At 69.7% G+C, this 56,148-nt stretch carries 53 protein-coding genes (2 of these 53 only partly in view); 32 read left to right on the plus strand and 21 right to left on the minus strand.

Annotated features, from left to right (window positions below; all coding sequences use genetic code 11):
* Positions 1-175: the beginning of a benzoate/H(+) symporter BenE family transporter gene (locus BM360_RS07940; protein WP_093313111.1), read on the minus strand. The gene continues 998 nt to the left of window position 1, outside the view; the window shows 175 of its 1,173 coding nt (coding positions 1-175); the start codon lies at positions 173-175; its stop codon lies off the left edge, out of view.
* Positions 176-241: 66 nt separating this feature from the next.
* Positions 242-1,021, minus strand: a complete 780-nt coding sequence (locus BM360_RS07945) for an SDR family oxidoreductase (protein ID WP_093313898.1) — start codon at positions 1,019-1,021, stop codon at positions 242-244.
* Between the two features lie 104 nt (positions 1,022-1,125).
* Here BM360_RS07945 and BM360_RS07950 point away from each other — a divergent pair, with 104 nt between their 5' ends.
* The 4 genes from BM360_RS07950 to BM360_RS07965 are packed head-to-tail and all read left to right on the plus strand — an operon-like array spanning position 1,126 to position 4,967.
* On the plus strand, positions 1,126-2,025 hold the full coding sequence (locus BM360_RS07950; protein ID WP_093313113.1) for a LysR substrate-binding domain-containing protein: 900 nt from the start codon (positions 1,126-1,128) through the stop codon (positions 2,023-2,025).
* A 58-nt stretch (positions 2,026-2,083) separates the two neighbouring features.
* On the plus strand, positions 2,084-3,091 hold the full coding sequence (locus BM360_RS07955) for a zinc-dependent alcohol dehydrogenase family protein (protein WP_207544543.1): 1,008 nt from the start codon (positions 2,084-2,086) through the stop codon (positions 3,089-3,091).
* Positions 3,092-3,143: 52 nt separating this feature from the next.
* On the plus strand, positions 3,144-4,118 hold the full coding sequence (locus BM360_RS07960; protein ID WP_242653360.1) for an aldo/keto reductase: 975 nt from the start codon (positions 3,144-3,146) through the stop codon (positions 4,116-4,118).
* 12 nt (positions 4,119-4,130) lie between these two features.
* Positions 4,131-4,967, plus strand: a complete 837-nt coding sequence (locus BM360_RS07965; RefSeq protein ID WP_093313117.1) for an SDR family NAD(P)-dependent oxidoreductase — start codon at positions 4,131-4,133, stop codon at positions 4,965-4,967.
* 9 nt (positions 4,968-4,976) lie between these two features.
* Here BM360_RS07965 and BM360_RS07970 read toward each other — a convergent pair whose 3' ends face one another.
* From BM360_RS07970 to BM360_RS07980, 3 genes are read right to left on the minus strand one after another with little or no spacing between them, the layout of a single operon-like run.
* A complete protein-coding gene (locus BM360_RS07970; RefSeq protein ID WP_093313119.1) occupies positions 4,977-6,119 on the minus strand; it encodes an epoxide hydrolase family protein in 1,143 nt (380 codons plus the stop codon).
* Complete coding sequence (locus tag BM360_RS07975; protein ID WP_207544544.1) at positions 6,116-7,045, minus strand: alpha/beta hydrolase; 930 nt, start codon at positions 7,043-7,045, stop codon at positions 6,116-6,118. Before BM360_RS07975 ends, BM360_RS07970 begins: the two co-directional genes overlap by 4 nt.
* A 15-nt stretch (positions 7,046-7,060) precedes the next feature.
* Positions 7,061-8,200 carry an LLM class flavin-dependent oxidoreductase gene (locus BM360_RS07980; RefSeq protein WP_093313121.1) on the minus strand — a complete coding sequence of 380 codons (1,140 nt, stop codon included), beginning with the start codon at positions 8,198-8,200 and terminating at the stop codon, positions 7,061-7,063.
* A 101-nt stretch (positions 8,201-8,301) separates the two neighbouring features.
* Between BM360_RS07980 and BM360_RS07985 the strand changes: the two genes are divergently transcribed.
* The 5 genes from BM360_RS07985 to BM360_RS08005 all read left to right on the plus strand — a co-directional run bounded on the left by BM360_RS07985 (position 8,302) and on the right by BM360_RS08005 (position 10,828).
* Complete coding sequence (locus BM360_RS07985; protein WP_093313123.1) at positions 8,302-8,949, plus strand: TetR/AcrR family transcriptional regulator; 648 nt, start codon at positions 8,302-8,304, stop codon at positions 8,947-8,949.
* Between the two features lie 146 nt (positions 8,950-9,095).
* Complete coding sequence (locus BM360_RS07990) at positions 9,096-9,371, plus strand: hypothetical protein (RefSeq protein WP_093313125.1); 276 nt, start codon at positions 9,096-9,098, stop codon at positions 9,369-9,371.
* A 148-nt stretch (positions 9,372-9,519) separates the two neighbouring features.
* Positions 9,520-9,891, plus strand: a complete 372-nt coding sequence (locus BM360_RS07995) for a nuclear transport factor 2 family protein (RefSeq protein ID WP_093313127.1) — start codon at positions 9,520-9,522, stop codon at positions 9,889-9,891.
* Positions 9,891-10,190, plus strand: a complete 300-nt coding sequence (locus tag BM360_RS08000; RefSeq protein WP_093313129.1) for a putative quinol monooxygenase — start codon at positions 9,891-9,893, stop codon at positions 10,188-10,190. The genes BM360_RS07995 and BM360_RS08000 overlap by 1 nt, the downstream gene beginning before the upstream one ends.
* 65 nt (positions 10,191-10,255) lie before the next feature.
* Positions 10,256-10,828 (plus strand): hypothetical protein, encoded by a 573-nt coding sequence (locus tag BM360_RS08005; protein ID WP_131819215.1) that lies wholly within the window; start codon positions 10,256-10,258, stop codon positions 10,826-10,828.
* A gap of 4 nt (positions 10,829-10,832) precedes the next feature.
* Here the strand turns inward: BM360_RS08005 and BM360_RS08010 are convergent, their stop codons facing one another.
* The 4 genes from BM360_RS08010 to BM360_RS08025 all read right to left on the minus strand — a co-directional run bounded on the left by BM360_RS08010 (position 10,833) and on the right by BM360_RS08025 (position 13,273).
* Positions 10,833-11,330, minus strand: coding sequence for a carboxymuconolactone decarboxylase family protein (locus tag BM360_RS08010; RefSeq protein WP_093313133.1), 498 nt, complete (start codon positions 11,328-11,330; stop codon positions 10,833-10,835).
* 12 nt (positions 11,331-11,342) lie between these two features.
* Positions 11,343-11,882 carry a hypothetical protein gene (locus tag BM360_RS08015; protein ID WP_093313135.1) on the minus strand — a complete coding sequence of 180 codons (540 nt, stop codon included), beginning with the start codon at positions 11,880-11,882 and terminating at the stop codon, positions 11,343-11,345.
* A 2-nt stretch (positions 11,883-11,884) separates the two neighbouring features.
* Positions 11,885-12,310, minus strand: coding sequence for a hypothetical protein (locus BM360_RS08020; RefSeq protein WP_093313137.1), 426 nt, complete (start codon positions 12,308-12,310; stop codon positions 11,885-11,887).
* Between the two features lie 108 nt (positions 12,311-12,418).
* The gene (locus BM360_RS08025; RefSeq protein ID WP_093313139.1) at positions 12,419-13,273 is read right to left on the minus strand and encodes an SDR family NAD(P)-dependent oxidoreductase; all 855 of its coding nucleotides are present in this window, start codon (positions 13,271-13,273) and stop codon (positions 12,419-12,421) included.
* Between the two features lie 228 nt (positions 13,274-13,501).
* Here BM360_RS08025 and npdG point away from each other — a divergent pair, with 228 nt between their 5' ends.
* Genes npdG through BM360_RS08050 form a run of 5 tightly spaced genes read left to right on the plus strand, consistent with a single transcriptional unit; the run spans position 13,502 to position 17,288 of the window.
* Positions 13,502-14,158 carry an NADPH-dependent F420 reductase gene (gene npdG / locus BM360_RS08030; protein ID WP_093313141.1) on the plus strand — a complete coding sequence of 219 codons (657 nt, stop codon included), beginning with the start codon at positions 13,502-13,504 and terminating at the stop codon, positions 14,156-14,158.
* 13 nt (positions 14,159-14,171) lie between these two features.
* Positions 14,172-14,927: a coenzyme F420-0:L-glutamate ligase gene (gene cofE / locus BM360_RS08035; RefSeq protein ID WP_093313143.1), complete on the plus strand. Its 756-nt coding sequence runs from the start codon at positions 14,172-14,174 to the stop codon at positions 14,925-14,927.
* Positions 14,924-15,838 carry a 2-phospho-L-lactate transferase gene (gene cofD / locus BM360_RS08040; protein ID WP_093313145.1) on the plus strand — a complete coding sequence of 305 codons (915 nt, stop codon included), beginning with the start codon at positions 14,924-14,926 and terminating at the stop codon, positions 15,836-15,838. The genes cofE and cofD overlap by 4 nt, the downstream gene beginning before the upstream one ends.
* Positions 15,835-16,398, plus strand: a complete 564-nt coding sequence (cofC, locus tag BM360_RS08045) for a 2-phospho-L-lactate guanylyltransferase (protein ID WP_093313147.1) — start codon at positions 15,835-15,837, stop codon at positions 16,396-16,398. Before cofD ends, cofC begins: the two co-directional genes overlap by 4 nt.
* Positions 16,395-17,288, plus strand: coding sequence for a TIGR03619 family F420-dependent LLM class oxidoreductase (locus tag BM360_RS08050; RefSeq protein WP_093313149.1), 894 nt, complete (start codon positions 16,395-16,397; stop codon positions 17,286-17,288). The genes cofC and BM360_RS08050 overlap by 4 nt, the downstream gene beginning before the upstream one ends.
* Here the strand turns inward: BM360_RS08050 and BM360_RS08055 are convergent.
* Positions 17,285-17,635 (minus strand): DUF2200 domain-containing protein, encoded by a 351-nt coding sequence (locus tag BM360_RS08055; protein ID WP_093313151.1) that lies wholly within the window; start codon positions 17,633-17,635, stop codon positions 17,285-17,287. The genes BM360_RS08050 and BM360_RS08055 overlap by 4 nt on opposite strands.
* An 11-nt stretch (positions 17,636-17,646) precedes the next feature.
* Complete coding sequence (locus BM360_RS08060) at positions 17,647-20,049, minus strand: TonB-dependent receptor (protein ID WP_242653361.1); 2,403 nt, start codon at positions 20,047-20,049, stop codon at positions 17,647-17,649.
* Positions 20,050-20,297: 248 nt separating this feature from the next.
* Here BM360_RS08060 and BM360_RS08065 point away from each other — a divergent pair, with 248 nt between their 5' ends.
* The 6 genes from BM360_RS08065 (at position 20,298) to BM360_RS08090 (ending at position 27,638) form a co-directional block, all read left to right on the plus strand.
* Positions 20,298-21,647: a phosphotransferase gene (locus tag BM360_RS08065; RefSeq protein WP_093313155.1), complete on the plus strand. Its 1,350-nt coding sequence runs from the start codon at positions 20,298-20,300 to the stop codon at positions 21,645-21,647.
* 9 nt (positions 21,648-21,656) lie between these two features.
* A complete protein-coding gene (locus BM360_RS08070) occupies positions 21,657-22,271 on the plus strand; it encodes a TetR/AcrR family transcriptional regulator (RefSeq protein WP_093313157.1) in 615 nt (204 codons plus the stop codon).
* Between the two features lie 9 nt (positions 22,272-22,280).
* Complete coding sequence (locus BM360_RS08075; protein ID WP_093313159.1) at positions 22,281-23,054, plus strand: SDR family NAD(P)-dependent oxidoreductase; 774 nt, start codon at positions 22,281-22,283, stop codon at positions 23,052-23,054.
* A 128-nt stretch (positions 23,055-23,182) separates the two neighbouring features.
* Positions 23,183-23,929 carry a glutathione S-transferase family protein gene (locus tag BM360_RS08080; RefSeq protein WP_165611238.1) on the plus strand — a complete coding sequence of 249 codons (747 nt, stop codon included), beginning with the start codon at positions 23,183-23,185 and terminating at the stop codon, positions 23,927-23,929.
* A 29-nt stretch (positions 23,930-23,958) separates the two neighbouring features.
* Positions 23,959-26,274 (plus strand): TonB-dependent receptor, encoded by a 2,316-nt coding sequence (locus BM360_RS08085; RefSeq protein WP_093313163.1) that lies wholly within the window; start codon positions 23,959-23,961, stop codon positions 26,272-26,274.
* A gap of 23 nt (positions 26,275-26,297) precedes the next feature.
* Positions 26,298-27,638, plus strand: a complete 1,341-nt coding sequence (locus BM360_RS08090) for a phosphotransferase family protein (RefSeq protein WP_093313165.1) — start codon at positions 26,298-26,300, stop codon at positions 27,636-27,638.
* A 125-nt stretch (positions 27,639-27,763) separates the two neighbouring features.
* Here BM360_RS08090 and BM360_RS08095 read toward each other — a convergent pair whose 3' ends face one another.
* The 4 genes from BM360_RS08095 to BM360_RS08110 are packed head-to-tail and all read right to left on the minus strand — an operon-like array spanning position 27,764 to position 33,104.
* A complete protein-coding gene (locus BM360_RS08095) occupies positions 27,764-28,594 on the minus strand; it encodes a Coq4 family protein (protein WP_093313167.1) in 831 nt (276 codons plus the stop codon).
* Positions 28,591-30,321, minus strand: coding sequence for an N-acyl-D-amino-acid deacylase family protein (locus BM360_RS08100; RefSeq protein ID WP_093313169.1), 1,731 nt, complete (start codon positions 30,319-30,321; stop codon positions 28,591-28,593). Before BM360_RS08100 ends, BM360_RS08095 begins: the two co-directional genes overlap by 4 nt.
* A 42-nt stretch (positions 30,322-30,363) precedes the next feature.
* Positions 30,364-31,620 carry a cytochrome P450 gene (locus BM360_RS08105; protein ID WP_131819216.1) on the minus strand — a complete coding sequence of 419 codons (1,257 nt, stop codon included), beginning with the start codon at positions 31,618-31,620 and terminating at the stop codon, positions 30,364-30,366.
* Positions 31,617-33,104, minus strand: coding sequence for an aldehyde dehydrogenase (locus BM360_RS08110; RefSeq protein WP_242653362.1), 1,488 nt, complete (start codon positions 33,102-33,104; stop codon positions 31,617-31,619). Before BM360_RS08110 ends, BM360_RS08105 begins: the two co-directional genes overlap by 4 nt.
* A 103-nt stretch (positions 33,105-33,207) precedes the next feature.
* Here BM360_RS08110 and BM360_RS08115 point away from each other — a divergent pair, with 103 nt between their 5' ends.
* The 6 genes from BM360_RS08115 to BM360_RS08140 are packed head-to-tail and all read left to right on the plus strand — an operon-like array spanning position 33,208 to position 41,634.
* Positions 33,208-34,182 (plus strand): alpha/beta hydrolase, encoded by a 975-nt coding sequence (locus tag BM360_RS08115; protein WP_093313175.1) that lies wholly within the window; start codon positions 33,208-33,210, stop codon positions 34,180-34,182.
* A gap of 26 nt (positions 34,183-34,208) precedes the next feature.
* Complete coding sequence (locus BM360_RS08120; RefSeq protein WP_093313177.1) at positions 34,209-36,515, plus strand: CaiB/BaiF CoA-transferase family protein; 2,307 nt, start codon at positions 34,209-34,211, stop codon at positions 36,513-36,515.
* On the plus strand, positions 36,512-37,564 hold the full coding sequence (locus BM360_RS08125) for an alcohol dehydrogenase catalytic domain-containing protein (protein WP_093313179.1): 1,053 nt from the start codon (positions 36,512-36,514) through the stop codon (positions 37,562-37,564). The genes BM360_RS08120 and BM360_RS08125 overlap by 4 nt, the downstream gene beginning before the upstream one ends.
* Positions 37,561-38,652 (plus strand): NAD-dependent epimerase/dehydratase family protein, encoded by a 1,092-nt coding sequence (locus BM360_RS08130; protein WP_093313181.1) that lies wholly within the window; start codon positions 37,561-37,563, stop codon positions 38,650-38,652. Before BM360_RS08125 ends, BM360_RS08130 begins: the two co-directional genes overlap by 4 nt.
* Positions 38,642-40,735: an acetate--CoA ligase family protein gene (locus BM360_RS08135; protein ID WP_165611239.1), complete on the plus strand. Its 2,094-nt coding sequence runs from the start codon at positions 38,642-38,644 to the stop codon at positions 40,733-40,735. Before BM360_RS08130 ends, BM360_RS08135 begins: the two co-directional genes overlap by 11 nt.
* The gene (locus tag BM360_RS08140; RefSeq protein ID WP_093313186.1) at positions 40,732-41,634 is read left to right on the plus strand and encodes an NAD(P)-dependent oxidoreductase; all 903 of its coding nucleotides are present in this window, start codon (positions 40,732-40,734) and stop codon (positions 41,632-41,634) included. Before BM360_RS08135 ends, BM360_RS08140 begins: the two co-directional genes overlap by 4 nt.
* Here BM360_RS08140 and BM360_RS08145 read toward each other — a convergent pair.
* The 4 genes from BM360_RS08145 to BM360_RS08160 form a co-directional block, all read right to left on the minus strand.
* Positions 41,631-43,166, minus strand: a complete 1,536-nt coding sequence (locus BM360_RS08145; protein WP_093313904.1) for an FAD-binding protein — start codon at positions 43,164-43,166, stop codon at positions 41,631-41,633. The two genes, BM360_RS08140 and BM360_RS08145, sit on opposite strands and share 4 nt — an antisense overlap.
* A gap of 72 nt (positions 43,167-43,238) precedes the next feature.
* On the minus strand, positions 43,239-44,915 hold the full coding sequence (locus BM360_RS08150) for an FAD-dependent oxidoreductase (RefSeq protein ID WP_093313188.1): 1,677 nt from the start codon (positions 44,913-44,915) through the stop codon (positions 43,239-43,241).
* A 232-nt stretch (positions 44,916-45,147) separates the two neighbouring features.
* Entirely contained in the window at positions 45,148-46,761 is a 1,614-nt protein-coding gene (locus BM360_RS08155) for a class I adenylate-forming enzyme family protein (protein WP_093313906.1), read from the minus strand.
* 11 nt (positions 46,762-46,772) lie between these two features.
* On the minus strand, positions 46,773-47,645 hold the full coding sequence (locus BM360_RS08160; RefSeq protein ID WP_093313191.1) for an amidohydrolase family protein: 873 nt from the start codon (positions 47,643-47,645) through the stop codon (positions 46,773-46,775).
* 182 nt (positions 47,646-47,827) lie between these two features.
* Between BM360_RS08160 and BM360_RS08165 the strand changes: the two genes are divergently transcribed.
* From BM360_RS08165 to BM360_RS08180, 4 genes are all read left to right on the plus strand, one after another.
* Positions 47,828-48,748 carry an NAD-dependent epimerase/dehydratase family protein gene (locus BM360_RS08165; RefSeq protein ID WP_093313193.1) on the plus strand — a complete coding sequence of 307 codons (921 nt, stop codon included), beginning with the start codon at positions 47,828-47,830 and terminating at the stop codon, positions 48,746-48,748.
* Between the two features lie 85 nt (positions 48,749-48,833).
* A complete protein-coding gene (locus BM360_RS08170) occupies positions 48,834-50,021 on the plus strand; it encodes a cytochrome P450 (protein WP_165611240.1) in 1,188 nt (395 codons plus the stop codon).
* A 14-nt stretch (positions 50,022-50,035) separates the two neighbouring features.
* Positions 50,036-50,353: a 2Fe-2S iron-sulfur cluster-binding protein gene (locus BM360_RS08175; protein WP_093313197.1), complete on the plus strand. Its 318-nt coding sequence runs from the start codon at positions 50,036-50,038 to the stop codon at positions 50,351-50,353.
* 23 nt (positions 50,354-50,376) lie between these two features.
* The gene (locus BM360_RS08180) at positions 50,377-51,198 is read left to right on the plus strand and encodes a coniferyl-alcohol dehydrogenase (protein WP_165611241.1); all 822 of its coding nucleotides are present in this window, start codon (positions 50,377-50,379) and stop codon (positions 51,196-51,198) included.
* Positions 51,199-51,205: 7 nt separating this feature from the next.
* Here the strand turns inward: BM360_RS08180 and BM360_RS08185 are convergent, their stop codons facing one another.
* Entirely contained in the window at positions 51,206-52,120 is a 915-nt protein-coding gene (locus tag BM360_RS08185; RefSeq protein ID WP_093313200.1) for a helix-turn-helix transcriptional regulator, read from the minus strand.
* 130 nt (positions 52,121-52,250) lie between these two features.
* Between BM360_RS08185 and BM360_RS08190 the strand changes: the two genes are divergently transcribed.
* A complete protein-coding gene (locus tag BM360_RS08190) occupies positions 52,251-53,114 on the plus strand; it encodes an SDR family NAD(P)-dependent oxidoreductase (protein WP_093313202.1) in 864 nt (287 codons plus the stop codon).
* A gap of 3 nt (positions 53,115-53,117) precedes the next feature.
* On the opposite strand, the gene BM360_RS19310 is transcribed toward BM360_RS08190, so the two are convergent.
* Positions 53,118-55,547, minus strand: coding sequence for a molybdopterin-dependent oxidoreductase (locus tag BM360_RS19310; RefSeq protein ID WP_131819217.1), 2,430 nt, complete (start codon positions 55,545-55,547; stop codon positions 53,118-53,120).
* Here BM360_RS19310 and BM360_RS08205 point away from each other — a divergent pair.
* A protein-coding gene (locus BM360_RS08205; RefSeq protein WP_093313204.1) for a TonB-dependent receptor crosses the window boundary here: on the plus strand, positions 55,523-56,148 show its 5' portion. The gene runs 1,720 nt beyond the window's last position; 626 of the gene's 2,346 nt are visible here — the first part of the coding sequence; its start codon is at positions 55,523-55,525; its stop codon lies off the right edge, out of view. The genes BM360_RS19310 and BM360_RS08205 overlap by 25 nt on opposite strands.

Here is a 56,148-nt window from a genome sequence, read left to right on the forward strand (position 1 = left end):
CGCCCGGCACCGCGATGGCGAGGCAGAGTGCCGTCACGGCGGATCCGGCCTGCTCCACCGACGCTCCCATCGCGCGCAGCGCCTGCACGACCAGCACGATCGTGCCGCCGAACCCCACGGCAGCGGCCACGAGGGCGGAGGTCCAGGCGGATGGCGGCGGCAGGGTGGCGCGCATAAGGCGGGTCTCGTCTCTCGGGCGGTCATTCCTGCCCGCCACCCTCCACCGGATCAACCCGGCATGTTACGCCGTCGGAATGGTGCCGCCGTCGATGACATGCTCGGTCCCGGTGATGCTGGCGGCACGGTCCGAGGCGAGAAAGGCGACAAGGCTCGCCACCTCGTCGGGCGAGGCGGGACGGCCGATCGGAATGCCGCCGAGCGACTGCATGATGATCCGCCTGCCCAGCTCGGCATCGCCGCCCGCCTGCGCGCCCAGCCTCTCGGCAAAGGCGCCCGTGGCCTCCGTATCGATCCAGCCGGGCGACACGCGCACGACGCGCACCCCGCGCGGCGACACCTCCTTGGACAGGCTCTTGCTGTAGGTCGAGAGCGCGGCCTTGGCCGCGGCATAGGCGGTGGTCGCCTCGGGCAGCGGCAGGCGGTGCTGGATCGAGGTGACGTGGATGACGACACCCTGCCCGCGCGACACCATCGCCGGCACCAGCGCGCGGTCGAGCCGGACGGCGGGGCGCAGGTTGAGGTCGAGCTCATCCTCCCAATGCTCGTCCTCCAGTGCAGCGAAGCCGCCCGCCGGCGCCGATGATCCGCCGAGCATGTGGACGATGATGTCGATGTCGCCCAGCCGCTCGCGCGCGGCGCTGGCCAGAGCGGCACAGCCTTCCGCAGTGGCGAGGTCCGCCGCGACGAACAGCTCGGCGGGCACGTCGTCCGGCCGGCTGCGCGCGGTCGTCAGCACGCGCGCGCCGAGATCGCGGAACAGCCGCACGGTTGCAGCGCCCGCCCCGCGCGTGCCGGAGGTGATCAGCGCGGTCTTGCCGGTGAGGTCGATGAACGGGGTCATGGCACGATCCTTCATGTCTGGTGTGGACAGGCCGGAACTTAGGCGTGGACCTTCGTTGCGATAATCGGGATAGATCGGGACGAAACATCGTGGAGATCGGGACAATGCCGCGATCAGGCCTGATCGAGCTCGATGCCGTGCTGGCCGTGACGCGGCACCGATCCTTTCGCGCCGCAGCGCTCGATCTCGGCCTCTCCACTACCGCGCTCAGCAACGGCATCGCCAAGCTGGAGCGCGATCTCGGCGTGCGGCTGTTCAATCGCACCACGCGCAGCGTCTCGCTCACGGATGCGGGGCGCCGCTTCACCGAACAGGTCGGCCCGGCGCTGGGGGACATCCACGCGGCGATGGACGCCGCGCGCGCGCAGCAGGCGGTGCCGTCGGGCGTGCTCCGCATCAACGCTTTCGCCACTGCCGCGCGCGAGGTGCTGGCGCCGCTGCTGCTCGAGTATCTCCGCCGCTATCCGCAGGTGACGATCGATCTGGTGACCGAAGGCCGCCTGGTCGACGTGGTCGCCGAAGGGTTCGATTTCGGCATCCGGGCGCGCGACTTCGTGCCGAGCGACATGATCGCGGTGCCGCTGGGCGCCGCGCGCAGCAATACCGTGGTCGCGTCGCCCGCCTACCTCGCCGCTAACGGGACGCCGCTCGTCCCCGACGACCTGATGCGGCATGCCTGCATCCGTGCCCGCCTGCCCAACGGTGCCATCTATCGCTGGCAGTTCGAGAAGGACGGGCAGTCGCTCCAGCTCGACGTCGCGGGTCCGATCATCCTTGATGAGCCGAGCCTCGTCCGGATCGCCGCGCTGGAGGGGCTGGCGATCGGCTATTCCATGGCATCCGACGTGCACGACGATCTCGCCGCCGGCCGCCTCGTCCGCCTGCTGGAGGACTGGACGCCGCCGCTGGCCCCCTTGTGCCTTTACTATCCGGGCCGGCGCAACGCCTCCGCCGCCGCCCGCGCGCTGATCGATCTCGCCCGCGCGCGAACAAGCGGCAGGTGATGCGGAAAGCCGCCGCTTGTTCGTGCGTTGAGGCGGCCGGGTGTGACGGAGGTCGAGCATGAAGGCGATGGTGTTGCGCGCCCCGATCGGGCTGGATCGGCTGGTGCTTGAGGATCGCCCCGATCCCGGCACGCCGGGGCCGGGCGAGATCCGCGTGGCGCTTCACGGCAGCTCGCTCAACTTCCACGATCTGGGGGTCGCAAGCGGCCGGATGCCGACCGCAGACGGCCGCATCCCGCTGGCCGACGGCGGCGGCGTGGTCGAGGCGGTGGGCGACGGCGTTACCGAGTTTCGCGTGGGCGACGGCGTGGTTTCCTGCTTCTTCCCCGACTGGCAGGATGGCGGCCCGATCGCCGGGGACTTCAGCCGCACGCCCGGCGACGGCATCGACGGCTTCGCACAGGGCCATGTCGTGCTGCCCGCCACCGCCTTCACGCACGCGCCCCGCGGCTATGATGCGGTGGAGGCGGCGACCATCACCACCGCCGGCCTCACCGCATGGCGCGCGCTCGTCGTCGATGGCAAGCTCAAGGCGGGCGACACGGTGCTGCTGCTCGGCACGGGCGGCGTGTCCATCTGGGCGCTCCAGATCGCCAAACTGATGGGCGCGACCGTCGCGATCACCTCCTCCTCGGGCGAGAAGCTGGAGCGGGCGCGCGATCTCGGCGCCGACCACTGCATCCATTACCGCGACGTGGAGCAATGGGGCCGCACCGTGCGCGACTGGACTGGCGGCCGCGGGGTGGACCATGTCGTCGAGGTGGGCGGCCCCGGCACGCTGGCCCAGTCGATCGAGGCGGTGCGCGTGGGCGGGCACATCTCGCTGATCGGCGTGCTGACCGGCATTGCGGGTGAGGTGCCGACGGCGGCCCTCATGGCCAAGCAGGCGCGGCTGCAGGGCCTGATCGTCGGCAGCCGGCGCGAGCAGCAGGATTTCGTGCGCGCGCTGGACGCCGGCGGCATCCGCCCGGTGATCGACCGCCGCTTCCCGCTTGACCAGCTTGCCGATGCCTTCCGCTACGAGATTGGCGCCGCGCATTTCGGCAAGATCGGGATCGAGTGGTGACGGTCCCCGCCCGACGCCTCCCTCACCTCCCCTGTTCTGCAAGGACGCTGCCGTGACCCACTTCGCCCCTCCCGGCCCGCTCGGCTTCGGCGGTGCCCCGCTCGGCAACATGTTCGAGGCGATCGACGACAAGACGGCCGAGGCTGCCCTGGTCGCCGCGTGGGACAGCGGCGTGCGCTATTTCGACACCGCGCCGCATTATGGCAGCGGCCTCTCCGAACATCGCTTCGGCAACGTGCTGCGCCGCTATCCGCGCGAGGCGTTCGCCCTTTCCACCAAGGTCGGCCGCCTGCTGCGGCCGGATCCCAGCCGGCCGGACAACGGACCGTTCGTCGATGGCCTGCCTTTCCGGGTCGAGGCCGACTATTCCTACGATGCGACGATGCGCTCGATCGAGGACAGCTACCAGCGGCTCGGTCTCGCGCAGATCGACATCGCCTTCGTCCACGATCTCGCCGCCGACCATCTCGGACCTGCGTGGCAGGAGCAGTTCGAGGTGGCGCGCAGCGGCGCCTTCCGCGCGCTCACCCGGCTGCGCGACGAGGGCGTGATCAAGGGCTGGGGTCTCGGCGTCAACCTGACCGAGCCGTGCATCCGCGCACTTGAGGTGGCGGATCCGGACGTGTTCCTGCTCGCCGGCCGCTACAGCCTGCTCAACCAGCCCGCGCTCGACCGGTTGTTCCCGATGTGTGCGGAGCGCGGCGTGCATGTCGTCGTCGGCGGACCCTATAATTCGGGGCTGCTCGCCGGCGGCCGCACCTTCGAATATCAGGATGCCCCCGCCGAAATGGTCGTGCGGCGGGATCGGATCGCGGCGGTGTGCGAGCGCCACGGCGCCGACATACGCTCGGCTGCGTTGCAGTTCTGCGCCGCGCACCCGGTGGTCGCCGCGATCATCCCGGGCGCCAAGCGGCCGGAAAAGGTCGCGGTTAATGCCCGGCTGATGGCTGCGACCATTCCCTCGGCGCTGTGGGACGAGCTGCGCCACGAACAGCTCATCCCCGCCAACGCCCCCACGCCGAACTGAGGACGCGAGACCATGGACCAGCAGCCCGCCATCGCCGCCGGCCGCACCGCCGTCATCACCGGCGGCGCGAGCGGCATCGGCCTTGCCGTCGCGGAGCGGCTGGCCGCGGCCGGCATGCGCCTCCTCCTCGCCGACATCGACGAGGCGGCGCTGGGGACCGCGGCTGCCCAGCTCCGCGCGAGCGGCGCCCAGGTGGAGACACTGCGTACCGACGTCAGCGAACCCGCGCAGATCGCCGAGCTCAAGCGCGCAGCCGATGCGCTAGGCCCGGTATCGCTGCTGATGAACAATGCCGGGCGCGAGGGCGGAGGCGGCATCCTTGCGGGCGCAGAGGTGTGGCAGCGGACGCTCGCGACCAACCTGATGGGCGCGCTCTACGGCGTGCAGCATTTCCTCCCCGACATGCTCGCCGCCGACTGGCCCTGCGCCATCGTCAACACCGGATCCAAGCAGGGCATCACGCTGCCGCCCGGTGACACCGCCTACAATGTCAGCAAGGCCGGGCTGAAGGCCTTGACCGAGAGCCTCGCGCACGATCTGCTCGAAACCGGCGGGCGCGTGAGCGCGCACCTGCTGATCCCCGGCTTCACCTATACCGGCTTCAGCCGCCGCCGCGGCATCGCCGAAAAGCCCGCCGGCGCGTGGACGGCCGGGCAAGTGGCCGACTTCATGCTCGCCGGCATGGCGACAGGCGACTTCTATATCCTCTGCCCCGATCATGACGTCACACGCGCCATGGACGAGCGCCGCATCGCCTGGAGCGCCGGCGACATCATCGAGAACCGCCCGGCTCTGTCCCGCTGGCACCCGGACTATGCCGATGCCTTCAAGGCGCACATGGACGGTTGAGCCCGCCCCCTATCCGCGCGTCCGCATGAAGGCCCGCAGCTCCTCGACGAACAGCGCCGGCTGCTCCATCGCGGCGAAATGGCCGCCCGCCGGCATGTCGGTCCAGCGCACGACGTTGTAGCTCTTCTCCACTGTGGAGCGCGGGAACAGCGCCAGTTCGCCGGGGAAGTTGGCGACACCCACCGGCTTGGTCACGCGCGCGCCGGCGGGCACCGGCTCGTCATAGACGCCGCGGTAGAGCCAAGAGGCGGTGCCGAACGTGTTGTTCGCCAGATAGACCATGATGTTGTCGAGGATCTGGTCGCGCGTATAGACCGACCACAGGTCGCCATCCTTCAGCTGCGACCAGGTCTGGAACTTCTCCACCAGCCATGCCGCGACGCCGAGCGGACTGTCCGACATGGCGTAGGACAGGCTGAGCGGCTTGGTCGACTGGAGCACCATGTAGCCGCTTTCGGTGCGCCACACGTCCGCCAGCTTCTGCGCCGCCGCTTTCTCCTCGTCCGTTTCGGGCTGCGCGTCGGGCCGCGTCCAGCCCATCGTGAAGTTGATGTGGATGGCGGAGCAGCCCTGCCCCTCATAGCCCAGCCAGCCGGAGACGGACGAGCCCCAGTCACCCCCCTGGGCGACATAATCCGTATAGCCGAGCGCGGCCATCGCCTGATCCATCGCCCGCGCGATGGTGCGCGGCCCGATGGGCTTGCGCGGCTTGGACGAGAAACCGTAACCGATCAGCGAGGGGATGACGACGCTCAGCGCATCCGCCGCATCGCCGCCATGCGCGGTGGGATCGGCCAGCTGTTCGGCGGCATCGAGGAACTCGACGAACGAGCCCGGCCAGCCGTGCAGCAGCATGACGGGCTTGGGCGACGGCCCCTTGCCGACGAGGTGGGCGAGGTGGATCGCGTAAGGAACCCCGTCCACCTCCACATCGACGAGGAACTGGGGCAGGCGGTTCATCGCCGCCTCGCGTGCGCGCCAGTCATAGCCGTCGCGCCAGTAAGCGACGAGATCGCGCATCGCATCCACGCTCGCGCCATAGTGCCACGGATCGCCCTCCGGACGGTCGGGCCATTCGGCCTCCGCCAGCCGGCGCTCGATCCAGTCGAGCCGGGCCTGCGGCACGTCGATCCTGAACGGGCGGACGGTCATTGCGGCTTGCTCCCCTGAAATGCGCTTGCCAATGCGGCCGCGGCGTCGGCCAGCGCGGCATCGGCCTCGGGCAGGATGCCGAACATGCTGGCAAAGCCGTGAAAGGTGCCCGGATACATGCGGTAATCGACCGGGACGCCCGCCGCGCGCAGCCGGTCCGCATAGGCCTCGCCCTCGTCGCGCAGCGGATCGCATTCGGCGGTCAGGATCGTCGCTGGCGGCAATCCGGCGAGCGAGTCCGCCCTGAGCGGCGAGACATCCGGATGCGTCCGGTCCGCCGCCTCCGGCACATAGGCATTGATGCACAGCTTCGAAAAATCGGAATCGAGGAAATAGCCGTCCGAGAACAGCCGCCGCGACTCCGTCTCCAGCACGAGGTCGGTGCCCGGATAGATGAGCAGTTGCGCCACCAGCGCGGGTCCGCCCTGCGCCAGCGCATGCCGCGCCGCGACCGTCGCCAGCGATCCGCCCGCACTGTCGCCACCGATCGCGATCCGCGCCGGATCCAGCCCCAGCCCCGCCGCTTCCCGCGCCAGCCACGCCAGCGCACGGTCCGCATCCTCGACCGCGGCGGGGAAGACATGCTCGGGCGCGAGGCGATACTCGACCGACACCACCGCGCACCCCGCCAGCCGCGCCAGCCGGCTGCACAAGCGCGCATGGCTGTCGACCGAGCAGGCGATGTAGCCGCCGCCGTGGAGGAACAGCAGCACCGGCTCGCTTTGCTCCGCGTCGTCGCGGCGGAACAGCCGCACCGGCACGCCGTCCGCATCCAGATCCTGCGTCACCACCCGGTCTGCCGCCTCGGGCGGGCGCACCATCGCGGCGGACATGGCGCGGAAGTCGAGCGGGCTGATCGTCTTCCAGTCGGGCGCATGCGCCGTCATCTGGTCGAGCAAGCCTTGTGCGGCGGTGCTGAGCGGCACGGCCTTTCTCCCCGGTCAGGCGGCGGCGCGCCGGTCCTTGTTGCGGAAGTGCGGGATGATCGTCTCGCCCAGATGGCGCAGCGTCTCCATGATCGCCTCGTGCGGCACGGTGCCCATCTGCATCAGCATCAGGCACTCGTCGGCGCCCGCCGCCTCCAGCCGTTCGATATTGGCGATGGCGTCGGCCGGCGTGCCATAGGCATGGTCGAGATTGTACATCGAGGTCGCCGCCGACGTGACCGGGATCTTCGCTTCGTTGAGATAGGCGACGGTCGCCTCCTCCGCCCGCTTCACCGCCTCGGCATGCTGGTCAGCCGACGCATCCTCGACCTCGGGCTTCGGCCCGCCGCCATACCAGTAGTGGATCGCCTGCGCGAAGAAGCGCTGGCCACGGAAGCCGATGCGCCGCGCCTTCTCGCCATCGTCGCTGACGATGATCGGGCAGCCGACCGCCAGCCATTCGTTGGGGAAATAGCCGACCTGGGCCGCCGGATCGCGCTCCGCAAAGGCCTTGCGATAGACCGCGTTCAGCTCCGCCGTCTCCTCGGGCGAGTTGAAGCCGAGGATCATGCCGCCCAGACCCCGCGATCCGGCGGTGCGCAGCGATTCCTCGCGCGTGCAGGCCATGAACATCGGCGGATGCGGCTGCTGATAGGGCTTGGGATGGATCGGCCGGCGCGGAATGTCGATGTGCGTGCCGTGATGCTCGATCTCATCCTCGACCATGATCTTGGGGATCAGGTACATGCTCTCGTCGATCATCGGCTGCAGCTCGGCCAGGTCATAGCCGAACGTGCCCGCCTCCTGCTGCGTGCCGCCCTTGCCGATGCCGAAATTGACGCGCCCCCGCGACAATATGTCCAGCGTCGCCACGCGCTCGGCCACCTTTACCGGATGGTTCATCTTGGGCGGCAGGCAGACGACGCCGTGGCCGATGCGGATGCGCTTGGTCTGCCCCGCGACGAAGGCGAGGAACGTCTCGGGCGCGGACATGTGCGAATATTGGGTGAGCGCGTGATGCTCCACCGCCCAGATGCCGTCGAGGCCCATCTCCTCGGCATAGAGGCATTGCTCGACCGCTTCGTAGAAGGTTCGCTGCTCGCTCTCGCGCGACGTGTCGACCATCTGCGCTTCGAAGCACACGGAGAATTTCATGCTGCCTCTCCCCTGCCGCTCATTTTACCTGAGTCGGCAAGAAGGTTATACCGCGTTCTAATCTTCGGCAAGCACGGCATCCCGCGCTACGGGGGCGGACGATGAACCAGGCGACTCAGGGGCGGCGGGAAACGGCCAAGCAGGCGCGGCGGCAGGCCTTGCTCGATGTCGCGCGCACCATCCTTGCCGATGGCGACCTGTCGATGCGGCAGCTGGCGCAGCGTGCAGGCGTCGCGCACGCCACGCCCTACAATCTGTTCGGATCGAAGCGCGACCTGATCGCCGCCCTTTATGTCGACCAGCGCGAGCGGCTGGAGGCGCGGCTGGCGGCCGACGCAGGGGATCCGCTGGCCCGCCTGTTCGACGCGGTTGGCCTGATCGCCGAGGATCTCGACGCGCGGCCGCACTTCCACCGTGCGCTGCACCGCGCGGTCTATCGAGGGGAGAGCGATCCGCCGCCCGACCGCGACGATGCCGATCCGGGCGTGCACTTCTGGATGGGGCTGGTCGCCGCGGCGGAGGCGGCGGGCGGGTTTCGTGCGGGCGCGCGTGTCGATCTCTATGCCCGCTCGCTGATGAACATGATCGTGGGGTCGATGCTGGACTGGTCTGAGGGACGGATCGACGCGCACGGCTGGGGCGTCTGCACGCGCTACGGCATCGCCCTGCTGACGCTGCCCATCGTGGCGGAGGATGCCCGCGCGATGGTGGCGGGGATACTGGACAGCGATCCAATGCGGAGCGGCTGAGGCGTCTGCCGACGCGTTTGTCAGCATGGATCTGCCGGGCGCCGCCGGAATCCTGCCACGCGCATCAGCATGGCCGATGCGAAACTGACATGGGCTTGCGTAGCGCTTTGCTTCGTTTACAATGCGTTTCAAACGGAGAGTGGCCCATGGCAAACCTGAACGCCCTGCAGGCGAGCGACGATGAAAGTGGCGACAAAAGCCTCATCATCCTCCAGTCGCTGCTGTGCATCCTGCGCGAGAAGAATCTTCTGACCCGCGCCGACATCGAGGATCTGTGCGACCGTGTGGCCGCGCGCGCCAAGGAAGCGGACAAGGGCGCGCTGCCCTGCTGCCCCGTCAGCGCGAATGCGGCTGCCTCGGAAATGGCGAAGATCGGCAGCTTCATCGGCAATTATTACGGCGGCAAGCACCGCCGCATGTGAGCCGGCGGCGCACCGCGCGCTGCCGCTGACGTTCACGACTTGCCCGAGGGCCCCAGCGTCTCCCGGCGTCGGGCCGCGCGCCGGCACCACCGAGTAATCAGGATCAACCGCGCCGCTCAAGCGGGCGCACCAAGCGAGAGGATGCGCGATGAGTGTCGCCGATCTGCCCGAACAGTCCCTCGGCCGCGTCAAGGCGGGTGACAAGGAAGGCTGGCTTGCGCTGTTCGCCGACGATGCCACCGTCGAGGATCCGGTCGGCCCCTATGAATGGGATCCCGAAGGCCGCGGGCGCCGTGGCAAGCAGGAGATCGGCGCCTTCTTCGACCTCTTCTCCAGCTTCCAGAGCGGCTTCGACTTCGAAGTGCATGACAAGTTCACCTGCGGCGACGAGGTCGCCGTCTTGGTCAGCATGCACATCACCATGAAGGACGGCACCAAGGCGACGACGCGCGCGATCAACGTCTACAAGCAGGCGCCCGACGGGCGCGTCCAGTCGCTCCGCTCCTTCTGGAACGCCTGATGGCCGCGTTCGTCCGCCACTACATCCTCCAGACCAGCGAAGAAAACGCGGAAGCGTTGCGCCGCACGCTGCTGGAATTGCGGGATTTCGTGGCCGGATGTCCCGGCAGCGTGCAGGTCGACCTGCTCCACGCCCCCGACGCGCCCGAGCGGCTGTTCTTCATCGAACATTGGGCCAGCAAGGCCGATCACGAGGCCGCGGGCAAGCGCCTGCCCTCCGCGGTGATGGGGTCGCTCAAGCAGCTGCTGGTCGCGCCGCCGCAAATGGCCGACCTCGTCGATGCGGGGCATGCCGCCTGATCAGCCGGCCCTCCCTTCCGCCAGCCGGCACAGCGAACATAGCGCGACAGGAACAGGAGAGAGGGATGAGTGAGGCACAACAGGCGCGGCCCGATCTGTCCATGCCGGCCGATGCTGCGCCGCATGCTGCCCCGCAAGCTGCCGCGCCGGGCATGAGCTGGCTGACCGGGCTGGTCGTGCTGGTGGGCGTGATCGTCGGCATCGCCGTCTATATCGGGGCCAGCCACGCGCTCGGCATCGTGCCGATCTGGGCGGGGTTCGCCTTCGCGCTCTACTGGGGCGGCATGCTCCACGGCGACATGGCGGCGATGCCGTCGGCGCTGGCCGGCGCCTTCCTCGGCATCGCCATAGGTGCGGCGCTGCACTTCCTGCCGATCCTCTACGGCACGGCAGGGCTGGCGGTGGCGCTCGCGATCGTGCTGGTCGCGGTCTATCTGCTGCTTATGCGGTGGGCGACGTTCGTGATCCACAACGGCACGATGCTGTTCCTGACGATCACCACCATCCCCGCCGTGGCCGCGGGCGGCGACTTCCTCGGCATGATGGGATCGGCCGCACTCGCCGCCGCGCTGTTCGCCATCATGGGCCTCGTCTCGCGCGCGCTGGCCAGCCGCAAGAAGGCGGCGGCCGGGGGCTGACCCGTCAGACGATCGCCGGCTCGATCCCCCACGGGGTCAGCCGCGCGCCGTCGCTGCGCCGATCCCCGACGGGCAGCGCGTCGCCCGTATCGAACACCGCGCCCATCCGGCCGAAGCCGGTGAAGAAGGCGCAGTGCATCGCCAGCTCACGCACCTCGTCGGGCGCTAGATGCTCCGCCAGCCGGGCGAGCTGAGCCGCATCGATCGACAGGTGATCGCTGGCGAAGCGGTCGGCGAACAGCACGCATTCGCGCTCCGCCGGCGTCATGTCCGACGCTTCCGCCGGCTTTTCCAGCGAGCAGACGAGCCCCTCGGTCAGCCCGTCCGCCACCGCCTCGTTGTAGCGGATCGACATGCATGGCCGGCACTGGTTGTGGAAGGCGATGCGGAGCCGGACGAGTTCGATCAGCCGCTGCGGCAGCTGCCGCTCCGCCTTCAGCGTCGCGAGGAACGCGCCCATCGCGGTCTGCAGCGCGTCCGGCATCGTGTGCGTGTCACTCATCGTCCGTCTCCCTCAGCCCTGCCCGCCGGCCGTCAGCACGAACTCCTCGAGCGCCGTGCCTTCGGATCCGGCGGCGGTGATCGCCCGGAATGTCATGCGCTGGCGGTGCCGTCCGCCCGCGCCGGCAAATTCGTCCGTCCCCGCGACGATCGCGCCCCAACCGCCGTCGATCGGCCCCTCGGTCATTGCGACGTCCATCTCGCCCGACCAGTCCTCGCCGCTTTCGATCACCTTGGCGAACGGCTTCATCAGCGTCGTGCGGTTCTTGGTCTGCCGCGTCACGATCGTACCGCGCCCGTTCAGCACGAGCATGGTATAGACCTCGAACGCGTCCCCTTCGGGAAAGATCTCCATCTCGGTCATCAGGCCGATGATCGCGCCCGCCTCGTCGCGCACCTTGACGGTCATCACCAGCTGGTTGGCGATGTCCGTCCCCGCCAGCGACTGGATGCCCGGCGGCACCATCGCCATGCTGACCGCACCGCCATGGAAGAAGGCGATCATGTCCTCCGGCACGCGCCACCAGACGCGCACCACCTGCTCCCCGGCCATCGTCACAGGCTGTAGAAGTTCGGAAAGCGCTTCAGCAGCTCACCTATCTCCTGGTCGGAGACGTTGAACTCGAAGCCTTCCTCCTCGCCGCGGCGGCGATAGCCATAGACGTTGGTCCACGACCAGCCGGGCGTGCCGTTCACCGGGAACACCTCCCACGTCAGGTGGCACAAAGCGGCATCGTCCGACACCGGCTCGCACCGCGCGGATTGCAGGCGGATGTCGGTGCCGACGCCCGCGCGGTCGAACCGGGCGACCTGATCGGTGCATGCTGTATCTGCCGTCGCGCGATCCTCGAAACTGTGGACGTGGCCGAGCGTGAAGGAGATGTAGGGGAACAGGTAATGGCCGGCGATCGCGCTGCCGCTCTTGTCCAGCATCGCCTGCCCATAGCTGCGGCAGAAATCCTCGGGGCCCTTCAACGCCATGTCGTCTTGTCCTCTCCTGCAGTCGGCGGAGTGTGCCGCCTGGGCGATGCGGCTGCCAGCGGGCGGCGCCCGTTCTTCGGGACGCGGATCACCAGCTGAGCCCACCGCTCAATCCAGCACGATCTCGTCATAGGTCACCGGCCCGCCGACGATCGGGCGGAGCGAGGCCGGGCTGCTGCCGTCCAGATCGACCACGCCGTAAGCCTGCGCCTGCTCCGCGCCGATCACCGTCCGGCCGGACAGCGCCATCATGTCGGGATCGCGGTGGATCGCCGCGATCAGGCGGCCGGTGAAGTCGGGCGTCTCCGCCATCGCCATCAGCGCGTCGAACTGGCCGGGCCGCTCTGCCACCGCAGCCGCGGTGCGTGCCGTCTTGAGGAAGCCCATCCAGATCGACACGGACGCGCAGCCGAACGGCCGCAGCTCCACCGCCACGTCGGCCGCCATCTTGTCGGTGCCCGCCTTCTGCGCGCCATAAGCCGGCCCATGCGCATAGGCGACCGCGCCGGGCGCGGAGGTGAACACCATCAGCCCGCCGGGCTTCGCCACCAGCAAGGGGGCGGCGGCATGCGCGGCGATATAGCTGGATCGTAGACCGACGGTCAGGATCTCCGCCATGTCCGCCGGCTTCGTCCAGAACGGGCCGGGGCGGATCAGCTCGTCATGCAGCGCCACCGCATTGTTGACGAGGATGTCGAGCCGCCCCTCGTCGCGCTCCACCGCGGCGAACAGGCCGCGCACCGCCGCGTCATCGGCATGGTCGCAGGCGAAGGCGATGCCGCGGCCGCCCGCGGCGGTCACTTCCTCGGCCGTGTCGTGGATCGTCCCGCCCAGCCGCGAGGCGTCCGCCGTCTGGCTGCGCCCGGTGACATAGACGGTATAGCCCGCCGCGCCGAGCGCGCGGGCGATGCCCTGCCCCGCCCCGCGGCTGGCCCCAGTGACGACGGCGACGCCGCTGCTCATGCTTCCCCTCCCCTGTTCGCCTCGGCGGGCGGATGCCGCCATCAGACCGGCGAACGGGCCCGCGATCAAGCGCCGGCAGGCGCGCCCGCGCGATCAATGTCCGGATTCCTCGCGCGCAAGAGCTTGCGCTGGCGCGGGTCCGCAGCCGATAGCCGCCCGTATAGGCCGCGCGAACAGGCAGGAGAGTGCGTTGACGATCAGGACCAGCCGCCCCCGGGCGAACGCAGCATGAGCGGCCAGACCATCGCCGTCGTCGGCGGCACGGGCAAGCTCGGCGCCGCCATCGCCCGCCGGCTGGCAAAGGCCGGCCGCACGGTAATCATCGGCTCGCGCTTCGCCGACTCCGCCACGGCTGCGGCGGACGAACTCGGCTTCGGCCTGACCGGCATGGCCAATGCGGATGCCGCGGCCGCGGGCGATATCGTCATCGTCACCGTGCCATGGGCCGCGCAGGAAGCGACGCTGGCCGAGATCCGCCCGCATGTCGCCGGCAAGATCGTCGTCGATACCACGGTTCCGCTGGTGCCGCCGAAGGTCATGCGCGTGCAGCTGCCCGCCGCGGGCAGCGCCGCGGTGCAGGCCCAGAATCTGCTCGGCGCGGAGGTGACCGTCGTCTCCGCCTTCCACAACGTGGCGGCGCACAAGCTGATCACCGACGACGATATCGGCTGCGACGTGCTGGTGTTCGGCGACGACAAGGCGGCGCGGGCGCGGGTGGTCGCACTCGTCGGCGATGCGGGCCTGCGTGGCCTGCACGGCGGCGCGCTGGTCAATTCGGCGGCGGCGGAGGCGATGACCTCGATCCTCATCTTCCTCAACAAGACCTACAAGGTCGACGGCGCGGGCCTCCGGATCACCGGCACGCTGATCGATCCGGCCGAGTGAACATAGAAGTCCGATGATCGGGATCTTTCCCCTCGCCGCCATCGATGAGGTCCGCCCCGGCGACGATCTGCCCGCTTTGCTGACGGCGGCGCTCGCCGCGGCGGGGCTGGTGCCGGCGGAGGGCGACGTGCTGGTCGTGACCAGCAAGATCGTGTCCAAGGCGGAAGGCCGCTTCGTCGATCTGGCCAGCGTCACACCCGGCGAGCAGGCGCGCGAACTGGCCGCGGTGACGCGCAAGGATCCCCGGTTGGTCGAGCTGGTGCTGGCCGAATCGCAGAATGTCGTCCGCGCGGTGCCGCACGTGCTGATCACGCGCCACCGCTCGGGCCATGTCATGGCCAATGCCGGGATCGACCGGTCGAACCTCGGCGGCGGCGATGGGGAGCAGGCGCTGCTGCTGCCGCTCGATGCCGACGCATCCGCTGCGGCGCTGCACGTGGCGCTGGCGCAGCGCCATGCCGTGCCGCCCGCCATCGTCATCTCCGACAGTTTCGGCCGGCCGTGGCGCTACGGCGTGGTCAACGTCGCCATCGGCGTCGCCGGCCTGCCCGCGCTGATCGACCGGCGGGGCGAGCTGGACCGCGACGGCCGCCTGCTCGAAGTCACGCAGGTGGCGATGGGGGACATGATCGCCACTGCCGCCGGCCTCGCCACCGGCGAGGGGGCGGAGGGCGTTCCCGCGGCCCTGGTGCGCGGCGTCGCCCTGCCGGAGGAGCACCGCCCCGCCGCCGATCTCGTCCGTCCGCTGGCCGAGGATCTGTTCCGATGAAGGTCGTCGTGCTGACGGGCGGTGTGGGCGGCGCCAAGCTCGTCCTCGGCCTGTGCCATGCCGTCCCCGCGACGGACGTGACCGCGATCGTCAACACGGGCGACGATTTCGTCCATCTCGGCCTCGCCATCTCGCCCGACATCGATACCCTGCTCTACACGCTGTCGGGCAAGGCCAATGCCGCGCAGGGCTGGGGCCGCGAGGGCGAGAGCTGGGGCTTCATGGCGGCGCTCCGCGAGCTGGGCGGCGCCGACTGGTTCCAGCTCGGCGATGGCGATCTTGCCCTCCACGTCCTGCGCACCGCCGCACTGGCGCGGGGCGAGCCCCTGTCGCGCATCGTTGCCGGCTTCGCGCGGAGCTGGGGCATCGGCCCGACTATCCTGCCCATGAGCGACGATCCCGTCGCGACCGAGATCGTCAGCGACGAGGGCGTGCTGCCCTTTCAGCATTATTTCGTCGCGCGCCGCTGCGAACCGCGCGTCTCCGCCATCCGCTTCGTCGGTGCCGAACAGGCCCGCCCGGCGCCGGGCGTGCTGGACGCGATCGCCGCCGCCGACGTGATCCTGATCGCGCCGTCCAATCCCTTCCTCAGCGTCGATCCGCTACTGGCGGTGCCCGCCTTGCGGCAGGCGCTGGTCGACGCGCGCGCGCCGGTGATCGCGGTCTCCCCCATCGTCGGCGGCACCGCCGTGAAGGGGCCGACCGCCAAGCTGATGGGCGAACTGGGGCTGGAGGTCAGCGCCGCCTCGGTCGCGCGCCATTATGCCGGCGTGATCGACGCGATGCTGCTCGACGAGCGCGATCCGCCGGCCGACCTGCCGGTCCGCACTGCGCGCGCCGACACGCTGATGCATAGCCTCGACGATCGCATCCGTGTCGCGCGGGCAGCGCTGGCCATGGCGGGGGCGTGAGCTGGACCGCGCTGCTGCCGCTCAAGGCGGCGGGTGAGCGCAAGACGAGGCTGGCGGATCAACTCTCCCCGGCCGGACGCGACGCCCTGACCGACAGGCTGCTCGGCCATGTCGCAGGCGTGCTACGCGCCAGCCCGCTCGTCTCGCGCCTCGTCCTGCTGAGCCCCGCGCCGCCTGCTGGCTGGCCGGGCGAGTGGCTGGCGGACAGCGGCCACGGCCTCAATGCCGAGCTTCAGCGCGCCCGCCGGACGCTCACCACGCCCGTCCTGATCCTCCATGCCGACCTCCCCTTCCTCACCGCCGCAGACGTCGCCGCTCTGGCCGGGGCGGGCGCGGGCGGCTGCGCGGTCGCGCCCGATCGCCACGGCCGCGGCACCAACGCCATCGCCCTCGCCGCCGCCACGCCGTGGACCTTCGCCTTCGGCGCGGACAGCTTCGCCGCACACCGCGCGCATGGTGCCGCCATCGTCGAGCGTGACGGCCTTGCCTTCGACCTCGATACGCCGGACGATCTCGCCCTCGCCATCGCGCGCGGGTTGAGGATGGAGGTTCTCCCATGAAATACTGGCTGGCGCTCATGGTCGTCCCCGAGCACGATCAGCTGATCGATCTTGCCCGCCATGCCGAGGCGTGCGGCTTTCACGGCGTCACCTATGCCGATCACCTGATCATGCCGACCGCGGTCGACACGCCTTATCCCTATTCGGAAAGCGGCGAGATGTTCTGGCCGATCGAGGCGCCGTGGCCCGATCCGTGGATTACGCTCTCCGTCCTCGCCGCGCATACGACCACGCTGCACCTGGCGACCAACATCTATCTCGCCGCCCTGCGCGATCCCTTCACCGTCGCGCGAGCCGTCGCGACCGCATCGGTCTTCAGCCATGGCCGTGTCGTATGCGGCATTTCGGCAGGCTGGCTGAAGGAGGAATATGACGCGGCCGGCATCGACTTCGCCAGCCGCGGCCGCCGGCTGGACGAAATCCTCGCCATCTGCCGCCGCCTGTGGGCGGGGGAGCGTTTCGCGCATACCGGCGAGCATTTCCGCTTCGACGAGGTGATCCTCCGTCCGACACCGCCAGCGTCCGTGCCCGTCTGGGCAGGCGGCATGTCGAAGCCGGCGCTCCGCCGCGCGGCGCTGAACGACGGCTGGCTCGGCCTGCCGCTCGGCGTCGCGGAAAATCTCGAGATCGTCGCCCGCCTCCACGCCATCCGCCAGGAGCATGGCCTCCCGCTGGATAACTATCGCCCGTGCATCTCGCTGGCCGAGGCGATGACGCCGGATGCCATCGCCCGGCTGGAGGCGGGCGGCATCGGCGACATGGTCGTCATGCCATGGATGCCGAACCCGTGGGAAAATGAGCGCTTCGCGCCCGAAGGCGCTGACCTTCGCGACGTCGCGGTCAAGAAAGCGGCGATCAGCCGCTTTGCCGAGCGGGTGATCGGCGCCTAGCCGCGCAGGATCTTTGCCATCGGCCGCCCCTTGGCCAGTTCGTCGATCAGTTTGTCGAGATAGCGGATCTCGCGCATCAGCGGCTCCTCCACCGCTTCCACACGCACGCCGCAGACGGTGCCGGTGATCGCCGCGCGGGCCGGGTTCAGCGCCGGCGCGCGCGCGAAGAACGCCTCGAACGTCGTGCCCGCGGCGATCTCGGCCTCCAAGCCTGCCTGATCATATCCGGTCAGCCAGACGAGGATCGCATCCACCTCCGCCTTCTGCCGCCCCTTCCGCTCCGCCTTGGCGACGTAGAGCGGATAGACGCTGGCGAAGCTGGTCGAATAGATGCGGTGCCCGGCCACCGCCCCGCGCCTTAGAAGGAGAAGCCGATGTCGATCCCGTAGGTCGCGGGATCGCCATAGGAGATGGCCTGGTTCTGATAGCCCGCGAGGATCGAGCCCGAGCCGATGACGAAGCCGGGATAGCGCTTGTCGAACACGTTCTTGCCCCAGAGCCCGATCGAGATGTTGCGGCCCGCACCCCGGTCGATCGTGTAGCTCAGCCGCGCATCGACGATGCCGTAGCTGTCGTTCACCGGCGCATCGCGGCCGAACGGCACGCTCGGCCCGTCGCCGGCGGTCGTGAACACCTTGTCCTTCCACGTATAATCGGCATGCGCGGCGACGCTGCCGCTGCCGATCTGCGCGATCGTCCAGTCGCCCGACAGCCGGACGCTGTGCTTGGGCGTGAAGGGCAGCACGAAATAGCCGGTGATGTCGTCGCCGACATTGACCGGCGAGGCCGGGTTCACTGCCCGGTCGAAGATCGAGCCGGCGGGCGCGCGCACTGCCTTGATGTTGGAGGTGGTGTAGGCATAGCTGGCCTGCAGGGTCAGCCCCTCGATCGGCACCGCGGTCACGTCCGTCTCGATGCCCTTCACCGTCGCGCGGCCGACATTGAACGTGTCGGACAGCGAGGCATCCTGCGCATCGGCGGAAATATCGAGCTGCAAATCCTTGTATTTGGCGACGAAGCCCGCGACGTTCACACGCAGTCTCCGGTCGAGCAGGTCGGACTTGATGCCGACTTCGTAGCTCGTCACCGTTTCCGGCCCGAACGTGCGGGTGAAGGTGGGCGATGCCTCGTTCGATCCGCCCGCTTTATAGCCTGTTACCACCTTGCCGTAGAGCGACACGGTGTCTGTGGGTCGGAAGGCGACGGTGACGGCGGGGTTGAACTTGCTGTTCTTCACGTCCGTCGCGCCGATGATTGAGCCGAGCGGCACCGGCACGCCCGCGCCGTTGAAGCGGCGATTGGCCAGTGGCGAGATCTGCCCGAGGAAGAAGGTCTGCGTCCGCACGCGGTCGGCCGAGCGCTTGTCGCGCGTGTAGCGGCCGCCCACCGTGATATCGAGCTTGCGGTCGGCGAACAGGGGCGTCCACGTCACCTGGCCGAACGCCGCCTTGGAGATCGACTTGGCGGTGGTGAAGCGATCCACCTGCAACTGCTGCCCCGCCACGCCCGTGCCGATATCGGCGTTGAGCAGATGGTCCGCCGTCTCGCGGAAATAGTAGAGGCCGAAGACATATTTGAACTGGTCGGCGACGTTGCCGACTGCCTGGAATTCCTGCGTGTAGGTCTTGGAGCCGATCTCGTCGCGCGAATAGAAGGGCGCAAGGAAGCTTTCGACATAATCCTGGTAGGTCGTCACGTCGATGTGGCGATAGCTGCTGAGCGAGCGCAGCGTCAGCTCCTCCGACGGCCGCCATTCGGCGAGCAGCGTCTGCCCGTCCGACTTGACGCGGCTATAGGGCAGGTAGGCGGGGCGGTAGCTTTGCTCGGGATCGGGATCGTAGCCGGGGAAGAGCAGGGGCGCGAAGGCGTTCTGCGTCACGTAGAGCACCGGCGTCGTGCGCTGGTTGCTGTAATCGCCCGCATAATCGACGGTGACGTTGGAGGTCGGCTCCCACCGCACCGCGCCGCGGAAGGCATATTTGCGATCCGACTGGAAGTCGTTGCTGCTGGGCACGCCCGCGCCGCCCGGATTGTTCTGCCAGCCGTCGCGATTGGAATAGAGGCCGGTCAGCTTGATCTTGAAGCCGGCCACCTCGGGCAGGTCGACGTTCAGCAGCGCGCGGCGATATTGCAGGTTGCCGAGCGAGACGAGGCCGTGCGCGCCAAACTCGCCCGTCGGCTTCTTGCTGATGATGTTGACCGCGCCGCCCGTCGTGTTGCGGCCGTAGAGCGTGCCCTGCGGCCCGCGCAGCACCTCGACGCGCTCCACGTCGGCCAGGTCGAACGCCGCCGCCTGCGGGCGCGACTGGTAGACGCCGTCGACATAGAGGCCGACGCCGCCATCCTTGGTGATGATGTTGGGATCGCCGATGCCCTGCCCGCGCATGAACAGGACGAGCGTGGTGTTGGAGCTGGGATAGGGCGCGAAATAAAGGCTGGGCGCCGCCTGCACCACGCCGCGAATGTCGGTGATGCCCGAGGCCTGCAGCGCGGTGGAGGTGATGGCGGTAATGGCGATCGGCGTGCGCTGGAGATTCTCGGCACGCCGCTCGGCGGTGACGACGATCTCCTCGACGCCGCCATTGCTGGCGGGCGGCACGTCGGCGGCAGGCTCGGGCGCGGCGGGCGAGGGCGTGGTCGGCTGGGCGGGATCGGCCGGCTGGCCGGTCAGCGCGTCGGGCGCGGCCTGTGCATTCGCACTCGTGGTTCCGGCAAGCGCCAGCGCGATCATGCTGCCGGCGACGAGATAATGGTGGCGCAACGCTCGATCCTCCCCACGCACCTCATCGGGTGCTGTTCGACGCGTAAGCTTTAGCGCTGTCCTTTGCCCCATTCAACGGAGATCACGCGCCGCCGCCCACGTGTTGCGCAGGCAGCGGGCGGGTTCAGGTCCGAGATAGACGGGTAGCAGGCGGGGCGGTAGCTGGCTTATCATTTCCTTGCCGCGGAAGCGGCTTGCCTCACCAGACCGGCCGTTTTAATCCAGCTGGACGATAACGGCCGGTCGCCATGCTGCATTCTGACGACACCCCCATCCCCGCCGCCGATGCGCGCTGGTTCGGCGGCCAGACCGCGGAGGCGGCCGCTGCCCTGCGCGGCTGGATCGAGGCGATCGGCGGCGCGCCCGTCCGGTCGGTGCAGCGGATCGCAGGCGGCGCCTTTCGCACCAGCGCGCGCCTCACCCTCGCCGGTGGCCGCACGCTGTTCGTCAAGGTCGATCTCGGCACCGCGCCGCGCACGCCGTTCGATCTGGAGCGGGAATCGCGCGTGCTCGCGGCGCTTGCCGGGCGGGGCCGCGCGCCGCGCCTGCTCGGCTACGATCCCGCCGGCCAGGCGATGGTGCTGACCTGCCTGCCCGGCTCGGCCGATTTCGCCGGCATCGCCGATCCGCAGCAGCGCGCCCGGATCGAGGCGTCGTTCGTCGAGGCGCTGGCCGAGACGCACCGCATCGACCTCGCCGGCCTCGCGCTCGATCATCTGCCGGCCGGCCGCAGCATCGGACAGGCGATCGCCGCCGATCTGGCGCTGTGGCGCGATCTGCTGGTCGAGCGCGTCGCCGATCCCGATCCGGTCGCCCTGTTCGCGCTCGCCTGGTGCGCCGCGCGCGTGCCGGCGGACGCGCGGCCGGCCGTGCTGGTGCAGGGCGATGCGGGGCCCGGCAATTTCCTGTTCGACGCGTCCGGCGTCACCGGGCTGGTCGATTGGGAGATGGCGCATGTCGGCCACCCGCTCGAGGATCTCGGCTGCGTCCTCGCCCGCTCGCTCGTCCAGCCGATGGCGCCGGCGGATCGCCTGCTCGTGCTCTACAACGCGGCCTCGGGACTGGCATGGACGAAGGCCGAGCTGCGCTACGCCACGATCCTGGTGATGACGCGGTTCAGCGTGCCGATCAATCTGGCGCTGGCGGCGGGCGATCCCGGCCTCGATCTGGTGCTGACCGACAGCTATTTCCGCCTGTCGCAACTCTCGCTGCTGCGCGTGATCGCTGAGGCCGAGGGCATCGCGCTCGACGAGACGGTGCCGGAGCGCGGCGCCCGCCCTGCGCTCGGCTTCGCCTTCGACCATCTGCGCGCGCTGCTCGCCACGGTCGTCCGGCCGGCGATCGGTGACGATTATGCCCGTTATCGCCTCGACGGCGCGGTCGGCCTGCTCGGCTATCTCGGCGCGGCGCTGGCTGAGGACACCGCCACGCCACCCGAGCCCGCCACCAAACGGCTCGCCGACGCGACGGCAACGATTGCAGCTGGGGGCGAGACCCTGCACGCCACGCTCCAGACCCTGTTCACCGGCGCGCTTTGGCGCGAGCATTTGATGCGCGACATGCTGGGGCCGCTCCACGGCCGCCGTGTTGCGATCTGACGAGGACCCATGCCCAAGATCGTCGACCATGAGGAACAACGCCGCCTGATCGCGGCCGCCGCGGTGCAGTGGATCGCAGCGCACGGCGTCGAGACGCTCTCCCAACGCAACGTCGCGCAGCTGGCCGGCCGCTCCAAAGGCAACGTGCAGCATTATTTTCCCGACAAGGCGTCGCTCATGTTCGGCGCGCTCCGTCAGGTGTCCGACCAGCGCGAGGGGCGCGAGCGATCGGTGCCCGAGGGCGGCGACGATCCGCTGGGCGCCATCACGCGGCGGCTGCACGCCGTGCTGCCGACGGATGCGGAGCGGGCGGACGAATGGCGCGTCCGCCTCTCCCTCTACGTCTATGCCGCGCGCGATTCGGAGATGCAGACCTATCTGGCGAACCATGCCCGCGAGGTGCTGGAGCGCGGTGTCGCCGACCTGAGCGCGGCACAGGCGCGGGGCGACGTGCGCGCCGACGTCGATCCGCGCGTCACCTATCGCCGCCTGTCCGCCGCCATTTCCGGCATCGCCGTCGCCGCGCTCGCCAATGGCGGCGCGCTCTCGCCCGGGGAGCAGCGCGAGATGCTCGACGAAGTGCTCCGCTCGATCCGCCCGCAGGCGCCGCCTGCCGCAACCTGAGGACTCGCCATGACCGTCCCCTCTTCCCTCGCCGGCCGCACCGCCCTCGTCACCGGGGCCGCGCGCGGCATCGGCGCGGCCATCGCCCGTTCGCTCGCCGCGCGCGGCGCCAGCGTCATCGTCGCCGATCTGCTGGAGGAGGACGGCACCGCGCTGGCCGCCGGGCTGGGCCACGGCGCACGCTTCGCCAGGCTCGATGTCACCGACGAGGCGTCGTGGCGCGCGCTGCTGGCGGCGTGCGGCCGGATCGATGCGCTGGTCAACAATGCCGGCATCCTCCACTTCGCGACGGTGGCGGAGACCGATCCGGCGATGTTCCGCCGCACGCTGGAGGTGAACCTCGTCGGCACCTTCCTCGGACTTCATGTCGTCGGCGCGGCGATGGTGGCGCAGGGCGGCGGCGCAATCGTCAACATCTCGTCCGCAGACGGGCTCAAGGGCGGCAACGGCCTCGGTGCCTATGCGTCGAGCAAATGGGGCGTGCGCGGGCTGACCAAGGTCGCCGCGCTGGAGTTCGGACCGCACGCGGTGCGCGTCAACAGCATCCACCCGGCGGGCATCGATACCGTCATGGCCAATCCCGGCCGCGACACGCCCGAACAGGCGGCGCCCCGCTTCACCGATTTTCCGCTGCAGCGGATGGGCGGCCCCGAGGAAGTGGGCGAGGTCGTCGCCTTCCTCTGTTCGGACGAGGCGAGCTACGTCACCGGCGCGGAGATCGCGGTGGACGGCGGGCTGACCGCCGGCCGCTATTATCGCGCGCTGCCGGGTGCGCCTGCCTGAGCCGCAACGCAGCCGATTGACAAGATCGTCCAGTTGGACGAAAACAGCTGGGCAGCCGCGGAGCAGGGGTGCCAAGCCCCGCTCCGGCGACCGCATCGACGCCGCAATCGGCGCGTGAGGGGATGTCCATGCCAGCTTCGTCAACGCCGGGCGCGCCCGGCGGGCCGTCGGATCGTGTCACGCTGCTCGGCATGAGCAGCCCCAACGTGGTCAAGATCCTGATCATGCTGGAGGAGATCGGCCGGCCCTACCGGTTCGAGCATGTCGACCTGTTCGCCGAGGGCCAGTTCGACGACGCCTTCCGCGCGCTCAATCCGAACAGCAAGGTGCCCGTGCTGCTGCTGGAGGATGGCACCCCCATCTTCGAATCCGGCGCGATCCTGCTCTACCTGGCGGAGCGGCACGGAGCGCTGCTGCCCGCGAGCGGGGCGGAGCGCTACGCGGTGCTGCAATGGCTGGTGCTGCAGGTGTCCACCGTCGGCCCGCTGCTCGGCCAGCTCAACCATTTCACCACCTACGCCCCCGAGGGGCAGGATTATGCGCTCGGCCGCTACCGACGCGAGGCGCACCGCATCTATGCGATGCTGGACGAGCGGCTGGCAGCGAGCCCGCATCTAGCGGGGGCGGACTATTCGATCGCCGATGTCGCGACGCTGCCGTGGACCGATTACATCGCCCGCCAGGGCCTCGATCCCGCCGATTATCCCGCCATCGCCCGCTGGCGCGATGCGCTGGAGGCACGGCCCGCCGTTTCCCGCGCCCGCGCCTTCGTCAGCGACATCCAGGCGACCGACCGCGCCATGTTCAAACGCTCGTCGGAGGCGGCGCGCCGCCGCTTCGCCGGCTTCGGCACGGACGAGCCCGCCAAGGCCTGACCAGAACGACATAAAGGGGAGAGCAGAGCATGTCCGGACCCTTCCGCCACCGTAGCGTGCGCGCCGCCTGTCTCGCCACCGTCCTGCTGCCGGCGGCCGCCTATGCGCAGACCGCGGCGGACACCGTCCCGCCCCCGCCCGCTGCCGCCGCGCCACCGACCGAGCCCGCCGGACTTGCCGACATCGTCGTGACGGCGCAGCGCCGCAGTGAGGCGCTGCAGCGCACCCCGCTCGCCATCACCGCGATCACCGCCGCCACGATCGAGACGCGGCGCATCACCGATGCCACCGACCTGAACGGCGTCGCCCCCAGCCTCACCTCGACGAGCGGCCCATCGAACAAGGGCCACCTCGTCGTCTTCATCCGCGGCATCGGCGAGTCCGAACCGATCCTGACTGCCGACAGCCCGGTCAGCATCTATGTCGACGGCGTGATCCTCGGCCGAACCACGGGCTCCGTGTTCGAGCTGGTCGATCTGGAGCGGATCGAGGTGCTGCGCGGGCCGCAGGGCACGCTCTACGGCCGCAACACGACCGGCGGCGCGATCAACCTCATCACGAAGAAGCCCACGGACGCATTCGGCGTGGAGCTGCTCGGCAGCTACGGCAACCTCAACTATACGCAGGGGCGCATCTCGGTCGACACCGGCCTGCTTGGCGAAAGCGGGCTCAAGGCCAAGCTCTCCTACATCCACCGCGAGCGGCAGGGCTGGGTGGACGATCCGGCCTCGCCCGACGACAAGGACCCCGGCGCCTACAATATCGACGCCTTCCGCGGCGTCCTCGCCTTTGATCGCGGCGGTGCCGTCCGCGCGACCTATGCCTATGATCATGCGGTCAACGACGCGATCATCCCGCCCAGCCAGCTGACCGCGATGACGCCCAATGCGCAGGCCTATTTCTCGCGCTCGCCCTCCGTCGGCGGCACCCCCTTCATCGCGCCGACGAGCGAGCGGCTGAAGGTGCTGCGGCCCGATCGCTCGCCGGTGCGCGACCGCAATATCGGCCACAGCTTCACCGCCGAGGTCGATCTCGGCCCCGATACGTTGCTCCGCTCGATCAGCGGCTGGAAGACGTGGAAGAACCGCATCGTCAACACCGACCTGACGGGCAATAGCGGCCTGCGCGGGCTCGTCGTCAGCCCGGCGCCGCCCGGCATCAAGCCGGTCGAGGTGTTCGGCGCCACCAACACCCGCCGCCAGCGCCAGTTCAGCCAGGAGCTGAACCTGATCGGCGGCATCGGCGAGCGGATCGATTATGTGCTTGGCGGCTATTACTTCCGCGAAAAGGCCTATGAGCTCAATCCGCAATTCTACACCTTCGTGACCTCCATTCCCGGCCTCGGCCTTGCCGGCATCAACCTGACCAATACGCTGGATTACAACCACACCAGCAAATCCTACGCCGCCTTCGGCCAGGTCACCTACCGCCTGACCGACAGCCTCAGCGTCATCGGCGGGCTTCGCTACACGAAGGACGAGAAGAAGCTGGTGCAGACGCAGCCCAGCGTCCGCACGCTGAAGAATGACTGGAGCCGGGTGAATTATTCGGCGACTTTGCAATATCAGGCGTCGCCCGACCTGATGGTCTATGGCCGCGTCGCCAGCGGCTACAAGGCGGGCGGGTTCAACGCCCGCTCGGTCAATGACGGTTACGAGCCGGAATCGCTCACCGCCTATGAGATCGGCGTGAAGAGCCAGCTGCTCGACCGGCGGCTGCGGGTCAACGCGGCTTTGTTCTGGAACGACCTGAAGGACAAGCAGCTCAACCAGTTCCTCGCAGGCTCCGGCGGCGCCTCCTCGATCGCGGTCAACGCCGGCAGCGCGACGCTGAAGGGCGTCGAGCTGGAGGTGGAGGCGGCGCCCGTCGATGGCCTGCGCCTCAGCGGCGCGCTCGGCTATGTCGATCGCGACTTCAAGAGCTTCATCGTCCGCGATCCGGCGACCAACGCGCTGATCGACGTCGCCGATCAGGCCCGCTTCAGCTATTCGGCGGGCACCACCTACAATCTCGGCGCCGAATATAGCGTGCAGGACGTGGCCGGCGGCATCCTCTCCGCCCGGCTCGATTATTCCTATCGCAGCAAGGTCTATTTCAACGTCGTGCCGCAATTCGTGCCGTTCGACGCGCTGATCGCCGCGCCCGGCTTCGGCCTGCTCGACGGGCGCATCCAATTGGGCGGCGTCGATCTCGGCGGCACCACCGCCACCTTCAGCCTGTGGGGCAAGAACCTGACGAACAAGCTGTATCGCACCTCCGGCACCGATTTCGGCGCGCTGGGCTTCGCCATCAACAGCTATGGCGAGCCACGCACCTACGGCGTCGACGCGCGCATCCGCTTCTGATCCGCGCAAGGGAGGAGTTCGCCATGGTCGATCTGCCCGAAAAGGTGATCACGTGGACCGGCCGCACGTTAAGCGGCGAGGTGACGCGCCTCGAACAGGCGGTCGCGCGGCGCGAGGCGTGGCTGGTCGAGGTGACGCAGCCTAGTGGCGAAGTGATCGAGGGCTTCCTGCGCATCGAGCGGGAGCGGCCGCCCGGCCGCATGTCGTCGCTGGAGCGCGAGGTCGTCATCGTCCGCGCGCTCGGCACTACCGATCTGCCCGTGCCCGGACTCTACGGCCACGATCCGGATCTGCGCGTCGCTTTGTTCGCGCGGCTGCACGGCCGCGCCGACCTGCACAATATGCCGCTGGCGCAGCAGCGGGCAGTGATGCGCGACTTCATCGACGTGGTGGCGCGGCTCCACCTCATCGACATCGACACGCTCGATCTGCCCGGCCTCGCCCGCCCCGCAACGCCGGCCGAGTGCGCGCTAAACGAACTGGACGATCTGGTCGAGCGCCACGCCGACTATCTCGCCCGCCGCTACGATCCGCTGCTGCGCTACGGCCTCGCCTGGCTGCGCCGCTTCGCGCCCGATCGCGTGCCGCGCGTCTCGCTCGTCCAGGGAGATACCGGCCCGGTCAACTTCATGTTCCAGGAGGATCGCGTTTCCGCAATCTTCGACTGGGAATGGGGCCATCTCGGCGATCCGATCGAGGATCTCGGCAACATCGCGACGCGCGAATTCTGGAACCCGTCGGGCGGCATGGCGGGGCTGGTCGATCGCTACCGCGCCGCCACCGGCTTCGCGGTCGATCATGATCGCGTCCGCTATTACTGCGTCCAGCAGCAGATCCGCGGCATGATGGGGATCCACGCCGCCACGGAATCAGTCAACCCGCACGAGCCGATCGCCTGGTATCTCGCCTATCGCTACATCGGCGATCGCGCGACGTGCGAGGCGCTGGCTGAGGCGACGCACGTGCCCCTCCCCACGCTCGATCTCCCGCCCGAAGAAGGCGCGGCCGATCCGCTGGCGGAGGCGGCGCTCTACGCGCTCCGGGCGGACATCGCGCCCGCGGTGGACAGTGAAGTCGCCAAGGCGCGGCTGCGCGATGTCGGCATTCTCGTGCAGTGCATCGCGCGGGTGGCGCGGCACGGCGCGTGGGTGGACGAGGCCGAGCGGGCGGACGCCGCGGCGCTGCTGGGCGCGGACTTGCCCACGCTGGATGCGGCAACGACCGCGCTGGGCGACGCAATCGACGCGGGCACCATCGACGACGCCGCGATGATCGCCTTCCTCTACCGCCGCGCCGCCCGCCGCGAATGGCTCTACGCGCCGTCGGCCGAACTCTATCCCGACCGGCACTGGTCGCCGCTCTGAATCACGCCTTCGGGCTGCGCGTAAGCACTATTCACTGTTCGCCCTGAGCTTGTCGAAGGGCCGTTCTTCTTGCCCCGGGAGGGGAAGGACGATGCTTCGACAGGCTCAGCACGAACGGTGTGCCTCTAAGCCACTATCCGCTGCGGCCGCGCCGCCCAGCGCGCCGACGCCTCGCTGGTATCCGCGAACACCGCCTCGCGCACGCCCAGCCGCTCGCGCGCGTCCGCCAGCGGCAGGTGGAACACATCCTCATATTTCGCCATGAACAGCGCGTCGGAGGCATGGCCGCAGCGCATCCCCCGCTCCACCGCATCCTGGCAGGTCTGCCACACGTCCGGATAATGAAGCAGAGTCCGCACCGTGTAGCGGAGCGTGACGAACATATACATGATCGACAATTCGCCTGCCAGTTCTGGGCTGAGATGCTTGAACTGGTTGGTGATGCGGAACCACGCCGGCACCAGCTCCCCCATATAGGCGAAGTCGCCGCCGGTCAGGATATGCTCCAGATCGTGCGTCTGGCCCGACCGCACCATGAAATAGTCCAGCTGCGATTTCGGCTCGGGCTTGTCGTAGATCACGATCTCGAAATTCTTGGCGATCACCTCCTCGTGGAATTGATGGCCGAGCGTGCCGGGCGCGAACTGCCTGAAGTAATCCGCATCATAGTCGGAGATGAACCATTCGTTGAACCACGCATCCAGCGCCGGATTCTTCGCCCGCTCGGCCGTGAACAGCGCCTCGATGCGCGGCAGGTCGCGCAGCGAGTCGATCATCTCGACCAGCGGGTACATCTCCGACTGCGCCGGCACGTCGGGGCCGTTCTGCTTCAGCACGATCTCGGCGATCCAGTCGCGCAGCCGCGCATCGTTGAGATATTTGGACGAGCTGACGAGGATCGAACTGTCCGTCGTCAGCTTCGTGATGCCGCGCAGCAGATAGGGGACGTCGTTCATGCCGCCGCCACCTCGGGCACGCCGCGCGCCCCGCGCACCAGCCTGCCCGGCCGCGCGCTGGTCGGCTTGCCCCGCTCGGCGATGATCTCGCCCGAGACGATGGTCAGGTCATAGCCGTCGGCCCCCTGATCCAGCCGCCGCCCGCCGGCGGGCAGGTCGCTGCGCAGCGCCGGCTTGTGCAGCGCCACGTGGTCGAGGTCGATCACGTTCAGGTCCGCCTTGTAACCGGGCGCGATCAGCCCGCGATCCTTCAGGCCGACCACCTGCGCCGGATCGTGCGCCAGCATCTTCACCGCCTGCGGCAGCGGGAAGCCGTTGGCCCGGTCGCGCGCCCAATAGGCCAGCACGAACGTCGGATAGCTCGCATCGCAGATCGATCCGTAATGCGCGCCGCCGTCGCCCAGGCCCAGCACGGTGCCGGGATGCGCCATGATCTCGCGCACCGCATCCAGCCGGTTTTCATGGAAATTGCCGAGCGCGACATAGAGCATGGCATGGCCATCCTCCTCCAGCAGCAGATCATAGGCGATCTCCTCGGGCGTGATGCCGGCGCGCTCGGCCCGTGCCGCCACGCTGTCCTCGGCATTCGGCTCGTAGTTGGGCGGATCGCCGAGCGGGAACATGAAGGGCCAGCTGCGCCCCATGGCGGCGAGCGGATGCCCCTCCGCCGGCTTCTCGGCCAGCAATTGCGCCCGCAGCGCGGGATCGCGCATCGCCGCCACCTTCTCGGCCAGCGGCAGCTTGGCGATCGACTGGAAGCTGGGTGACAGCGCGAAGGGGTGCGTCGACATTTCCAGCCCGACGATCATACCGATCGGCCGCGGGAAGATCTGCGCGCTCAGCTCCTCGCCATTGGCGCGCGCCGCGTCCAGTTCCTCCAGCACGGGCGTCCAGATGGGCGGGCCGCCATTCGGCGCGCCGAAGGTGAAGGTGGCGGGCCGGCCGGAGCGGCGGATCACCGCGCGCAACGTCGCCAGCTCCTCGTCCCAGCTGCGCATCGGCACGTCCATCACCGCCTGGACGATGCCGCCGCCCGCATCGGCCAGCCCCATCGCGATCTCGCCCAGCTCGTCATGTGCCGCCTCGAAGCTGGGGATCGGCTTGCCCGACGCGGTGCGGTGGATGAAGGTGCGCGAAGTCGCGAAGCCGAGCGCGCCCGCCTCCACCGCCTCGCGCGTCAGCTCGCGCATGCGGCGCAGGTCCTCGGGGGTCGCGGCCTCGCGCGCGGCGCCGCGCTCGCCCATGGTGAAGACGCGCAAGGGGCTGTGCGGCAGATAGGCGGCGACGTCGATGTCGCGCGGCCGCGCCTCCAGCGTGTCAAGGAATTCGGGGAACGTCTCCCAATCCCACGCCAGCCCCTCCGCCATGACGACGCCGGGAATGTCCTCCACCCCCTCCATCACGTTGATCAGCAGGTCGCGGTCCTCGGCCCGGCACGGCGCGAAGCCGACGCCGCAATTGCCGATCACCACCGTCGTCACGCCATGCGCGGAAGAGGGCGTCATCCGTTCGGACCACACCGCCTGCCCGTCATAATGGGTGTGGATGTCGACGAAGCCCGGCGTCACGATCCGGCCGCTCGCGTCGATCTCGCGCGCGCCCTGCCCCTCCACGGTGCCGACCGCGGCGATGCGCCCGCCCGCCACCGCCACGTCGCCGACATAGGGTTCGCCGCCGCTGCCATCGACGATCGTGCCGCCGCGCAGCACCAGATCATAGGCCGCCATGATATGCTCTCCCGATGCGCGAGGGGATCGCCCTCGCGAAGATCAATGCTCCCGCCGTTTGAAGGCGAGGTTCAGTTCCTTGAAGCCGTCGAGGAAGATCGACCGCGCATGGCGCGGCGCCCCGATCACCTGCGGATCGTCGATGCGCCGGGCGATCTCGCCGAGCATCACCGTCAGGTTCAGCCGCGCCTGATGCATGCCGACGCAGAAATGCGGCCCCGCGCCGAACGTGCGGTAATGCCGGCGGGTGTTGGCGGGCGGGCGCGTAATGTCGAACCGTTCGGGCTCGGCGAAGAAGCGCTCGTCGCGGTTGGGGGAGCCGAGCAGGCAGACCAGTTTGTCCCCCGCCGCCACCCGCTCGCCGCCGACCTCCGTCTCGCCCGTCGCGGTGCGGCGCAGATAGACCACCGGATTGCGGTAGCGCAGCACCTCCTCCACCGCGGCATCGACCAGCGAGGGATCGGCCTGCAGCATCCGGTACTGCTCGGGATGCCGCCAGAATTCAAACATCGCCCAGCTGAGCGTGTTGCGCGTCGTCTCGATGCCGCCGACGATCAGATTGTTGAAAAAGCGCCCGAAATCGCGGTCGCTCAACCGCTCGCCATCGATCTCGGCGGCCAGGATGCGCGTGGTCAGCGTGTCGCCGGGGTTCGCCCGCTCGCGCGCCGCCAGCGCCTCGCCGTAATCGATCAGCGCGATGGAGGCCATGAAGCCCTCCGCCCGGTCGCGCGCGAAATCGGGGTCGTCCGCCATGATCAGCGTGTCGGTCAGGTCGACGATGTGCTGGCGGTCCGCGTCGGGCACGCCCAGCACCATGCACATGACGCGCAGCGGCAGCTGGATCGCGACTTCGCTGACGAACTCGCACGATCCCCGGTCGATCACCCGGTCGACGATCTCGGCGGCGATCGCCTGCATCTGCGGCAGCCGCTCCTCCAGCGCCTGCGTGCGGAACGCGCCTTCCACCAGCGCGCGGTGGCGGCGATGGTCGGGCGGGTCCTTGAAGGTGAGCGACTGGCGCTGGTCCGCCAGGATCTCGGCCGGGAAGTCGTCCAGCAGCGGTCCCTCGCCGCTCGAGAACAAGGCCGGCGATTTCAGCACATGGTCGATATCCGCCTGCTGCAACACCAGCAGATGCCGCCCGGTGGCGAAGCCGTCCGCCTCCCACAGCACGCGATGCTCGCGGCGGAGCGCATCCAGCCGGTCGCGCGGCATGCCGCCCGCGAACGTGTCGAGATCGAGGAACGACCGCACCGGGCAGCCGCTCAACCCCGCCCCGCTCACGCCCGCCCCGCTCACGATTGCAGCACGGCCGGCTCGCCCGCCAGCAGGATCGTCTTGGATTCCAGATAGGGCAGCAGCCCGTCGCGCCCGCCCTCGCGGCCGAGGCCCGATTGCTTGAACCCGCCGAAGCCGATCATGAAATCGGTGCGGAAGGCATTGTGGCCGACCGTGCCCGTCCGCATCGCCCGCGCGACGCGATAGGCGCGATCGACATCGTCGGTGAACACCGCGCCGTTCAGGCCGAAATCGCTGTCATTGGCGATGGCGACGGCATGATCCTCGCTGTCCGCCGGGATCAGGCTGACGACCGGCCCGAAAATCTCCTCCCGCGCGACGACCATGTCGTTGGTCACGTTCCCCAGCACCGTCGGCGCCATGTAGAAGCCGCGGTCCAGCCCCGCCGGCCGGTCGCCCCCGCAAATCACGGTCGCCCCTTCCGCACGGCCCTTGGCGACATAATCGCGCACCCGGTCATATTGCCGCCCCATCGCCAGCGGCCCCAGATGGCTGCCGTCGTCATAGGGGTCGCCCACCTTCAGCCGGCCGAACGCGCCCGCCAGCGCCTCGGCAATCTCGCCGTGGCGCGCGCGCGGCACGACGATGCGGGTGAGCGCCGCGCAGACCTGGCCGGACATCATCGCGGTGGATTGCGCCAGCGTCTCGGCGAGCGCGCCGGCATCATAATCGTCGAGCACGATCGCGGCGGATTTGCCGCCCAGCTCCAGCGTGCAGCGCGCGATCCGCTCGCCGCAGATGGAGGCGATCTTGCGGCCCGCCGCACTCGATCCGGTGAAGCTCACCTTGTCCACGCGGGCGTCGCGCACCATCCGCTCGGAGACGGCACGGTCGGCGGTGACGACGTTGAGCACGCCCGGCGGCAGCCCCGCGGCCTCCGCCACCTCGGCCAGCACATAGGCATCGAGCGGCGCTTCGGGCGATGCCTTCAGCACCACGGTGCAGCCCGCCAGCAGCGCCGGCGCCACCTTCAGCGCGGCCAGCATCAGCGGCGCATTCCACGGCACGATCGCCAGCACCACGCCGACCGCCTCGCGCGCCAGCAGGCCGACGCCGACGCCGTCGATGGGCTGATGCCGCTCGACGAACGGGAAGCTCTCGGCCAGCGCGCCATAATAATGGAAGAAGCCGCCCGCCGCCGCCGCGCTCACCTGCGCGTGGCGGTGGAGGATGCCCATCTGGTTGGTCCAGATATGCGCCAGCTGCTCGCCCCGCTCGGACAGGCCCATGGCGATGCGGTGGAGATAGCCCGCCCGCTCGGCCGGCGACAGGCGCGGCCACGGGCCGGTGTCGAACGCCGCGCGCGCCGCCGCTACCGCGCGGTCGGCATCCGCCTCCGCCGCCTCGGCCACGCGTGCGACGATCGCCTCGTCATGCGGCCGCGTGATGTCGAACCGCGCCGCGCTCGACGCCTCCACCCAATCCCCGCCGATGAAGAAGCGATCGGGGTGCGCAAGCGTGATCGTGTCGGGGGCGCTGGCCAAACTCTCTCTCCGATTCTGGACGATGGTCCAAGGCCATCGATTTTGGTCGTTGTCGGTTGGAAATACACGCCTTATCCACGCATGTGGAGAGGGTAAGAACGACATGAATGCGAATTGCGTAGAGCGGGGCGCCAGCCACGATCACGGCGGCGTGCGCCGCGTCCACCGCCGGGTGGACGTGACGGCGGTCGCCGGGATCGACCAGCCGGCGGCGATGGCGGCGGAGATCCTGCTGCCGGAGGGCGATGCGCGCCCGCGCCTGCTGTTCGTCTGCCTGCCGGGCGGCGGCATGAACCGCCGCTATTTCGATCTGGCGACCCCGCCCGGCGAGGCGGAGGTCAGCTTCGCGCGTGCGATGCTGGCGCGCGGCCATGCCGTCGCCCTGCTCGATCCCCTCGGCGTGGGCGAGAGCACGGTGCCCGACGACGCCTTCCTGCTCCATCCCGACAACATGGCCGCCGCCATCGCCGTCACCGCGCGCGAGATCCTCGGCGCCTTGCGGGGCGGCACGCTGGCGGAGGGCTATCCCGCGCTGCCGGACATCCGCTCGATCGGCACCGGCCACAGCTTCGGCGCGCTGCTGACGACGATGCAGCAGGCGGCGGACCCGATCCATCTCGCCGTCGCCTTGTTCGGCTTCCAGCATCGCGGCCTGCCCGACTATCTCTCCGACGCCGAGCGCGCGCTGCCCCCGGCCGAGGCGCGCGCGCGGCTGATCGAGCTGGCGCGTGCCCGCTCGCCCGATCCGTTCATCACGCTGCAGGCGCCGCCCAGCAAGCGGGCCATCTCGCTCAGCGCTGCGATGGACCGGGTGCTGACCACGCCCTCGCTGATGGCGCTGCTGCCGGATGCCGGCGCGCCCGATGCCGCCGCGCTCGACGTGCCCGTGCTGCTGGCGCTCGGCGACGGCGACATGCACGATCAGCCCCACGCCGCCCCCGCCCTCTACCGCGGCAGCCCCGACGTCACCTTGCTGGTGCTGCAGGATACGCGCCACAACCACTTCATCTATCCCAGCCGCACCCGCCTGTTCGACCGGGTCGAGCGCTGGGCCTCGTCGTTGGCCGACGCCGGATAGAAGCAAGACAGGAACGGGAGAGCCGCATGGATCAGGGATCGCCGCTTGCCCGGCTGCGCGTCGTCGAGGTGGGGCACGGCATCGCCGCGGCCTATGCGGGCAAGATGCTGGCCGATGCGGGCGCGGCGGTCACGCTGGTCGAGCCGAAGGGCGGCAGCCCGCTCCGCCGCCGCAAGGCCGCCGCCGCGATGGGCCGCGCGGACCCGCTCGGTCCCGGTGAGACGGGCGCGCTCTTCACCCATCTCAACCGCGCCAAGCGGATCGCCGCGCACGCCGATCTCGCCGCGCTCCTGCCCGCTGCGGACCTGCTGATCGACGATGGCGGGCTCGCCGCGCTCGGCCTCGACCCCGGGCGGCTCCGCGCCGATCACCCGGCCTTGTCCATCGTCGCGATCAGCCCCTGGGGCGCCGACGGTCCTGCCGCCGCCACCCCCGCCACCGAATTCACCCTCCAGGCGGAGACGGGCAGCCTCCATTCGCGCGGCTATGCCGATCGCCCGCCGCTGGCGACCGGCGGCGAGCTTGGCGACTATATCGCCGGCAGCTTCGCCGCGGTCGCCGCGCTTGCCGCGTGGCGCCTCGCCCGCAGCGACGGGCGCGGCCACCATATCGACCTGTCCGAATTCGAGGCGATGACGCTCTGCCTCCAGGCCTATCAGTCGATCCATGGCGAGCTGGAACCGGGCAAGCTCGCCGCCACCACGCTCGACGTGCCTTCGATCGAGCGGGCGAGCGACGGCTGGGTCGGCTATGCCACGATCACCGATCAGCAATGGCGCAACTTCGCGCGCATGATCGGCCACGCCGAGCTCGGCGAGGATGACGACATTCGCTTCGGCAACCAGCGCTTCGCCGCGCTGGATCGCATCCAGCCGCTCATCTCCGCCTACACGCAGACCCGCACCGTCGAGCAGCTGGTGGCGGAGGCGCTGGCGCTGCGCATCCCGGTGACGCCGCTCGGCGATGCGACGACGGTGCGCGACATGGATCATTTCCGCGCCCGTGGCGTGTTCGCGCCGGTGCCCGAGGGCCATGAGGAACCGCGCCCGCCCTACCAGATCACGACACCCGCCGATGCCACCCCGCCGCCGCCCGCTTTGCCGGCGCAGGCTGGCGCGGCCCTCGCCGGCCTCCGCGTGCTCGATCTCTCCGCCTTCTGGGCGGGGCCGATGGCGGGCTTCGTGCTGGCCGCGCTCGGCGCCGACGTGCTCAAGGTGGAGTCGGTCCAGCGGCCGGACGGGATGCGCTATGCCGGCGGCTTCGCCCCGCGGGATCGGCCGATGTGGGAATGTTCGCCCGTCTTCCTCGGCGCCAATGCCGGCAAGCAGGGCATCACCCTCGATCTGACGCGGGCCGACGGCGTCGCTCTGCTCAAGCGCCTGATCGCCGACAGCGACGTGCTGATCGAGAATTTCTCGCCGCGCGTGATGGAGGGCTTCGGGCTCAGCTGGGATGTCGTCCATGCCCTCAATCCGCGCCTCGTCATGCTGCGCATGCCCGCCTTCGGCCTCGACGGGCCGTGGCGCGATCGCACCGGCTTCGCCATGACGATGGAGCAGGTCTCGGGCATGGCCGCGCTCACCGGCTATCCGGATCGCCCGCCCGTGCCGCCACGCGGCTGCGTCGATCCACTCGGCGGCGTGAACGGCGCCTTCGCCACGATCTGCGCGCTGGAACTGCGCGCGCAGGACGGCCGCGGCCGGCTGGTCGAAGCGAGCCTGGCGGAGGCGGGCATTGCCGTCTCGGCGGAGGCGGTGATCGACCGGCAGGTCTATGGCAGCCACCTCGAACGCTCGGGCAATAGCGGGCCGGGCGCGGTGCCGCAGGGCGTGCTGCCGACGCGGGACGGGGCCGGCATCGCGCTTTCCATCGTCGATGACGCCGCGTGGGCCGCCCTGCTCGCCCTCGCCGACGATCCCGAGCTCCGCCGCGCGGCATGGCAGGCGGCCCCCGGCCGCCGCGCCGACGAGGCGGAGATCCTCGACCGCCTCGCCAGCTGGACCGCAGAGCGCGATGCCGCCTCGCTGGTCGAGGCGCTGCTCGCCGCCGGCATCGCCGCCGCCCCCTTGCGCAACGTCCGCCTGCTGGCCGGCCATCCGCAGCTCGTCGCGCGCGGTTTCTTCAATCGGATGGATCATGCGGTGGTCGGCCCGATCGGCTTCCCCAACCTGCCCTTCCGCATCGACGGCGCCTATCCCCCGCTCACCCGCCCCGCCCCGCTGCTGGGCGAGCATAACGAAGCCGTGCTGCGCGCCCGCTCGGGCCTCGACGATGCGGCGCTCGCCGCGCTGGCGAAGGACAGGATCATCGGCACCCGCCCGGTGCAGGCATGAGGGCGGTCGTCCTCGCCGCCGCCGGCGGGCCGGAGCAGCTCCACCTGCGCACCCTGCCCGATCCGGTGCCCGGCCCCGATGACGTGCTGGTCCGCGTCCGCGCCTGCGGCGTCGCCCACCGCGACCTGATCGAGCGGCGCAGCGCGCCGCTCGGCATGGTGCTGCCGATCGTGCAGGGCCACGAATTTGCCGGCGAAGTCGCCGCGGTCGGGGCGAACGTCACCGAATGGTCGGTGGGTGACCGCGTCCTCAACCTCTACACCGCCGCCTGCGGCCAGTGCGAAGCCTGCCGGGCGGGCGAGCCGCGCCGCTGTCAGGCAATCACCGAGGCGTATGGCCTGACGGTGAATGGCGGCTATGCCGAGCTGGTCCGCGTGCATCGCAGCGCGCTGGTGCGGCTGATCGACGGCATTGCCTGGCCCGTCGCCGCCACGCTGATGAGCGCGCTCGGCGTCGGCTACAACAATGTCGTCCACAAGGCACGCGTGAGGCCGGGCGAGCATGTGCTGGTGACGGGCGCCAGCGGCGGCGTCGGCCTGGCGGCGCTGCAGGCGGCGAAGCTGCGCGGCGCGCACGTCTGGGCGGTGACGGGCAGCGCCGCGAAGGAAGATCGCCTGCGCGCGATGGGCGCCGACGAGGTGATCGTCGACGATGGCACCACCATCCACAAGCAGGTGCGGGGCAAGCGCCGGCAGGGCGTGGACGCCGCCATCGACTGTGTCGGCTCGCCCACGCTCAACGGCACGCTCCGCGCGGTCCGCCCCTATGGCCGCGTCGTCGCCATCGGCAATGTCGATCCCGCGCCGCTCCAACTCAATGTCGGCCTGCTCGTCGTCGGCGCGATCGACCTGCTCGGCTCGGACAATGTCACCCTGGAAGCGCTTGCCGAGCTGATGCCGCTGGTGCGCGACGGCACGCTCGCCGCGACCATCGACGAGACGATCCCGCTCGACCGCGTCGCCGATGCGCATCGCCGACTGGAGGCGCGCGAGGCGTTCGGCCGCATCGTCATCAACCTGAGCCTGCCCACGACGGAGTTCACGCAATGAAGGCCCTGGTGATCGGCGGCAGCGGCCCCACCGGCCCGCACATCGTCGAGGGCCTGCGCGCCCGCGGCTACCGCGTCGCGGTGCTGAACCGCGGCGTCCACCCGATCGCGCTGGCGCAGGATGTCGAGGTGATCCGCGGCGATCCCCACTTCCTCGATCCCCTCCGCGAGGCGCTGGGCACGCGCAGCTTCGATCTCGTCGTCGCCAGCTACGGCCGGCTCGGCATCGTGGCGGAGGCGCTGGCGGGCCGCGCCGGGCGCTTCATCGGCATTGGCGGCTTCGTCGGCTATCGCGGCTTCTACGTCCCCGCGGCGAACCGCCCCTCCGGCCTGCCCATCCCCACGCCCGAGGATGCGCCGCTCGTCACCGACAAGGCCGATCATGCCTTCGCCGCCCGCGTCGCCGCCGCCGAGGCCGCCGTCCTCGCGCATCATCCGAGCGCGACGATCCTGCGCTACCCCTATGTCTATGGGCCGCGCCAGCTGGTGCCGCGCGAATGGTCGGTGGTGCGGCGCGTGCTCGACGGGCGGCGCAGCATCGTGCTGATCAACGGCGGCATGGGCCTGCTGATGCATGGATTTGCCGAGAACATCGCCCACGCGGTCATGCTCGTGGTGGATCAGCCCGGCGTCGCCGCCGGTCGCATCTATAACTGCGGCGACGAGGTGCAGCTCGATCTCCGCCAGTTCGTCGAGGTGGCGGCCGACGCGCTCGGCGTCAGGCTGGAGATCGCCTCCGTGCCCGATACGCCCGCCACCCGCCGCGCCGCGCTCGCGCCGCTCACCGATCACAAGCTGATGGACCTGAACCTGATCCGGCACGAGCTCGGCTACCGCGATGTCGTGCCCACGCTCGAGGCCGTCGCCCGCACCGTCCGCCACTACCGGGACAATCCGCTGGAGCGCGGCGGCGAGATCGAGCGGCGCATGCTCGACGTGTTCGATTATGCGGCGGAGGATCGGCTGATCGATCTCGCCCGCCGCTTCGCCGACGAGGCCGCGGCAGTCGAGGTGATCGCCCCCGACGATGCCCACCCTTATGCCCACCCGAAGGAGCAAGGCTTGCAGCGAGATCATCGTGGCCGCTGATCCCGGCGCCCTCGCCCGCATGTTCCGCGCGCGCCGCATCGCGGTGATCGGCGCGTCGGATCGCAACCCCTTCTCCGCGCCGGTCATCCGCAACTTCGATCGTTTCGGCTTTGCGGGCGAGGTGATGCTGGTCAATCCGCGCGGCACCCCCGTGCAGGGCCGCCCGACGCTCCGCCACGTGCGTGAGCTGGATGGCGGCGCCGACGCCGCCTTCGTCTGCGTGCCCTCTCACCTCGTGCTGGAGACGGTGGCCGAGGCGTGCGACGCGGGCGTCACCGGCCTCGTCATCGTCTCGTCGGGCTTCGCCGAGGTGGGTGGCGAGGGCGCCGCGCAGCAGGAGGCGCTGCGCCGCCTCGCGCGGGAGCGGAACGTGGCTCTGCTCGGGCCCAATGCGCTCGGCTTCGTCAACTTCGTCGATAACGTGCCGCTCTCCGTTCTCGAACGGCAGAATATGCGCGGCAGCTTCGGCATCGCATCCGTGTCGGGCTCGGTCGGCGGCTATCTCGCCAAGATCGCCGACGCGCAGGGGCTCGGCCTGTCGCACATGGTGCTGGCGGGGAATGAGGCGGGCGTGACCATCGCCGACATCCTCGATTTCCTCGTCGACGATGAGGATACGCGCTCCATCGGCGTCTTCCTCGAGGCGGTCTACGATCCCGCCCGCTTCGCCGCCGCGGCCGAGCGGGCGCTGCGCGCAGGCAAGCCGATCGTGCTGCTGAAAGCGGGGCGCAGCGCCAACACCGCGCAGCTCGCCGCCGCGCATACCGGCGCGCTGGTGGGCGAGGATCGCGCCTTCGATGCGGTGGCGCGCGAACTCGGCATCGCCCGCGTCGACAGCTACGAGGATCTGATCGCCACCGCGCGCCTGCTGGAGGCGACCGGCCCCGTCGCCCGGCCCGGCGTCGCCGCGCTGACCATTTCGGGCGGCTCGGGCGAGGTGCTGTCCGATCTGGCGGGCAGCGCCAATATCAGCTTTCCCGCCTTCTCGCCTGCGGTGCGGGCCGAGCTGGACGGCATCGTCTCGGGCTTCGGCACCGCGTGCAATCCGCTCGATCTGACCGGCGCGGCGCTCGCCAACCCCGCTCTGTGGGAGCGCCTGCTCACCGCCATCGCCGCCGATCCGGAGATCGGTCTTGCGCTCTGCATCTGGGATCTGCCCGTCGGCGGCGAGCCCGAGTGGATCGTCCAGACGCTCGACGCCATCGCCCGCGGCTACAAGGCGCATGAACGCGTGCCGCCGCTGGTGACGACGGTGGCGGAGCCGGTGACGCCGGTCGGTCGAGACGCGCTCGCCGCCGCTGGCCTGCCCGGATCGGTCGCGGGCCTCAAGGCCGCCGCCACCGCGCTCGCCCACCTGCGCGACTGGAGCCGCCGCGCGCTCGATCCGCGGCCCGTCAGCCTTGCGGTCAGCAGCGGACCGGCCCCATCCCCCGCACCCCGCCCACACGGCGAACGCGCGCTGCTGGGGTGGCTGGACGCGCACGGCGTACCCGTCATTCCGATGCGCCTCGCTGCCGATGCGGAGGCCGCCGTCGTCGCCGCGGACGCGACCGGCTATCCCGTCGCGCTCAAGATCGCCGCCCCCGCGCTGGCCCACAAGAGCGACTTGGGCGGCGTCGCGCTGAACCTCGCCGATGCCGCCGCCGTGCGCGCCGCCGCGGCCGACATGATCGCCCGCATCGGCGCGGGCCATGCCGTGGAGGGCGTCACCGTCTCGCCGATGCGCCGGCCGCTGGCCGAACTGATCGTCGCGATCACGCGCGATGCCGTGTGGGGTCCGATGCTCGTCCTCGGCCTGGGCGGCGTCTGGGTCGAGCTGCTGGACGACAGCGTCATGTTGCCGCTCCCCGCGACGCCCAACCGGATCGTCGCCGCGCTCCGCTCGCTCAGGGCCGCGCCCCTGTTCGACGGCGCGCGCGGCCGCCCGCCGGTCGCGCTCGAACCCGTCGCGGAGGCGATCGCCGCCATCGCCACCGGCGCGCTTGCGCTCGGGCCCGATCTCGCCACGCTGGAGATCAATCCGCTGGCGCTGCTGGCGGACGGCGTCGAGGCGATGGATGCGTGGGGCGAGTGGACGGCATGAAACCCCAAGTGTTCGCTTTGATCGAGCCGTTCGCCCGCGTGATCGCCGCCGATGCCGCGGGTGCATTCGAGATGGTCGGCCCGTGGAGCGACCTGAGCGCTGCGGAGGCCGCGCAGGTCCGCGTCGCCTTCTCCTCCGGCATCGACCGGTTCGATGCGGACCTGCTCGCGCAATTGTCTGGCTTGCAGGAGATCGTCGTGTTCGGCGCGGGCCAATCGGGCATCGACCTGGCCGAGACCACGCGGCGCGGCATCCGGATCAATGCCGCGGGGGCGACGCATGCCGGCGACGTCGCCGAACATGGCGTCGCCATGATCCTTGCGCTCCGCCGCAATCTGCTCGGCGCGGACAGCTTTGTCCGCTCGGGCGCGTGGGCCTCGGGCCGCATGCCCAGCACGCGGCGGCTGGCGGGCTCGCGCGTCGGCATCGTCGGGCTCGGCCATATCGGCCGCGAATGCGCGCGGCGGCTGGACGCGCTCGGCTGCGACGTGCGCTGGTGGGGGCCGAACCCCAAGCCCGACGCCGGCTGGCCACGCGCGGAGTCGCTCCTCGATCTCGCGCAGACCACGCAGATCCTCGTCATCGCCGCCTTCGCGCATGACGAGACGCGCCACCTGATCGGCCAAGCGGAGATCGACGCGCTCGGCCCCGACGGCCTGCTCGTCAACCTGTCCCGCGGCTTCGTGGTGGACGAGGACGCGCTGATCGCGGCGCTCCGCGACGGTCGCCTCGGCCAGGCCGCGCTCGACGTGTTCGAGACGGAACCGACCCCGCCCCAACGCTGGGCCGACGTGCCGAACCTCCTCCTCTCGCCCCACAGCGCGGGCGACACGGTGGAATCGATTCTGGCACTGCGTCAGCGTGCCGTGCGCGAGATCGCCGCCGCCCTCGAGCGTTAACGCTCCGCCGCCATGTCCCGCGCGGCGAGATAGGCGAACACCATGCTCGATCCGATCGGGTTGCCGCCGCCCGGATAGGCCTCGCCACTCACCGCCGCCATCGAATTGCCTGCCGCATAGAGGCCCGGAATGACGCGCCCCTCGCCGTCCAGCACGCGCGCGCGTGCGTCCGTGCGCATGCCGCCCTTGGTGCCGAGGTCAGACAGGCCGAAGGCGGCGGCGTGGAAGGGCGGCCTGGCGATGGGCGCGAGCGGCACCGCCCCGCCCGTGAACATGCGGTCGAACGCCTCCACCCCGCGCTCGAAATCCGGATCCTCGCCGCGCTCGGCATGGCAGTTATGCCGCTCCACCGTCGCTGCCAGCGCGTCCGCCGGCACGCCGATCGCGTCGGCCAGCCCGCTGAGCGTCGGCGCGCTGCGCCACAGGCCGGCGGCGCGATAGTCCTCGGCGGGCGCGAAGGGCAGGTTCGGGAACTGGATCGGCGGCATGCCCCCGTCCCGATCGTCATAGACCAGCCAGAAGGGCAAGGTCAGCCGCCCCTCCTTCACGCGCGCGATGATCTCGCGCCCCGCCCGGTCATAAGGCAGCGATTCGTTGATGAAGCGCCGCCCGTCCTGATCGACGAAGATGCCGCCGTCAAAGCCCAGCGTGAAGCTCGCCGTCCCGTCCGGCTGCATCAGCCCGGGCGACCACCACGCCTGGTCCATCAGGTCCACGTCCGCGCCGATCGCCATGCCGGCCTTCAGCGCCAGCCCCTTGTTTCCCGGCGGCCCCATCGCGCCCGCCACGTCGCCCGCCACGCCGAAGCGCGCGCGCAACTCCGCATCATGCTCGAACCCTCCGGCCGCGACGACGATGCCCGCATGCGCGCGGATGCGGCGCACGCCCTCGGGCGTCTCCATCACCGCGCCGGTCACGCGATCCCCCTCGCGCACGAACTCGACCAGCTCGTGCCGCAGGCGGAGTGCGGCATTCGGCATCTTCGACAAGGCGAGCAGGAAGCGCCCGATCAGCGCCTGCCCCGCATCCAGCATCTCGGGCGCGGGCTGCCCCCGCCGTTCCTCGCCCAGCGCCGCGCGGAGCGAGCCGCGCAGGTCCCCCAGCGCCGCGCCGTCGAGCGACATCGGCATGATGTGCCGCCCGCTCTCCCGCGCCTTGGGCACCCGGCCGTAATAATCGGGCCAGGGATAGACGATGAACTCGAACCCGGGATCCTGCTCCAGATAGTCGATCAGTTTGCGGCCCGTCTCCAGATAGGCATCCTGCACGTCGCGCGGCGTCCGGTCGCCCACCACCGCGCGGTAATAATCGCGTGCATCCTCCATCGTGTCGTCGTCGCCCGCGCGCCGCAGCACCGCATTGCAGGGGAACCACATGCCGCCGCCCGAATAGGCGCTGGTGCCGCCGAAGCGGTCGGTCGCCTCGGCGAGGATCACGCGCAGCCCCTCGCGCGCGGCGGTATAGGCGCCCGTCATGCCGCCCGCGCCGGAGCCGACGACCAGCACGTCGCATTCCTCGTCCCACACCGGCATGGCCTTCTCCGCTCTCTCGTTTGCCGCATTTCGCCACGCGCCGCCGCCCGCGTCCACCGGAAAGCGGGCGCCTCAGGCGAGGTTGTTGCGCCCCGTCGCATGTTCGGCGGCCAGCATGCCGAACGTCATCGCCGGCGCGATCGTCGCCCCCGCCCCCGGATAGGCGCGGCCCATCACCGACGAACTCGTATTGCCGATGGCGTAGAGCCCCGGCAGCGGCCGCCCGCTCGTGTCCAGCACCGCGCCATTGACGTCGGTGACGAGCCCGCCGCTGGTGCCGATATCGCCGGGATCCACGCGCAGCGCATAGAAAGGCGGCTTGGCCAGCGGCGCGAGGTTCGGGTTCAGGCCCGCCTTCGGGTCGCCGTAATAACGGTCATAGGGATTGTCGCCGCGGCCGAAATCCTCGTCCTTGCCGTTGCGGGCGAAGCGGTTGAACCGCTCCACCGTGGCGATCAGGCGGGCGGGCGGCACGCCGATCTGCTGCGCCAGGTCGTCGATGCTGTCGGCCTTGTGGAGGATGCTGCGCACCTCCTTCGACAGGAAGGCATCGGGCAGCGGCATCACCGGCCCCATCGGATAACGCGCGCGAAACACCTGATCGAACAGCACCCAGGACGGCGCCGTGCCGGCACCCGGCCGGTCGCACGCGATCATCTGCGATCCGACGATGTGATAGGAGGCGGCTTCGTTGGTGTAGCGCTCGCCCGCCTGGTTGACGATGATCGCGCCGGGCAGGCCACGCTCGAAGAACAGGGGCCGCGCACGGTCCTCGCCGGGCACGGAGACGCTCGGCGCCCACCACGCCGCGTCCATCCGCTCGGTCGCCGCGCCGATCCGCGTGGCGGCGACCAGCGCGTCGCCCTCGTTATAGGGCTGGCCGCCGCTCCACCCCGCATCGGGTGAGGCGGTCAGGTGCTCGCCGCGCAGGCGCCCGTTTCGCTCATAGCCGCCCGCCGCCAGGATCACGCCGCGCGCGGCCCGGATGATGCCCGCCTTGCCGCCCGACACCACCTCCGCGCCGACCACGCGGCCATTCTCGACGATCAGGTCCTTGAGCGCGGTGTTCAGCTCCAGCGGCACGCCGCGCGCCTCCAGCGCCAGCCACAGCCGCCCGATCAGCGCATTGCCGCTCGTCAGGAAGCGCGACCGAGGCGAGCGGACACGCTGGCGCACATCCGAATAATAACGCCACAGCACCCGCGCCAGGCTGCGCTGCCACCCCTTGGAGCGCGAGATGAGCGGCGCCGCCTCCGATGCGGTCCACGTGATCTTGCCGAACAGCATGGCCGACTGGTGCGTCGGCCACATCCGCTCCAGCGCGTCGCCCAGCAGCCGCCCGTCGAGCGGATGCGGCTCGTGGCTGCGATAACCGAGGCGCCCGCCCGGCTGCTCGGCATGGTAATCGGTATAGGGGATGGCGTCGTAGCGCAGGCCCGCACGCTCCTCCAGGTAACGCAGCATGCGCGGTGCCGCCTCCACGAAGGCACGGATGCGCTCGGGCGCGACATCGCCGGCGAGCGACCGGATGTAGCGGATCGCGTCCTCGTCATTATCCTCCTGCCCCGCCGCCGCGACACGGTGGCTGTTCGGGATCCACAGCACGCCGCCCGACGTGGCGGTGGTGCCGCCGAACCGATCGCCTTTCTCGATCACCAGCACGTCCGCGCCGCGATCCGCCGCGACGACCGCCGCCGTCAGCGCCCCGCCGCCCGATCCGACGATGAGGATATCTACTTGCCGGTCCATGATCGCGCGCTCACTCCCCTGCCTGTCCGTGACCATAGAGCCCCGTCCGCGCCTGGCGAGCGTCCCCTTTTTGCCGCCGCCGGATGCTGCGGCGATCTGGCCACGCGCTTGGGCGTTGCGGCGTAGGATTCCGACGCTACGAACCGCTCCGGCTCTTTTCCAAGGCTCGGACCCACCCCTTGGCCGTCCTACAGGTCCGGTGTCGGGAAAGGGCGTCTGAGTGCCAACTTCGTCAATTAATGCCCGGCGGCACCATCGCGCGCAGCGCCGCACGGTCGATCTTGTCCATATGGTTGCGCGGGATCGCCGCCACCGCGACGATGCGGCGCGGCAACTTATAGGCGGCCAGCCGCTCCGCCAGCCGCGCGGCGAGGCTCGCCTCGTCCAGCACGCCGTCGCGCGGCGTCACCGCCAGCACCGGCACCTCGCCCATCCGCTCGTCCGCGACTGCAATGGCGGCGGCGTCGATCACGTTCGGATCGGCTTGCGCGGCATGCTCGATCTCCGTCAGCGAGATATTCTCGCCCCCCGAGATGAGGATGCTCCGCCGCCGGTCGATCACGAACAGCACGCCGTCTTGATCGAGATAGCCGATGTCGCCCGTATGCACCCAGCCGTCGCGGAACGTCTCCGCCGTCTCCTCCGGCAGGTTGCAATAGCCCGTCGCCGCGCACGCTCCGCGCACGAGGATCTCGCCAGCTTTGCGTGCCGGCAGCGGCGCGCCCGCCTGGTCGGCGATGCGCAGGTCGATCGCGGGCACCGGCCGGCCCGAGCAGCCGGGCTTCTCAACCAGCAGGCGCAGGCTCGCGCTGCTCACCGGCCCGCCCACCTCCGTCTGACCGAAGCCGCAGCCGAAGCCTGCATTGGGGAACATCGCGCGCACGTCGTCGAACAGGCGCGGCGGCAGCGCCTGCCCGCCGACGCCGAGCCCCTGGAGCGAGGACAGGTCGCGGCTGCCGTCATGCGCGCGCAGCAAATCCCACAGCATGGCGGGCGATCCGGATGTCGCCATTACCCGCTCGCGCTCGATCAGCGCCAGCGCCTCGGCCGCGTCCCACCGGCCCATCAGCACCATCTTGCCGCCTGTGCGCAGGAAAGTGAGGAAATCGGAATTTAGCCCCGCGACATGGAAGAGCGGATAGGGCGTCAGCACCGACGGCTGCATGGCCGCGAGCCCCGCCAGCACCTCGCGCGGCAGATGGCGCGTCGCGTCATGCATCGCGCTCGCGCGGGAGAAGGCAATGTTCATCAGCGCCGCGACGACGCCCCGATGGCTGTGCATCGCGCCCTTGGCCCGCCCCGACGTGCCCGTGGTGAAGATCACCGCTGCCTCGTCCATGGGATCGATGTCGGCGATCTGCAGCGGCTCGCTCCCGCCGGTCGCCACGCCGTCGTCCACGTCGATCAGATCGACCGGACATGTCGCCAGTGCCTGTGCCCGCCGTGCATCCGCCACGACCAGCCTACACCCCGCATCTTCGACCGCGGCGGCAAGGTCCGCGGGCGTGCCGCGGCTGTTGACCAGCACCGCGCTCGCCCCGCCCGCCGTGATCGCGACGAAGGCGATCAGCCATTCGGGCCGGTTGCGCATGGCGATGGCGATCCGCTCGCCCCGCCGTGGTGCGATCCGCCGCCGCATCGCCTCGGCCGCGGCATAGAATTGGGCAAAGGTGTAGCGCTGATCCTCGAAGACGAGGAACTCGCGTGGTCCGAAGCGCGCCGCGCTCTCGGCATAGATCGCGCCGAGGCTCGCAGGCGCGGTGCGGAACAGGCGCGTGCCGTCCGTATCCTCGACGATCTCATACTCCGCACCTGGGGCGGTCAGCGCGGCGAAGGCATCCTGCATCTGGCCCAACCTCACTGCGCCACCCTGAACAGGCGTGCCGCGTTTCCCCGGAGAAACTTGCGTCGCACCTCGTCGCGGAACGGCACGCCCGGCAATTCGGCGAAGATCCGCTCGAGGCTCAGCCCCGAGGGGTAATAGCCCGCATACATCACCTGGTTCGATCCGCGCGTATTGGCGAAGTCCACGATCGCCTTGGGATAATGTTTCGGCGCGAAGGCGCTCGTCGAGTAATAGAGGTTCGGATATTTCAGCATCAGCTTCACCGCCAACGCCTCCCACGGCTCCGCCCCGTGGCGCATGACGAACTTCAGCTCCGGGAAGAACCAGCAGACCTCGTCCACCAGTTCGACCCGCTGCGGCGCCATCGGCAGCCGCGGCCCTGGCACGCCGACATTGACCATGATTGCCAGATCGAGCTCACAGCACAGGCTGTAGATCGGCCACATGCGCTTGTCGTCGATCGGCACCTGCGGCACCACGCCGCACGGAAAGATGGACAGCGCGTCGATGCCATGATCGGCATGGAGCCGGCGGATCCGGCGCACCTCCTCCACGCCCCGATTGGGATCGATCTGCAGCTCGAACAGCACGCGGTGGCGGTAGCGCGCGGCAACGTCGGCGGTGACCGGCGAGCCTTCGTTGAAGCCCATCATTGCGATTTCGATGCCGAACCGGTCCATCAGCGCGAAGGTGTGATCGGTGAAGCCGTCGATCTTGGACAGGTCGGGAATGCCCTTGAACATATATTGCGCGGGCATCTTGAAGCTCTCGCGGCTTTCGGCATCGCGCAGCAGCGGCAGGAAGGGCGCATACCATTCCGTGTTGCTCAGGCTCACCGGGATGTTCAGCGACAGGTCGATCACCGCGTGCGAGGCCGAACCCATGCGATCACTCTCCCAAAGCACGCCCGGCTGATATTGGGCCGGAGCGCGGGGTTCAACGCGGGCCGACGTGCGGCCTGCCTTGATGGCCGGAAAAGCAAAGCCGCACGGATCGGCGATGGCGCCGCGCTAGGTCCGCCGCCTTGTGCCGTGCCAAGCGCGGGCCGAGCAGGGAGCGATTGGCCATGAAAATTCTCATCGTCGGCGGCACGGGCATGATCGGCGGCCACGCCGCGCTCCACCTCGCCGGCCGCGGCCATGCGGTGACGCTCGCCGCCCGCCGCAAGCCCGCGCCCGGCACCGCGATCGACGGTCTGCCCGTGCTGATCGGCGACTATGCCGCGGGAGACTTCGCGACCGCCGACCTCAGCGGCTTCGACGCGCTGATTTTCGCTGCTGGCAACGACATCCGCCACCTGCCCGAAGGCACGCCGGCCGAGGATCATTATCACGAGGCGAACACGGTCCAGATACCCCGCTTCTTCGAGCGCGCGCGCGACGGCGGCATCGAGACGGCGATCTATATCGGCAGCTTCTACCCTCAGGCCGCGCCGCACGTCGTGGACGGCGATCCCTATCTCATGTCGCGCAAGGCGGCGGACGAGCGGGTGCGCGCGCTGGACGCGCCGGGCTTCCGCGTGTGCAGCCTGAACGCGCCGGTGATGGTCGGCGCCTATCCGGGGCTCGCCGTGCCCTTCTTCGATGCATACTTCGCCTATGCGCTCGGCCTACTGGATCCGATGCCGGTCTTCTGCCCGCCCGGCGCGTCCAACTTCATGTCCGTCCGCTCGCTGGCGGAGGCGATGGAAGGCGCGATCGCGCGGGGCGCGGGCGGCACCGCCTATCTCGTCGGCGACGATGACATGACCTACCAAGACTATTTCCACCTCTTCTTCGAAACGGTCGGCAGCCCGCTCCGCCCCAAGGTGCGCGACGAGGAGCATCCGCTGCTGCCCGACGCGGCACAGCCCGCCGGCCGCGGCGGCGTGATACGCTATGAGCCCACCCCGGCCGAGACGGCGCTGCTCGGCTATCGCTGCGGCGACGTGCGCAGCGCGGTCGAGGCGCTCTACGACGACTATAAGCGGCGTCACCGCATGGCGTGAGCCGCTGGCCACATATGCAAAGCCGGGCCGTTCCATGCCGCAGCTTCGGCTTCGGCGCGGCACCGGGCCGCGTTACTCCTCATCCATGATCGAGACCGCCCCGCCGCCCTTGGATTATGATCCGTTCGACTATCGGCAGCATGACGATCCCTATCCCGTCTACCGCCGCCTGCGCGACGAGGCGCCCGTCTTCCACAACAGCCGCTACGATTTCTACGCGCTGTCCCGGTACGACGATTGCCAGCGCGCGGTGCGCGACTTCAAGACCTTCACCAGCGCGCAAGGCACGTCTCTCGAAGAGCTGAAGGCGCAGGTGGAGCTGCTGATCAACACCGATCCGCCGGTGCACAGCCGCCTACGGCATCTGACCGCAGGCCTGTTCACGCCGGCCAGGGTCGCCCCTCTCGAGGCGGCGGTGCGCGACATGGCGCGCGCGCTGATCGCGCCGCACCTCGCCGCCGGGCGGATCGACATCATCGATGATTTCGCCGCCCGGCTGCCCATGGCGATCATCTGCCGCCTGCTCGGCTTCCGCCGCGAGGACGAGGATCTGCTGCGCGGCTGGACGGACACGGTGGTCCACCGCGACGAGGGCGTGTTCGCCATGCCCGACGAGGGCATGCAGGCGACGCTGAAGCTCTACGATTATTTCAACGCGGAGCTGGCCGATCGCGCGCGCGGCGCTTCGCGCGAGGATATCATCGGGCTGCTGATGGCGGCACAGGCGGAGGGCCGGATCGATCATCAGGGCGTGCTCGGCTACATCTACATCCTGTCGATCGCTGGCAATGAGACGACGACCAAGCTGATCGGCAACATGTGCTACCAGCTGCACCGCCACCCCGATCAGTTTGCCGAGGTGCTGGCGGATCGCAGCCTGATTTCCGGCCTCGTCGAGGAGACGATGCGCTTCGATGGCCCCACGCAGATGATGGCGCGCACGACGACGCGCGACGTGGCGCTGCACGATCGCGTCATCCCGGCGGGCAAGAAGGTCGCGCTGATCTTCACCAGCGGCAATCGCGATGAGCGCCATTACGAGCACGCTGAGCGCTTCGACGTGCATCGCAACCCGCGCGATCATCTCGGCTTCGGCGGCGGCCTGCACGCCTGTCTCGGCGCCGCGCTCGCCCGGCTGGAGGCGCGCGTGGCGATGGAGGAGCTGCTCTCCACGCTCGGCTACTTCGCCGTCGAGGAGGAGGGCCTTGCGCGGATGCATTCGCCGAACGTCCGCGGCTTCACCCACCTGCTCGTCCGCTTCGTCGCCCGCTGACCGTCGGAGATCCCATGCCGAGCGTCACCTTCCTGCCCGTGGACGCGCCGCCCATCATCGCGGAGCTGCTGCCCGACATGACATTGATGGAGGTGGCGCTGATCAACGACGTGCCCGGCATCATCGGCATGTGCGGCGGCATCTGCTCGTGCGCAACCTGCCACGTATATGTCGCGGCGGACTGGGCGGACCGCCTGCCCGCCATGACGCAAGAGGAACGCGCGATGGTCGACGCGCTCGACCGGGCCGGCCCGACCAGCCGCCTCGGCTGCCAGGTGCGGCTGGAGCCCGGACTCGACGGGCTGACGGTGCGCGTCGCCTTACCCGAATGACTGATCTCCGAGGGGAGCCGAACATGAGCGATCCATGGTCCTATGCCGGCAAACGCTGCATCGTCGTCGGCTGCTATTCGGGGATCGGTGAGGCGACAGCGCGTGAGCTGGTGCGGCTTGGTGCGGAGGTGCACGGGCTCGACCTCAAGGAGAGCCCGGTCGCGCTCGCCTCCTTCACCCCCTGCGACCTGCGCGACACCGCGCAGATCGACGCGGCGCTGGACGGCATCGAGGGCCACGTCGATACGCTGTTCTACTGCGCCGGCCTGCCGCAGACCTTTCCCGCGATCGAGATCCTCCAGGTCAATTTCCTCAGCGCCCGCTACCTTGTCGAGCGGCTGCGGCCGAAGCTGCGGCAGGGATCGGCCATCGCGATCATCGCCTCGACCGCCGGCAACGGCTATCCGGAGCGCATGCCGCTGATCCGTGAGGCGATCGCCACGCCGGATTACGAAGCCGGACTCGCCTGGGGCCGGCAGCATCTAGATGGACAGGGCGATCCCTACATGTTCGCCAAGGAAATCGTGATCGTCTGGGGGCTGCTGCAGGCACAGACGCTGATCAAGCAGGGCATCCGCCTCAACCTGCTCAGCCCCGGCCCGACCATCTCGGGCATGACCAAGGATTTCGAGGCGGTGTCGAGCGCGGCGATGATCGACGTCTTCACCGCGCCGATCGACCGCCGCGCCGCTGCCGCCGAGCAGGCCTATCCGCTGATCTTCCTCAACAGCGATGCCGCCAGCTACGTCAACGGGCTGAACCTCGTCGCGGACGGCGGCTTCACCTCGGGCGTGATGCTGGGCACGATCGACGTGCCCGCCCTGCTCACCCAAGTGACCGGCTGACCGCGCGTCAGGACAGGAGCAGCCCGGCGCTGCGCGGCATGGCCGTGGGCACCACGATCCGCGTCTGCGCGCGGCGATGGCGCTTGCGATAATCCTGCGGCGTCTCGCCCGTCAGCTTGCGGAAGGCGACGGACAGGCTGCTCGCGCAGGAGAAGCCAAGCGCGGCGGCGATCTCCTTCATCAGCATGTCCGTATCCGCCAGCAACGCCTTGGTCTTGCTCAGCCGCACCTGCTCGACATAGGTGTAGACGGTGATCCCGGTCGTCTGCTTGAACGCGCGGGTGAGGTGGCGCAGGCTGAGGCCGACCAGCTCGCTCAGCTCGGACAGAGACGGGCAGCGATCGCCCTCCTCCACCGCCTCCTTGATCAGCCGGAGGTGACGGCGTGCCAGGCCGCCGCGATAGCCGACATCGCCCTGGCTGTGCACCGAGACGTAGCGCGCGAACTGGATCAGCAGCGCGATGCCGAGCGATTCCGCCAGCGTCTCGCGCGCAAGGCCGGGAGAGGCCAGCTCCTCGCCAACCAATGTCATCAGCTCGATCATCTCGCGCCGGCGGACGTTGAGGAACGTGGACAGCGCGCCGCGATCATAGACGTCGCAGGCGCCGCCATAGACGCCCAGCGCCTCCGTGGTGAAGACGCAGCGGACGACCTGCTCGGGCCGGCAGCGGGTCCGCACCTCCAGCGGCATGCCCGCGGGCAGGAACATCAGGCGGCCGATGCTGGAATAATCGCGCGCGCCGCCCGTCTTGTAGCGCCCCTCGCACGCGCCGAGCGACTGGACGCGCTGAAGCGCCAGCACATGGTCGGGCTCCTCATACACCTCGTAATCCGCCGCCGGCTGCATGTGCGTGGCCAGCTGAAGCGAGAAGAGCCGGGAATCGAGGCGCGCGACGGTTTCGTGGCTGTGGTGCGTTTCCATCCTCTCTCGCTCTTTTTATTTTGCGTAGTCGTGGATGCAAACTACCACGCAGCGCGCTATCCTCAAGAGCGTCGCGGCATGGTTTCGCATTTCGCCTGAGTGAAGCCGGCATCAGGAGAGGGAGAGAGGCATGACCAGGTCAAAGATCGTCGCCGTCGTCACCGGAGCCAGCCGCGGTGCGGGCGCAGGGCTGGCCATCGGCCTCGGACAGACGGGCGCGACCGTCTATGTCACCGGCCGCACGCAGGGCGCCGGGCAGTCGCGCTTTCCGGGTTCGATCGCCGAGACGGCGAACGCGGTGACCGCCGCCGGGGGCATGGGCATCGCGGTGTCGGTCGACCATGGCGACGATGCGCAGATCAAGGCATTGTTCGAGCGTGTGGCGGACGAGCAGCAGGGGCAGCTCGACATCCTGGTCAACAATGTCGCTTATATCGACGACGATCTGATCAATCCGGGCGTGTTCTGGGAGAAGCCGCTCGATCTCGTGAAGATCCTCGATATCGGCCTGCGCAGCCACTATGTCGCGTCTTACCATGCCGCCCCGCTGATGGTGGCGCGGGGGAGCGGGTTGGTCACCTTCTCCTCCTCCTTCGGCTCCGCCTGCTACATGCACGGGCCCGCCTACGGCGCGCAGAAAGTGGGCGTGGACAAGTTCGCCGCTGATATGGCCGTCGATTTCCGCGGAACCGGGGTCAGCGCCGTGTCGATCTGGATGGGTCCGCTCAAGACGCACCGCACCGCGATCGCGGCGGCGGCGCATCCCGAGCAATATGCCGAGTTCATGAAGGTGGCGGAATCGCCCGAATTCACCGGCCGCATCATTCGCGCCATCCACGACGATCCGAAGCGCGACGAGCTGTCCGGCCAGACGCTGATCGGCGCGGAGATCGCGCAGCGCTACGACATCACCGACGATGGCGGCGTGCGCCCGCCCTCCTATCGCGAGATGCTGGGCGAGCCGCGCATCCCCCACCCGGCGATCGTCCGCTAGCCGCTAGTTGATGCGTTCCAGCGCGACGGGCACGCCCGTCATGCGCGGCATGGCATTGATCGTCTCGCGCGTCTTGCCGTCGAGCAGCAGGTTGGTCGACACGCCGTTCTGCTGGTAATCGTCGTCCGCCGCACCCGGCAGCGCGCCAAAGCCGTGCGCGATCGAGACGACGCGGCGGCGGAGCGTGGGATCCGCGCTGGCAAGCGCGACGATCTCGCCATGATCGGAGCGGATGCGGATCCGGTCGCCCGGTGCCATGCCGCGCTCCGCCAGCTCGTCCGGGTGGATATAAGCGCGGTTGAACGGCTGGCGCTTGCGCGTCTCGGGCAGGTCGCGGCCGACCGAGTTGAACGTCTCGCGCAGCCGCCTGACCGCGAGGCGGCAATCGAGCGCGGAGCCCGGCGGCACCTCCGCCAGAGCATCCGCCAGTTCCGCGGCGACATCGTCCGGCATAAGGCTGAACCGGCCCGAGCAGCCGGGCTCCGCGGGCGCGGCACGGTGGACCGTCTCGTCCACGCGCGCGCCGCGTGGTGCGGCCTGCAGCGCCTCGAACGGCATCGGCGAGGCGGCGGCGATACGTTCCAGCAGCGCATCCCCGGTCGGCGGGACGCCCATGTCGAGCGGCTGCCCCTGATAGGTCATCGGCACGCCCATCCGCTTCGCCAGCGCCCAAAAGACATACCAGTCGTCGACCAGCTCGCTCCCCTCCGGCGGGCGCGCGATGGCGGGCGTGTAGCGCGCCCAGGGCGCGTCGCGGTAGATCATCCATTCGTAGAGCCAGAAGTGGAGATCGGGCCGCTCATATTGCATGAAGGGCGGCAGCACATAGTCGGCCAGCTCGGCGGTGATCGACATCACCGGCTCGATGCAGACGAGCAGATTGAGCGCACGCAGCGCCTCGACGATCCGGTGCTGGTCGGGAATGGACGAGGCCGGGTTCCCGCCATGCACGATGAGCGCGCGCACCTGACCGGGGCCGGGCACGAGGATCTCGTCGGCGAGCGTGCCCGTCATCATCTCGCCCATCAGCGAGCCGGAGCCGTCGATGCGGCTGATCGGCCCCGCCTCCCACCAGCGGCCGGCAGGGATCACCTGCGCAGGCTGCGGCACGCGCGGCAGTACCGCGCCGGGATTGGGGATCTCCTCGCCCTCCCGGATGAAGGCGCCGGCCAGCACGTTGATCGCTTCGATAAGATGCTCGGCGAGGTTCGAATGCGCGCCCATGTCCGGCCCGGTCGAGCTGCCCGCCAGCGCGCGCAGCCCCGCGCCGCCCAGCAGGCGCGCCGCCTCCGTGACCGAGGCGGCGGGCAGATCGGCGCGCGCCGCGACGTAATCGAGCGTGAACGGCGCCACCTCCTCGCGCAGGCGCTCGAGGTCGCCCGCATGGTGATCGCAAAAGGCGCGGTCGTACCAGCCGTTCGCCAGCATCTCGCGGAGGATGCCGGCGAGCAGGGTCACGTCCTCGCCGGGCAGGACGGGCAGGTGAAGGTCGGCGAACTCCGCCGTCTCGGTGCGCCTCGGATCGATGACGATCAGCTTCATGCCGCGGGCACGCGCCTGCTTCATCCGCTTGACCGGGTTGCGGCAGTCGAAGGGCGGGTTGACCGACACCATCGGGTTCGTGCCGACGAGCAACATGACGTCGCAGCGGTCATTCGGCAGCTTGCCTGGCGGCCACGTGCCCATCCGCCCAGCCGTCACCGCCTTGGCCGACTGGTCGATCGTCGCCGAGCTGTAGACCTTGGGCGATCCGAGCGCCGCCAGGAACTCGTTGAGCATGACCGCGGCGGAGGCGGTGAAGAAGGCTCCACCGCCCTTGTAGCCGGCCAGCGCGTGATCGCCCGACTCCGCGCGGATCGCGCCGAGCCGGTCGGCGATCTCGTCGAGCGCGACCTCCAGCGGAATCTCGATCCGCGTGCCGTCGGGCAGGCGCTTCAGCGGGCGCAGGATGCGCTTGGGGCTGTTGTGCGCCTCCACCGCGCGCAGGCCCTTGAAGCAGGCGAAGCCCAAGGTCTGGGGATCGTCTCTGTCTGCCCGGATCGAAGCGAGCCGACCGTCCGCATCGGTCGTCAGCACCATGCCGCATGTGCCCATGCAAATGCGGCAGAAGGATAGATGCTCAGGCCCGTCCATCATGCGCCTCTCTGGGCTGTCATCGGCCCGCCGGGCAGCATAAGCGGACGATCCCGCCCTCCCGGCAGAAAGTAGAGGCACAATCGGGACAGATTGCGCGATCCGGCCAAGCAGTCGCGCCGGGGCGGGCCGGGCCCCTTCGATCTGCCGCGATCCCGGCCTAGCATCCGGACGGCGCACGCGGCCCGCTAGCGGCATTGCGGCGACAGCTGCGCGACGCCCTCGACAACCGGTCGACGCAAAGAAGCGGCCGGCACCAGCGGGGAGGTACAGACATGGACAAGAGGTGGAAAGCCGCATTCCGTGCAGCCGGCGCGGCAGGCGCGATCGCAGCGGGCGCGCCCGTCTTTGCACAGGCCGCGCCGCCCGCGACAACGGCGCCGCCCGATGCGCCCGCCGCCACCGAAGGCGGACTGGAGGACATCGTCGTCACCGCGCGGCGCCGCGCCGAGAATCTTCAGGAAACGCCCGTCTCGATCACCGCTTTCTCGGGAAACAAGCTGGAGGCGATGAACGTCGTCGAGGTGACCAAGGTGGCGAGCTTCACCCCCGGCCTAGAACTGGTGCCATCGGGCACGACGCAGGGGCTGGCCGTCGCGATCCGCGGCATCGCCACCTACGATCCGATCCTGACCAACGAGCCGTCGGTCGGCATCTATATCGACGGCATCTACGTCAACGCCCTCTCCTATGGCCAGTTCGACACGCTCGATCTGGAGCGGATCGAGGTGCTGCGCGGACCGCAGGGCACGCTGTTCGGCCGCAACACGACAGGCGGCGCGATCAACATCGTCACGCGAACGCCCGGCGACCGCTTCGGTGGCGAGGCGAAGGTCAGCTATGCGACGCATGACGAGCTGATCGCGCGCACCCGGCTCGACACGGGCGAGATCCTGCCCGG

The organism is Sphingomonas jatrophae (assembly GCF_900113315.1).
Classification (GTDB): Bacteria; Pseudomonadota; Alphaproteobacteria; order Sphingomonadales; family Sphingomonadaceae; genus Sphingomonas_P; species Sphingomonas_P jatrophae.

Excerpts from the sequence above, each read along its gene's own strand:
- BM360_RS07945 (WP_093313898.1), bottom strand. The coding sequence starts at position 1,021 with ATGACCCCGTTCATCGACCTCACCGGCAAGACCGCGCTGATCACCTCC.
- BM360_RS07950 (WP_093313113.1), top strand. The coding sequence starts at position 1,126 with ATGCCGCGATCAGGCCTGATCGAGCTCGATGCCGTGCTGGCCGTGACG.
- BM360_RS07955 (WP_207544543.1), top strand. The coding sequence starts at position 2,084 with ATGAAGGCGATGGTGTTGCGCGCCCCGATCGGGCTGGATCGGCTGGTG.
- BM360_RS07965 (WP_093313117.1), top strand. The coding sequence starts at position 4,131 with ATGGACCAGCAGCCCGCCATCGCCGCCGGCCGCACCGCCGTCATCACC.
- BM360_RS07970 (WP_093313119.1), bottom strand. The coding sequence starts at position 6,119 with ATGACCGTCCGCCCGTTCAGGATCGACGTGCCGCAGGCCCGGCTCGAC.
- BM360_RS07980 (WP_093313121.1), bottom strand. The coding sequence starts at position 8,200 with ATGAAATTCTCCGTGTGCTTCGAAGCGCAGATGGTCGACACGTCGCGC.
- BM360_RS07985 (WP_093313123.1), top strand. The coding sequence starts at position 8,302 with ATGAACCAGGCGACTCAGGGGCGGCGGGAAACGGCCAAGCAGGCGCGG.
- BM360_RS07990 (WP_093313125.1), top strand. The coding sequence starts at position 9,096 with ATGGCAAACCTGAACGCCCTGCAGGCGAGCGACGATGAAAGTGGCGAC.
- BM360_RS07995 (WP_093313127.1), top strand. The coding sequence starts at position 9,520 with ATGAGTGTCGCCGATCTGCCCGAACAGTCCCTCGGCCGCGTCAAGGCG.
- BM360_RS08000 (WP_093313129.1), top strand. The coding sequence starts at position 9,891 with ATGGCCGCGTTCGTCCGCCACTACATCCTCCAGACCAGCGAAGAAAAC.
- BM360_RS08005 (WP_131819215.1), top strand. The coding sequence starts at position 10,256 with ATGAGTGAGGCACAACAGGCGCGGCCCGATCTGTCCATGCCGGCCGAT.
- BM360_RS08010 (WP_093313133.1), bottom strand. The coding sequence starts at position 11,330 with ATGAGTGACACGCACACGATGCCGGACGCGCTGCAGACCGCGATGGGC.
- BM360_RS08015 (WP_093313135.1), bottom strand. The coding sequence starts at position 11,882 with ATGGCCGGGGAGCAGGTGGTGCGCGTCTGGTGGCGCGTGCCGGAGGAC.
- BM360_RS08020 (WP_093313137.1), bottom strand. The coding sequence starts at position 12,310 with ATGGCGTTGAAGGGCCCCGAGGATTTCTGCCGCAGCTATGGGCAGGCG.
- BM360_RS08025 (WP_093313139.1), bottom strand. The coding sequence starts at position 13,273 with ATGAGCAGCGGCGTCGCCGTCGTCACTGGGGCCAGCCGCGGGGCGGGG.
- npdG (WP_093313141.1), top strand. The coding sequence starts at position 13,502 with ATGAGCGGCCAGACCATCGCCGTCGTCGGCGGCACGGGCAAGCTCGGC.
- cofE (WP_093313143.1), top strand. The coding sequence starts at position 14,172 with ATGATCGGGATCTTTCCCCTCGCCGCCATCGATGAGGTCCGCCCCGGC.
- cofD (WP_093313145.1), top strand. The coding sequence starts at position 14,924 with ATGAAGGTCGTCGTGCTGACGGGCGGTGTGGGCGGCGCCAAGCTCGTC.
- BM360_RS08050 (WP_093313149.1), top strand. The coding sequence starts at position 16,395 with ATGAAATACTGGCTGGCGCTCATGGTCGTCCCCGAGCACGATCAGCTG.
- BM360_RS08065 (WP_093313155.1), top strand. The coding sequence starts at position 20,298 with ATGCTGCATTCTGACGACACCCCCATCCCCGCCGCCGATGCGCGCTGG.
- BM360_RS08070 (WP_093313157.1), top strand. The coding sequence starts at position 21,657 with ATGCCCAAGATCGTCGACCATGAGGAACAACGCCGCCTGATCGCGGCC.
- BM360_RS08075 (WP_093313159.1), top strand. The coding sequence starts at position 22,281 with ATGACCGTCCCCTCTTCCCTCGCCGGCCGCACCGCCCTCGTCACCGGG.
- BM360_RS08080 (WP_165611238.1), top strand. The coding sequence starts at position 23,183 with ATGCCAGCTTCGTCAACGCCGGGCGCGCCCGGCGGGCCGTCGGATCGT.
- BM360_RS08085 (WP_093313163.1), top strand. The coding sequence starts at position 23,959 with ATGTCCGGACCCTTCCGCCACCGTAGCGTGCGCGCCGCCTGTCTCGCC.
- BM360_RS08090 (WP_093313165.1), top strand. The coding sequence starts at position 26,298 with ATGGTCGATCTGCCCGAAAAGGTGATCACGTGGACCGGCCGCACGTTA.
- BM360_RS08095 (WP_093313167.1), bottom strand. The coding sequence starts at position 28,594 with ATGAACGACGTCCCCTATCTGCTGCGCGGCATCACGAAGCTGACGACG.
- BM360_RS08100 (WP_093313169.1), bottom strand. The coding sequence starts at position 30,321 with ATGGCGGCCTATGATCTGGTGCTGCGCGGCGGCACGATCGTCGATGGC.
- BM360_RS08115 (WP_093313175.1), top strand. The coding sequence starts at position 33,208 with ATGAATGCGAATTGCGTAGAGCGGGGCGCCAGCCACGATCACGGCGGC.
- BM360_RS08120 (WP_093313177.1), top strand. The coding sequence starts at position 34,209 with ATGGATCAGGGATCGCCGCTTGCCCGGCTGCGCGTCGTCGAGGTGGGG.
- BM360_RS08125 (WP_093313179.1), top strand. The coding sequence starts at position 36,512 with ATGAGGGCGGTCGTCCTCGCCGCCGCCGGCGGGCCGGAGCAGCTCCAC.
- BM360_RS08130 (WP_093313181.1), top strand. The coding sequence starts at position 37,561 with ATGAAGGCCCTGGTGATCGGCGGCAGCGGCCCCACCGGCCCGCACATC.
- BM360_RS08140 (WP_093313186.1), top strand. The coding sequence starts at position 40,732 with ATGAAACCCCAAGTGTTCGCTTTGATCGAGCCGTTCGCCCGCGTGATC.
- BM360_RS08145 (WP_093313904.1), bottom strand. The coding sequence starts at position 43,166 with ATGCCGGTGTGGGACGAGGAATGCGACGTGCTGGTCGTCGGCTCCGGC.
- BM360_RS08150 (WP_093313188.1), bottom strand. The coding sequence starts at position 44,915 with ATGGACCGGCAAGTAGATATCCTCATCGTCGGATCGGGCGGCGGGGCG.
- BM360_RS08155 (WP_093313906.1), bottom strand. The coding sequence starts at position 46,761 with ATGCAGGATGCCTTCGCCGCGCTGACCGCCCCAGGTGCGGAGTATGAG.
- BM360_RS08160 (WP_093313191.1), bottom strand. The coding sequence starts at position 47,645 with ATGGGTTCGGCCTCGCACGCGGTGATCGACCTGTCGCTGAACATCCCG.
- BM360_RS08165 (WP_093313193.1), top strand. The coding sequence starts at position 47,828 with ATGAAAATTCTCATCGTCGGCGGCACGGGCATGATCGGCGGCCACGCC.
- BM360_RS08170 (WP_165611240.1), top strand. The coding sequence starts at position 48,834 with ATGATCGAGACCGCCCCGCCGCCCTTGGATTATGATCCGTTCGACTAT.
- BM360_RS08175 (WP_093313197.1), top strand. The coding sequence starts at position 50,036 with ATGCCGAGCGTCACCTTCCTGCCCGTGGACGCGCCGCCCATCATCGCG.
- BM360_RS08180 (WP_165611241.1), top strand. The coding sequence starts at position 50,377 with ATGAGCGATCCATGGTCCTATGCCGGCAAACGCTGCATCGTCGTCGGC.
- BM360_RS08185 (WP_093313200.1), bottom strand. The coding sequence starts at position 52,120 with ATGGAAACGCACCACAGCCACGAAACCGTCGCGCGCCTCGATTCCCGG.
- BM360_RS08190 (WP_093313202.1), top strand. The coding sequence starts at position 52,251 with ATGACCAGGTCAAAGATCGTCGCCGTCGTCACCGGAGCCAGCCGCGGT.
- BM360_RS19310 (WP_131819217.1), bottom strand. The coding sequence starts at position 55,547 with ATGCGGCTTTCCACCTCTTGTCCATGTCTGTACCTCCCCGCTGGTGCC.